The sequence below is a fragment of the Tumebacillus amylolyticus genome, assembly GCF_016722965.1.
Classification (GTDB): Bacteria; Bacillota; Bacilli; order Tumebacillales; family Tumebacillaceae; genus Tumebacillus; species Tumebacillus amylolyticus.
The window spans coordinates 1-57,256 of sequence record NZ_JAEQNB010000009.1 but is presented as its reverse complement, the minus strand read 5'-3'; the positions used below and the strand labels follow the sequence as shown (position 1 = coordinate 57,256).

The window sequence follows — 57,256 nt, the reverse complement described above, 5'->3', positions numbered from 1 at the left end:
TCTCGCGATCATCTTCGCCCCGGCGATTGGGCCGACGCTGACCGGGTACATTCTCGAACACTACAAATGGGAAGCGATCTTCTACGGAATGGTCCCGTTTGCCATTCTGGTCATCATCTTGGGCTTCATTTACTTGAAGAATGTGTCTGAGCGGGTCAAGACCAAGCTCGATGTCCTGAGCGTCACGCTCTCCACCATCGGGTTCGGCGCGTTGCTCTACGGCTTCTCCCGCGCGGGGAACTTGGGCTGGTCGAGTACGGAAGTCATCACCACGAGTACGGCGGGTGTTGTCGCGCTTGCCCTGTTTACGTGGCGGATGCTGGTTTCGAAAACTCCGCTGCTTGATCTGCGCGCTTTCAAGTTCAACATGTTCACACTGACCACCCTGATCAACATCATGATCACCATGGTGATGTACGCCGACATGATGCTGCTTCCGATCTACCTCCAGAACATTCGCGGGTACACCGCGCTGGAGTCCGGTCTGCTCCTGCTCCCGGGTGCGCTCGTCATGGGCTTCCTGATGCCGGTGACCGGCAAGCTGTTCGACCGCTTCGGCGCGAAGTGGTTGGCCATCATCGGGATGGTCATTGTCATCGGCACCACGATCGGCTTTATCGACTTGACCGACTCGACGAGCTTCACCTATCTGGTGCTGATGTCCACGGGTCGCCGTATCGGGATGGCGTTGCTGATGATGCCGATTCAGACCGCCGGCCTGAACCAACTGCCGCAATCGTTGAACGCACACGGAACGGCCATCTCCAACACGATCCGTCAAGTGGCGGGCGCCGTCGGCACGTCGTTGCTCGTCACCGTCATGTCGGACCGCACCAAAACCCATCTGCAAGACTTGATCGCCTCCGGTGCCGCGCAAAGCACGCCGCAACCGCAACTGATCAAGGAAGCCGCCATCTCCGGCATCAACGACGCGTATGTGGTCATCGTCGGGATCGGCGTCGTCGGATTGCTGCTCTCCTTCTTGATCAAGAAAACGAAACAAGCCTCCGTAGAAAAAGTCGCAGTTCAAAAAGCATAAAAAAAAACCCTCCGCGATGGAGGGTTTTTTTTCGTAACAGAACGGCTTACATCATGCCGCCCATGCCACCCATTCCGCCCATGCCCATGTCCGGCATGCCAGCGCCCTTCTTCTCCGGCTTGTCAGCGATGACAGCTTCGGTGGTGAGGAAGAGTGCTGCAACGGATGCAGCGTTTTGCAACGCGGTGCGGGTTACTTTCGCCGGGTCTACGATGCCGGTTTCGTGCATGTTCACCCATTGGCCGTTGGCAGCGTTGAAGCCGATGCCGATCTCCTCTTTTTTGAGGCGTTCGACGATGACTGCGCCTTCGAGACCTGCGTTGGTCGCGATTTGACGGATCGGAGCTTCCAGAGCTGCACGGACGATGGAGAGACCGGTTGCTTCGTCGCCTTCGAGCTCGACTTTGTCGAGAGCGCGGATGACGTTGACGAGTGCGGTACCGCCGCCGGAGACGATGCCTTCTTCAACCGCAGCGCGGGTTGCGTTCAGGGCGTCTTCGATGCGCAGTTTCTTTTCTTTCAGTTCGGTTTCGGTTGCAGCACCGACTTTGATGACGGCTACGCCGCCGGACAGTTTCGCGAGACGCTCTTGGAGCTTCTCTTTGTCGAACTCGGAAGTGGTTTCTTCGAGTTGGGTTTTGATTTGGTTGACGCGTGCGGTGATGTCGTTTTTGTCACCGGAGCCATCGACGATGATGGTGTTTTCCTTGGTGACGCGAACTTGGCGCGCACGGCCGAGTTGCTCGACGGTGGTGGACTTGAGGTCCAGGCCGAGTTCTTCGGTGATCACTTGACCGCCGGTCAGAGCTGCGATGTCTTGGAGCATCGCTTTGCGGCGATCGCCAAAGCCCGGAGCTTTGACTGCGACGCAGGTGAAGGTGCCGCGCAGTTTGTTGACGACGAGGGTTGCTTGCGCTTCGCCTTCGACGTCTTCTGCGATGATCAGGAGCGGACGGCCGGATTGAACCACGCGCTCGAGAACCGGCAGGATCTCTTGGATGTTGCCGATTTTCTTGTCGGTGACGAGGATGTACGGCTCGTCGAGAACCGCTTCCATTTTGTCAGCGTCGGTGACCATGTACGGGGAGATGTAACCACGGTCGAATTGCATCCCTTCGACAACTTCCACTTCGGTCAGGAAGCCGCGGGATTCTTCAACGGTGATGACGCCGTCTTGGCCGACTTTCTCCATCGCTTCGGCGATTTGTTGGCCGATTTCATCGTCGCCTGCGGAGATCGCTGCAACGTTTGCGATGGATTCTTTGCCGGTGATCGGGGTGGAGATCGCTTTGATCTCTTCGACAGCCGCACGGACTGCTTTCTCGATCCCGCGACGCAGGCCGATCGGGTTTGCACCCGCCGTTACGTTCTTGAGGCCTTCACGGATCAGCGCTTGCGCCAGAACGGTTGCGGTGGTGGTGCCGTCACCCGCTACATCGTTGGTTTTGGTGGCAACTTCCTTAACGAGTTGTGCCCCCATGTTCTCGAAAGCGTCTTCGAGTTCGATTTCCTTCGCGATGGTAACACCGTCGTTGGTGATGAGCGGGGAACCGAATTTCTTCTCCAGTACCACGTTGCGGCCGCGCGGGCCGAGGGTTACTTTTACTGCGTCTGCCAGAACGTCCACACCGCGCAGCATCGCACGGCGAGCTTCTTCGTTGAACTTGATTTCTTTGGCCATGTTCGAAAACCTCCTACCTGTTGTCGGTTTACGTATTGGAACTGCTCAGGTGTTCTATGTCGGTGGTGCGAAAAATTTAGCGTTCTACAACTGCGAGGATATCGGCTTCACGCAAGATGAGGTATTCGACGCCATCGTACTTCAGCTCGGTACCTGCATACTTGGAGTAGATGACGCGGTCGCCAACGTTGAGTTCCAACGGGAGAACGGCGTTGCCTACAACCTTACCGGTGCCAACTGCGATGATTTCGCCTTCTTGCGGCTTTTCCTTCGCGGTGTCCGGCAGGAACAGCCCGGATGCGGTTTTCTCCTCACGTTCTACAACTTTGATGACAACACGGTCACCGATCGGCTTAATCATGAAAAAAACCTCCTTGAGAACGTTTTGTTAGCACTCGTCAGACGAGAGTGCTAATTCCATTTCCTATGATAGTCAAACATGAATTTCTTTGCAAGAGCCTCAGGCAAAAAAATTTGTAAACTTTTTTTGTCACACAGCTATACAGCGTCTCCCCGGACACTGCTCATTATACGGGTTGTCCCCTCTCTTATCTATGAGAGACTTTCGCGAATGAGAACGAATTTTCCACAAATCCTCTGACAAAAAAGGACAAGGCCCGCTCGCGGACCTTGCCCTTTTTTCTGAAACCTATGCTAGTCGCGGTACGTAACGATCACATGATAGCCGAATTGGTCGTACAGTTTCTGCAGCGCTTGGGTGGCGTTGTCTTCGGCGGTCTTGATCAGACCGGCGTCCTTGGCTTGCTGGTTGAGGCGTTCCTTGACGGATGCCTGGGCGATCAAGTCCACGCCCTCCTTGGCGGTGTAGCCCGCTCGCAGGAGGCCCTCCTCGGTGTAGACTTTGACGTCGTTCATCTGGATGGCGTCGTCGAGAATCTGCGCATGCGGCAGGGTGATCTCGACAGTTTTCGCGCCGTCGTCGAGTTGGATGTCGGAGTCGCTTACGGCTTTGAGGTCCACGCCGGACGTGATCTTCGCCGGAACGATGATCATGTAATGGCGCTTGGTGCCGGGGATGTCGGCCGAGATGTCCATGCCGAACAGTTTGTTGTCTTGGCCCTCGATCGTCGTCATCACATACGCTTCTGCCGTGGCGAGCTGCGCCATGCCTTGCACGCCGGTGACGAAGGATGAGATCGTCGGTTTGTTCTCCTTGGCGAAGTACGCATACACCCCGCCCCCGATGAGGCCGAGCGCCAACAACGTCAACACACTGCGAAACACAAAACGCTTGACGCGCTTGCGAAGCCCCAGTTTCGGCTTCTTGAAGTTCGGAATGGAGAGGCCTTGCAGAAGGTCGGCGGCGATGGCGGCAGATGCTTCCGTCTGGCCTTCGCGGAGTTGGTGCAGAACGGTCTCCAGTTCGCGAATCAGTTGGTCGTTCGATTTGTCGCTCAACGTGCTCCCTCCTTCTCCCTCAAACGTATGTTGCTCTTCACAAAAACAGCCTTTTCTCCCTGCGGAAAAAAGGCTGTTCACTCTCGCTGTTACTCCTGTTACTCAAACTGCGCGGCTTGCTCGGCCAGCATGGCCTGACGCTTGCGCCACGACCATTTGGAAATCACAATCGAAATTTCATACAGCAAGATCATCGGCGTGGCCACCGCCAAGTGCGACGTCAGCTCCGGCGGGGAGATCATCGAGGCGATGATGACCATGACGAAGTAGGCGTACTTGCGCACTTTGACGAGCGTTTGCGGGGCGAGAATCCCGATGCGGCTCAAGAACATCACCGCAACCGGCATCTCGAAAATCAACCCGAACGGCACGACCATCATGTTCAAGAACGAGAAGTAGTTGCTCGCCGTATAACTGATCGTGAACCGCGAAGAACCAAGCTCATACAAGAACTTGTACAGAAGCGGGAACACGAGGAAATACCCGAAGCTAATCCCGGCCAGAAACATGCCCAACACCAGCGGAATGTAGCGGAACGCAACTTTCGCTTCCCGCTCCTCCAGCGCCGGCGAGATGAACTTCCAAACATGATACAGCAAAAACGGAAGCGTCAGCCCGATGGCCGCCATGCCGGCGACGGTGAAGTAGACTTTGAGAATCTCGCCGGGGCCGAGAACGGTCAACTTGATCGGTCCCATCTCCGGGAAGAGACGGTTGGCGTCGTTGACCAAGAAGTTATAGATCGGGTCGACAAAAACGAACGTGATGATCAAGTTGATCAAGAAAATGACCAACACCCAGATGATTCGTTTGCGCAACTCCGACAGGTGGCTGACTAACGGTTGTTCCTCTTGACTCAACGGGTCATTCACTCCTTAACCCAGAAAGGGGAGCGATTCGGATGTTACTTGGATTCCGCTTTCGGTGCCGCGTCGGACGGGACGTGTTGCGGAGCTTGGACTTGTTCGGTTTTGGTGAGTTCGATTTGCTTCGGGGCTTTGACGTCGTCGTCATCGTCCTCGGTCAGACCTTTGGTCGCGGACTTGAATTCCTTGAGCGTTTTGCCGAACGCTTTGCCGATTTCCGGCAGCTTGTTCGGGCCAAAGATGATCAGGGCGAGGACGAGGATCAGGATCAGGCCCGGAAAACCAATGTTGGAAAACATGCGATAGTGTCCCTCCAGGGTGCGTAATTAGTTGGACGGCGGTCGGTTTCGCAGAACCTGCGCCAGGATCATATGGATCAGACCTTCAACATCCTCTCTATCATACACCCCTGTCTCTCCCTCCGCAATCGGGAGCCGACCGGATTCGACAGCATAGGCCAGAACGTTCGACAAGTGTTCAAGATTCTCCGGTCCAAGCAGGACGATTTTGGGCAAGTCGGAGTGTTTCCAACCCTCCACGACGATGACATCGAGATGCAACGCCGGGTCGGAGAGTTGCAGAAGCCACTCCTCAAGCGTCGGCTCGACTTCATAAGACCTTTGCAAAAACGCCTGCTCCCGCCCGGCGACCAACACAACCTCGGCCCCCGCTTGGCGGTGTTTCGCAGAGTCGGTGCCCTCCGCATCGAGTCGCAAGTCGTGGGAGCCGTCGTGCTTGCAAGTTCCCACTCGGTAGCCGAGTTGAGTCAGACGAGCGACGAGACGCGAAACCAACGTGGTTTTGCCTGTGTTTTTGTAGCCGACCACCGCAAATGCAGGAACTCTCATCGAACTAGAGCAGTCCGCCGTGGCCGAGTTCGGCGATTTCGGCGCGAGTGACGATTTCGCCTGCGAGGACGCGGGGGAGCAGCATGTCAAACGAAGTGAAGTCGTCAAAAATCACACAGCCCGGCAGTCCGAAGATCGGCATCCCTTCGCGGTACGCCAACATCATCATCGAACCCGGCAAAACCGGCATCCCGTACGAAACGACTTGCGTTGCCGCCGCTTTGATCGCGCCGGGAGTTCGGTCGTCAGGGTCCACCGACATCCCGCCGGTGCAGATTACCATGTCCGCGCCGTTCGCATGAAACTCTTCAATCGCCGTTCGAATGTCCTCGACGGCGTCGCCGACGATTTTTTGCTCGATCACGGACGAGCCGAACTTCTCCAACTTGGCACGCACGACGGGGCCGAACTTATCTTGAATCCGGCCTTTCAACACTTCAGACCCTGTCGTCACGACGCCGACTTTCAGAGACTTGAACTCTTTGACGGTCAACACATTCATTTCCCGCGCAATTTTTTCGACAGCCTCTACTTTTTCAGAAGCGACCGTCAACGGAATGGCACGCAATCCGCAAATCTTGTCGCCCGGTTCGAGGACCGTATTGTTTTTTCGAGAGACTACGGCGATTTCGTCGATCAAATTGATTTGCATGAGACGCTTCACGTCGACTTTCAGCAAGCCTTGGATCGCGGATTTCAGCACGACTTTGCCTTCATGCGGGTCTTCATACGTCATGTTCTCCCCGCCCAAAACGGCCGCCATGCGCAGCGCGGCGTCGTCTTCATGCAGTTCGCCGTCGGAGAGTTCCAATACGTAGATGTGTTCTTTGCCGATTTTGAGCAGTTCGGGAATGTCCTCTTCGCGGATGATGTGGCCCTTGGTGAAGGCACGTCCTTTGAAGACTCCCGGTACGATGCGGGTGAGATCGTGCGCAAGTCGCATCCCGATCGCGTCTTCGACGCGGACTTCCTTTTTCACAGAGAACGCCCCCTCTTATTGAAGCACCGGAAGCTCTTCCGGCCCTTGGTACGGGAATTCGATCATCATTTCGGAACGATCTTCGGTGACGTAGAAGCGGCATCCGACTTGCTCTTGCATCCACATCAGAGCAGCTCTCGGCACATCGAAGCCGTCGCAATAGATTTGGTGCTCCGGCAGTTCCGCTTCGGGATCGTCCGCTTTCAAATAGAGTTTGAAGCGGTTGCTCGGGTTCTGTGCATCTTCGAGGATGTAGAACACGAACAGGTCGCGGTGCTCCTTGAGCGCTGCTTTGCCGAATTCAGCGAAGGCGCGCACGAACGGCGCTTTCGGGTCTTCGGCGACGATGGCGTACTCCTGACCGTTTTCCGTTCCTGCGATAAATTCGCGCAGAAACGCATCGCGAGAGGCGTTGTCGCTTTTTTTCTCCTCCCCGATCTTGCAGCGGAAGTTCCATTCAAACCAAGCCGCCGCTTCCCGGTCGCCGCCGTATCCCAAAGCCAACAAGTATTCACTCATGATCTCCAAATCCTTCTCTCTTCCATAAGATACACGCCTCTTCATAGTCCTCAGGCGTGTTCATGTTAAAAAACGGATGAGGTGAGCACGCCGCCCACCGCTCCGTCGGTATGTACAACACACGGATTTCTGCCAAAAAGCGGCGCATCGCATTCTCGCCCCGCCGTAAATGTTCTTCTGCAACCTGCCGCACACGAGCTCGGTACACGGCACAAACCGGGTACAGATGTCCGTCTCCCCCTTCACAGGGTACCACGGCATCCAGTTCCGGGTCTCTCTCCAATTCGTGAATCAGGTCTTGAAGAACCTGCCTGCGCAAAAAAGGAAGATCACACCCCAGCAAGACCGCCGTTTGGTGCTCCTCCAGACCTTGCAATCCGGCGTGCAAACCGGCCAACGGACCTTGATCGGGAAAAAAGTCCCGCACCGCCCTGAGTCCCAAGTCCTGCACGCGCTGTTGGTCTTGCACGTCGTTCGTCACGGCGACGACTTCTTGGCATACCGTCCTCAGTCTATCATAAGAATGCAACAACAAGGGACGGTTCGCAAAAGGAAGCCACTGCTTGGAGACCCCCATGCGCTTTGATCGACCGCCCAATAAAAAGACACCTCTTGTGATTGAGGGTTCATTTAACTTGTTCATGTCAGGTACATATTTGTAAATTTCCTCTCTGGGACTACTGTCATATATTTGAAGCCTATGCTACACTACTACTATCTGTAAAGCCAGTCGGCATGCCTTTTGACGCATTTTGGAAAGGGGTCGTCCTCACCGTGTTGCCTATCCTTCGATTCCTGACCAATTATGAAGCATTTTTGGTCACGTCACGGTCCTTTTTCGCGCTGCTGCTGTTGCTGTATGTCCGCAATCCCATGATGTTGGGTGGGTTTCTCTATTATATCGTAACGTCGCTGGTGATGGCGTTTGGGTACAATCGTTGGGAGAAGCGATGGCCGTTTTGGTATTCGACCGTCGTGGTTGATCTGCTGATGGTCTCTGCGATGGTGTATGCCAACGGAGGCTTGGACAGCGATCTGTACTACTATTATTTTCTGACGATGGCGATGGCGGCCTTCGCGCATCGGTGGTCGAAAGTGGTCAATGTGTCGTTTACGACCGCTGTGAACGGGTTGTATTTGTTGACGCTCTTGCTTGCGCCGGGGACGATTTCGTGGCGGGATCTGGTGTTTCGGGCCGTGATGTTTTTTGCGGTGTCCACGGTGTTTCCGATGTTGTCGTTCATCGAGTTTCAGCGTCAGTTGACGGCGGAACGGGAACGGCTCGCCTCGGAGGAGAAAGACCGTCTGCAACGCGAGATGGAGTCGATGAACCGCGAAGTGGCGGAGTATGCGTTCGACTTGCATCAGATGGCGGTCTTGGATCAATTGACAAAGTTGCACAACCACAACTACTTCCATACGCGAATCGTCGTGGAGACGGAGAAAGCCAAGCAACACGGCAAGCCGGTTGCGTTGGTGCTGTTCGATATCGACAATTTCAAGCTCGTCAATGATACGTACGGGCATCTCGTCGGCGACGACGTGTTGCGCAAGATCGCGGCGCAGATGTTGCTCGTGAGCAAAGGGACGTATTGGGTCCCCTGCCGAGTCGGCGGTGAGGAATTGGCGGTGCTGCTGCCGGAGTCGGACTTGCAAGCCGGGTTTGAAGCGGCAGAGACGTTTCGACTGGAGATTGAGAAACTTCGCGTGCCGATTCCGACAGGCGAGTTGTTGAACGTCTCCGTCAGCGTCGGGGTGTCGTCGTTCCCCGAGTCTTGCAACAACCACCAGCAACTCATCGACCGCGCCGACCAAGCCATGTACGCCGCCAAACGCTCCGGGAAAAACCGGACGGTGGTGTATGCGGAAGGGATGGAGCGGTGCGAGGTGCATTCCTGAGAGAGCGCGAGGGCCACGAGAGTGGGCTCGCGCTTTTTTTATGTAGTGGCTTCTTAGGATCTAGGCTTCCCAAATTCCTGCTTCTGTGACGAGGACGTCGAGTTTCGTGTCATGGGGTTCGAGCGGGACTTCGGGCAGGACTTGGAGTTCGTAGGCGACGGCGATCTTCGGGACTTGATGTTTCAACCTCGGCAGGAAGCGGTCGTAATACCCGCCGCCGTATCCCAAGCGGCCGCCACTGCGGTCGAAACCGACGCCGGGGAGCACGACGAGGTCGATGGTTTCGAGATCGACGACGTCCGCTTGATTCGCCGGTTCTCGGATGTCGTAAGCTCCGAGGATCACATCCTCCGCAGAACGCAGACGCACGGGAATCAGGCGTCGTTCTGCGACAACCGTGACCGGGGCGCAGACGGTCTTGCCTTGGGCGACGGCCCATTCGATGAGGCCGTGTGAACTCACTTCGGATCGGAAGTCGAGGTAGAGCAGGATCGTTTGGGCTCCTTGGACTTGGGGAAGCGTGATGAGGTGCGCGAGAATTTGGTTGTCGTAGTTCGCACGGACTTCCGCGGATAAGGCGAGGCGCGCGTCGAGCAGTTGGCGACGAAGCGCTTTTTTCTCAAGGGGGTTCATGGGCTTCCTCCTCTCGTTTTGTCTCTCATGATAGCATGGAACGATTTACCCCGCTTGAATCCCTCTCTCCAATCTCACACTACGAAATGGAGGTGGGAAGACATGCGCAGGATGACATCGCTTCTATGCGTACTTTGTTTGCTCGTCATGATCGCGTTGCCGGCGAAACGAACGACGGCGGCGGATGTGCCTTTTTCCTTCAAAGCCATGTCGATGGATTATAGCAACTATCCGAACAAATGGGCATCGAGCGGAGACATCGTCAAGCGCGGGTTCAGTCGGTTGAACCTCTATTTCAGCTACACGACGTCGAAAGGCTCGGAAGCCAAAAAGTTCGTGAAGATCACCGACAGCAAAGGCAACGCCGCTCCGCTGGTGTACGATGAGTATCAGACGACGCCGTATACAGTCCTGCCTTTCGTCGTCACCGGACCCCTCTCGAAAAACGAAACGTACACCGTCACGATCACAGGCGGTCCAACCGGCTTGCACGATGCCTTCGGAAAAACCTTGGCTAGTGACGTGACGCTGACATTCACGACCGACAGCAGTCCTTTTACGAGCACCTACAGTACGCCGACCCAACCGGCACACGGCAACTCGCCGGAGATTCGCACGTATCGGATCTACGCCGGTGCAGGGTCTTTGCAGTTGACTGTCGATCAGTTGCGCAACTACACGTATGTCACGTCTCGCGTCTACGATCTCGATCAGAACAAAGTGATCGACGAACCGGAATTCTCCGTGCCGGATGACACGCAGAACGTCATGACCTCCAAGTCCGTTACACTGCCCCATGCGGGGTGGTATACCGTATCGTTCAATGCCAAATCTCATGAAGAAGCCCAGAACACGGGACTTCTGAAGTTCACTTTTTCCGGGCCGGAGTTGGTCGTGCCGGACGTTTCTTATGTCCAGCCTGTGAGCTTGGAGCAGACGCCCTATACGTTTTATGACACGCCGTTCACCACGAAGGCTGTGAACCTCGACCTGACGAACAAGCCGAAAGCAGCCCGACTGTTCCTCGACGGCGAGCCGTACAAAGACCTCGCCGTCAACAGCGACAATTCGTTTGGGCAGGCGTCTGTCGATGTCACCGCGCTTTCGGACGGGTTGCACTCGCTGTTTCTGTCGGCAGAGGGGCCTTATTATTCCGAGAACGAAGGGTCTGATGAAGTTCCCTTTCTCGTGGACCGTGTGGACAATTTCAGCGACGTGCCGAAAGGCTCGTGGATGCGCAAATCGGTTGAATTCATGAGCGACGAAGGAATTCTGCAAGGCGTCGGCAACAAGCGGTTTGAGCCGGACCGTGCCGTCACGCGGGAAGAGTTCTCGAAAATGCTCGCGACAACGCTTGGCATGCAAGCTTCCACGACGTATGCGAACCCATTTGCAGACGTCGCGGCGGGAACATGGTCGTACGGCTCAATCAACGCGCTTGCGGAACAGGGCCTCATCTCCGGTGAAACTCGCAACGGCAAGCGCTACTTCCGTCCCGGCGATTCGATTACGCGCGCCGAAGCGACGGTGATTATCGGGCGGCAGTTGGGCATTACAGCTGAAACGGCAGGAGATTACGAGCCTCCTTTCCGCGATTTTGCGAGCGTGCCGGATTGGGCGAAACCGCAGGTGGCGGTGATGCAGTATTACGGCTGGGTGAACGGGAGCAACGGGACGTTCCTTCCCAACTCCACCCTCACCCGCGCCGAAGCCGCGCAGATTCTGTCCAAGTACTTGGGAATTTGATATCATGGAGAAACAGCCGATGAGGTGGATCGGCTGTTTCTTTTTTTCCAAAACGACTGGAGGTGTCCGTGCCGATGCAAGTGAGTCGGTTGTTTGAGTTTCACAAAGCGTTGGCCGATCTGACGCGGATTCGCATCCTCGCGCTGCTCGCCGGCGGCCCCTTGCACGGACAAGCGCTGGCCGGCAAACTCGGCGTCACCCCGCCGACGATCACGCACCACATGGCGAAGCTCCGCGAGATCGGGCTGATCTCCGAGCACCGGGACAAAAACACGATCTACTTCTCGCTCAAAAAAGACGTGCTCGCAGAGCACGCCCTCGCGATTGTGGACTTGGTGAACAAACCGGAAGCTCTGGCGGAGGAGGAAGAGGAGAAGCAACGGCTGGGCGTTTTGAAAAACTTCTTCGACACAGACGGTCGTCTGAAGTCCATCCCCGCCCAACGAAAAAAACGTCTCCTCGTCTTCGAGCACCTGTTGCGCGGGTTGAAGACCGGGCGGACGTACACCGAAATCGAGATCAACGACTACATAAAAAAGTACCACGAAGACTACGCGACGATTCGACGCGAGTTTATCGCGAATCATTATATGTACCGCGAGAATGGGATTTACGAGCTGAACCCGCCGGAGATGTGGGCGAAGAGCGAGTGAGTTTCGCAGGAAGTCAGGAGGGGACATCATGAAATTGCGCAGAGATGGAGAAAGCGTGTATGTGCGTCCGATGAAGTTGGACGATGCAGAGGCGTTGTACGAGATGCGGACGAGGAATCAGGACTTTTTCCAAACATATGAACCGATTCGCCAGAAGTTAGTGATGACGCTGGAGGATTACCGAGATCGGATTTCCGACGACATTCAGCATTGGCGAGACCAGACCGGATTCACGTTCGGGGTGTTTTTGCAGGAGACGAACGAGTTTGTCGGGCGGGTGTCTCTGAGCAACATCGTGTACGGGGCGTGGAAGAACTGCACGATCGGGTATTTCATGGATCAAGCGCACAACGGCAAGGGGTATACCACAGAGGCAGTCTCTCTCGCCGTGGACTTCGCCCTCACCGACGGCCAACTCCACCGCGTCCAAGCGGCCGTCATGCCGTGGAACCAAGCTTCCGTGCGCGTCGTGGAAAAAGTCGGCTTCCGCTTCGAGGGGCTGTCGAAATGGTACTTGCAAATCAACGGGAACTGGGAAGACCACAACATCTACGCGATTACGCAAGAGGACTGGAACAAATAAAAAACGCATGGGCACCCTCGTGTCCCATGCGTTTTTTTCGATTGTATCGGCGGGGCGTGGCTTACTTCCCAAACCCGTGCATGAGCAATTCCACCATGCGTTCTGCGCTGCCGTCGTCGATTTCTTCGATTTCGTTGATCATCGCCCAGTGGACGCTGCCTTGCATGGCGCCCCAGCAGAGCAGGGCGGCGTCGATCGGGTCGACGGTGCGGAATTCGCCTTGGTCGATGCCGAGTTGGATGATGCCCGCGATCTTGCGCAAGTTGTTGTTCTGCTCCTCGCGCATGCGCTCACGGGAGGATTCGTCCTTGTGCAATTGCGAAAGTTGTTCCATGTTGAGCTTGTGAATCTTGATCATATTCGGAAACTGCGCGAGATGGAACTTGGCGTAGGCGACCAACTTGGCCCGGGCGCTTTCGTGTTTCTCTGTCTCGGCGTAGAGATCCTCAACGTATTTTTGACGGTAATAGTGGAGCACTTCGTAGAGCAATGTCTGTTTGTCCTTGAAGTAGAGATAGACGGTTCCCTTCGCCACGCCCGCTTCGGCGGCGATTTTTTCCACTTTGGAGTCGTGAAACCCCTTCGTGCCAAACGCGCGAGCTGCAGCTTGCAGGATCAGTTCGCGCTTCTCCATGCCTTCCAAGTGCCTCCCCCTCCCCTTGTCTCTCCTTAGATAAGGATCAACCTAGCGAAGAAATCCTCGCTAGGCTGAGTCAAGTATTATTCTTGTGCGGCCGTTTTTGCTTGGCCCTTGGCAGTCGGTGCTGCGTTGCGTCCGCTGATCTTAACTTTACCAACGAACAGCGAGACAATCAAACCGAGCAGGGCAAACCAGATGCACACGGAGTAGATCGAGTGGAGAGAATCAAGCAGAGACGTCTTGAGAACCGGCGTTACTTGGTTCGTGAACAAGTCTGCGATTTGTTGCGGCAGAGCTTTCAGGAAGTCGACGTTCAACAGCGACGAGTACAGACCTTGCGGGTTGTTGTGCGCCATGTCGAGCAACTTCTCCGAGTTCGGACCCATTTTGCTCAATACCGGGTCGAGTTGGTTCCCGATGTCCGAGACGGAACGGGAGTTGAAGATGGCACCGAGCAACGAGATCCCGACGGTACCGCCGATTTGACGGAAGAACGTGTTGGACGAAGTAACCGTCCCGCGCATTTCCATCGGGAATGCTTCTTGCAACGCGATCCCGAGCGACGGCATGATCAAGCCCATGCCAAGGCCGAGCAGAACCATTTCAATAGAAGCTTTCAACTGCGTGGTTTCCAGACCCAGTTGGCCGAACAGGTAGAAGCTGAGCATCATAACGGCCATCCCGGCGATCAGCATCGGACGAAGTCCGACTTTGATCAGCAGACGGGAACCGAGAATCGACGTTACGATCATCCCGAACATCATCGGGGTCATAACGGACGCCGCTTTGGTTGCCGACATCCCGACAACGCCTTGCATCAACAGCGGGGTGAACGTCATCGCCCCGAACATGCCGAGCGCCATGAGAAAACCGATCAAGTTGACGATGGTGAAGATGCGGTTGCGGAACAGATTCAGCGGCATGATCGGGTCTTTCGCTTTGGTTTCCGCCACCAAGAACAGAATCAAGAAGACCGCGAAACCGGCGAACAGCGAAACGATCTGCCAAGAGCCCCAGCCGTAATCTTTGCCGCCAAGCGAGAGCGCGAGCAGCAGCGAAACGATGGAGACGACCATCGTGACAATCCCGAACCAGTCGATGGAAACTTGCTTTTTCACAAACGAGCCTTCAAGGCCGAGCCAGATGAAGATCGTTGCGACGATCCCGAACGGCAGGTTGATGTAGAAAATCCAATGCCAGTTCCAGTTGTCAACGATCCAACCGCCAAGTTGCGGGCCGAGAACCGAAGAGAGACCGAACACGGCCATGAACATCCCTTGGAATTTCGCACGAGACGCGCCGGTTGTGATGTCCCCGATGATGGTCATCGCCAGCGGCATCAGCATCCCGCCGCCGATCCCTTGGATGGCACGGTAGATCGTCAATTGCATCATCGAATCGGCCATGCCGCAAAGTGCGGAACCGATGATGAAGACAACCATCCCGATCAAATACAGCGAGCGGCGGCCGAAGATGTCCGCCAGCTTCCCCGCGATCGGCACGACCGAAGTCGAAGTCAGCAGGTAGGCCGTGGTAATCCAGGTCAGCAATTCGATGTGACCCAGTTGGCCGATGATCGTCGGCATTGCGGTACCGACAACCGTTTGGTCAAGCGATGAGAAAAAGAGTCCGAGCAACAGACCGATGATGACGAGCGTGCGCTTCTTGCTCGGCGCCGCCATGTCCATCGGCTGTGCTTGTGTTGCTTGTTCTGTCATGATCTATCACCCCTACGTTTGGAATCGAGTTTGGATGACTGACGGGTCAGTCACAGGAGTCATTATAGAATGACCCACGGGTCAGTGTCAACGGGGAATTCGTTTTTTCATAAAAAATAGGCACGGAACCGAAAATAAGGTATTCTTGTCCGTGATGGAGGAGAACTATGGAAACTCTTACAACCTTACTGCATGATGTCGTGAACCAACAGACCCTCACACAAGCCACTCTGAACAACGTCCGCAAGAAAGACCCGGCCGGTTTTTCCAAAGTGGATGTGAAGCCGGTGCGATTGAAGGACGAGTTGTACTACCAGTTCAGCTACTACTACAGCCAGAAAGTCCAGCATGAGAACCTACTGCCGGAGGAAGCTCTTGCGCAGATGGTGAAGCTGTTTGAGGAAGTCTTCAAGCAAGGGCTTCTGCATACACAAGAAGCCGACTACCAAGTGCTGATCTCGAAAAAATTCAAAGTCACGATCTTGAAAAAAGCCCCCACCCGCACCAAGGTGGAACTCACGCACAACCGGAAAAAACAGTACCTCTTAGAAGAAGGCACCCCGATCCCGTTCTTGGTGGAGCTCGGCGTCATGACCTCTGAAGGCAAGATCGTGGCGAAGCGGTACGATAAGTTCCGGCAGATCAACCGGTTCTTGGAGATGATCGAGGACATCGTTCCGCATCTGAGTCAGGAGCGGACGCTTAACATCGTGGACTTCGGTTGCGGGAAATCGTATCTGACGTTCGCCCTGTATCATTATCTGAAAGAGATTCGCGGGTTGAATCTCAATGTGATCGGATTGGATTTGAAAGAGGACGTCATCGCCCACTGCAACGCGATGTGCGCGCGGTTTGGGTATGGCGAGAATTTGAAGTTCCTCGTCGGCGATATTGCGGACTATGACGAGTTGGATCGGGTGGACATGGTCGTGACCCTGCACGCCTGCGATACGGCAACCGATGCGGCGTTGGAAAAAGCGGTGCGTTGGGGCGCAGATGTGATCTTGTCGGTGCCTTGCTGCCAGCATGAGCTGTTTAAGCAAGTGGAGAATGAAACCCTCGCTCCGATGCTCAACCACGGGATTATCAAAGAGCGTTTCGCTGCCTTGGCGACCGATTCGGTGCGGGCGCATCTCTTGGAGATCGTGGGGTACAAGACTCAGCTCCTCGAATTCATCGACATGGAGCACACCCCGAAAAACCTCCTCATCCGCGCGGTCAAAGGCAAAGTCACCGCCGCCGAGCGGGAGAAATTGGTGCACAGCTACTTGGAGTTCAAACAATTCCTGCACATCGACCCCTATCTCGAAAAGGCCCTCGCCGACCGACTTGAGATTGCACAAGTGCGTATGTTAAAATAAAGAAAGACCTCAGGTGCGGGAAACACCTAAGGTCGATCGCACAACTGAATGACCCTCGTTCAGAGGGTGATAGGCTCTCTATTTGTGGAAAATAGACCGCACATTGTCCGGGCAGACGCAGGCGGTCTATTTTTGTTTCTGTTTAAACGACAGGATTGCTACGATCAGAAGTCCGAAGGTAAGCATGAGGTAAAGTGCCTCAAAGACTGTCATTCTGCTCACCTCCTCTGTATGGGGAGATGAGCCGACCACCCTTGCTACGAGCCGTTATTCAATTGTGCTAGACCGAATTACACCACAGAGTAACTATAGTTTGGAATGCTTAAAAAAGCAGCATCCACCCACTGGATGCTGCTTTCTTCATTAAATGCGCGGCTTGCCCGGGTACCACTTCAACTTCACGAACAGAGCCGGGATCAGCATCGTCGCCGTAAACCCGACAAAGGCGTAACGCAGGAGGTCCATGACGCCGTTCTCCGGGAGTGCGGCTTTCAGCACCCAGCGCACGGCGAATACCAGCACCAATCCAACCACCGTCGGCACCACTCGCTTGGCCCACGACTTCGGCAGTTCCATCCCCACTTGCTTGCTCTCCATCACATACCCAATCCAGCCCCCGAGCAGGAACCCGACCAGTTTCATCCCGTCCGTCTGGTGATAGAACGCCAGCAACACGAGCGGCAAGAGCATGCCCAGAATCAACTTCACGCTATGCCCGAGCTTGCTGACAAACCGCCCGTCCGCCCAGACCATGCCGCTGACAAACAACCCCCCAAACACCAGCCCGCCCACGACATCGATCGGCCAATGCACGCCGAGATACAACCGCGAAAACATAATGCTCAGAATCAAAAGCCCCGCCAGTACCACAAACCATCCTTTTTTCACAACGCAAGCCAAATACCCCCAATACGTCGCCGACCCTTGCGAGTGACCGCTCGGAAAAGACATCCCCGTCGCCGACGACGTATACAGGCTGCGAATTCCCTCGACCCCAATCGGCCGCGGCGTGGCAAAGAAAAACTTCAACCACGCATTCACAAACATCGAACACGCCAGCACAATCGCCAGCCGAATCCCGACCCGCTTGCTCACGGCATAATAAATCATCGGCACCGTCGCGATATAAAACTCCTCGTCCCCGATAAACGAGAGCAGAATCATCAACTTATCCAACCACGGCGTCGCCAACGTCTGAATGAGCTGCAACATCTCCACCTGTGTCACGTCCAAAACGGCCCCCTTGCCTGTCTTCTCTTCCCCTCATACATATGAGGACGGGCACTCGGCTAGGCTACTTTTTTTGGACAAAAAAAGCCCACTGCTTACCGAACTAAGCAGTGGGCTTCTTGGCAATTTTGGAGCGGGTGATGGGAATCGAACCCACGCGACCAGCTTGGAAGGCTGGAGTTCTACCATTGAACTACACCCGCAGATGAGAATGACTTCTTGTTCCTTATCATACGCAAACCTCCCGCAAAATGCAACCGCAACTAAATTCCAATCGAAGCGTCAATCGATATGACATTCGCCAAAATATCCAGCAGTTATCTGAAAGTATTGATTGAGTTCGATGTAACCTAATTTTATCCTGTTTCGTCTTACATAATAGAACTCGGAAAAAGAGGAGGCCAGACTCTTGAATGTTCAGCTACAACGGGCTCTACTTGAAGAAGAGGCCATGGATCAACTTCTAAATGAACTGGAGCCGTTCGTCTATCGAGTAGCCTTTCATCTAACTCGTCATCAACAGGATGCCGAAGATCTCACCCAAGAAGTTTTATATAGAATTTGTAAACGCTTGTCTACGTATCGAAGCGATTGCACCTTTCAGTCTTGGGTTTATACGATGACACTAAATCTTCATCGAGATTTTCTTCGTAAGAAAAAATCCAGACCAACAGAAGAACTTCCTGATCGATTTTCCTCCGTGTCGTTTGAAGGGGAAGTGGATACACGGATACTGATTCATAGAATGCTGGAACAATTACCGCAAATCGATCAGCATATCGTGCTGTTGCGATTTCAAAATGATCTCACCGTTCGCGAAGTAGCGCAGATCATGGATATCTCTGAATCGAATGTAAAGACTCGTATCTTTCGTTTGCGAAACCGATTGAAGAGTTATTTCGACAAAGGTGGTGAGCCTCTTTGAAATGTGAAGACTTCCAAGATCAACTTTGGTACGGTGAGCGTGATCCTGATTTTGAATCCCATTATAAAACTTGCCGAACTTGTCAATCTGAAATGATCCGCTTTCAAGACCTACTAAACGATATGCGAATCAAGGATATTCCCTTACCTACGAGGAACTTGAAGCCGAATCGTGCGGTGATTCGAAAGTCCGTTCGTATGAATCGATTAACTCCTTGGAGCAAAAAGGTGGGACTATTCGCCGCCTCGCTTGTCATTCTCGTGAGCGCCGGCCTTGTCGTTCAAGGAATAGATCGAAGCCAAACAAATGAGAAGAAAGCAACTCTTACAGAGCTTACTGAGCACCAGACTTCTACGAACCAGAACAAACCGAGTCCTTTTCAAAGCCAAAAGATTACCCTTCCAGATGGGCAGGTCTTGACAGGGTTGTCAAACCCGATTACGTATCAAGGCGTGGAACTGATGTTTCAAGAGGGGTACGACAATCATGCTCTTGTTCAAATCGAGGAGACGGTTCAGACCCAGATTGGACCCGTAAAATTGGCACATGTCGAGAAAAGCAACCCGGCAGCTGATGATGGTAAGAAATCGGACACCTACTACTGGCTCATTTACCAACGAGACGATATGCCCAATCCTTTTATTTTGAGTGCAAAATACACGGAGGATCGCGACAAAGCCAAACAAGCGATCTTACAAGCTGCAAAAACATGGGAGATTCCAAGTCTTACACAATAAGCTAGACAACAAAAAGGTCCATGACCATCATTCAGATGATCACGGACTTTTTTTCAATAGGTGAACATGGTCATGTTTTGATTGTTCAAGCCTTGCGGTGAATTGTAATTTGATTGGTCGTAGTAGTAGTGAAGAATGCCAGTCCAACTCTTCCCTTGATTCGTCGCCAGATAATTACTTCCATTCTGGCTCACCCAGCCTTGTGCCGCCCCAGTTGAATTATATGAACCTGCCAAATAAAAGGCGACGAACAAAGTACCATCTGCTCGTTGCATACCTTGTCCACCAACTGCATTGATTGCCCCGGTGGATACATCAAGTTCTGTACCAGCGACAAATACTTGGTCGTTGGTTGTGTCATCCACATCGTACCCAGATTCCGGATGTTTTGGGTTGTAGACATAATACCAACCGTACATTTTTGCACACTCTGCTCCGGTTTTCCAGCCTTCTGTGGTGCTGTCTTTGGGCCACTCGTTCGGCAATACATTTTTCAGATAATAGTAGAACGACACATCATGCTCCCCACCTGTACCGTAATACCAAATGTTTTGGCCGTTGTACGTCCAGACTCGGATGTAACTGGGAACCGTGTGACTATTGTTTATTGCTGTAGCACCAACATTTGATTGCAACTCTTGTGTAGTTGATTCATTTGCTCCAACATTCCGTTCAACGACTTTCCCACTGCGGTTGAGAAACAGTCCTTTATGCCGATTGGAAACCATTTGGGACATCTGGTTCTCATCAGTAGTCCCAAACCCCTGTTTTCTGGAGGTAATGGTATCGACTGGCGCCGACGAGAATTCAGCTACTTTCCACGTACCGTTTTCCGGAACTGTAATGGCCAAGAAGTAGTTGATCCCGTTCAGAAAATATTTGCTTTCCTTGTCTACTTTGTAATCGACGGCTACGTAATACACTTTTGCCTGTCCGTATTTTTCAATGTACTTCGACAGAGCTGCATAGTTACTTGATTCATCGAGAGAGAGCTCTTTGACCCCAACAACTTTTGCATTTTGAATTGCAAACACACCATCTTTGTTTTTACGGGAAATGTCGGATTGCAAAAATTGGTTCAAGATTGGCTTGTCTGCGTCGACCGAAGTGTCTAAGAAGGCACCCCAGTTTTTGTCGTTCACGAACTTAATTCTGTTCTTCAAAACATCTTCGGGGTTTTGAGCAGCAAGGGTCGCAGGAGCAACATGAGATGTAGTATCAGATGCGTGTGCGAGTTCGGTAGTAGTGCTTGATATGGAGAGAATCGTGCCTAGTAATGCAATGGTGACAACCTTTTTCATAGTAACAACTCCAATCTTTTCCTATTTGAAACCAAATATAATAAATTATACAATTTCTGTCAATAAATAACTTTTTCATTTCAATCAAAAACTTGAAGGAGATGTGTAAAATGAATAGATAGGGGCGCATTTTAGGGATTGGGACTTATTTCGCCCCGATAAATGGGAAGGGCAATTCCTTTGGCAAGGGGTATTGTAGGTGCAATTTCACCCCTCTTGCGTTACACTAAAAAGAACCAGTTTTGAAAGAGAAAAAGGTGATCCCAGACATGATTCTCGTGCAAGCGAATGACATACGCAAATCCTACGGCACAGACGTAATTCTCGAAAATGCCTCCCTCGTCGTCCAAGACCGCGAACGCGTCGGTCTCATCGGCGTCAACGGCGCCGGCAAGTCCACATTGCTCAAAATTATCGCAGGCGAGATGACCCACGACTCCGGCCAGATTCACATCGGCAAGGAAACGACCGTCGGCTACCTCGCGCAGCACTCCCAAATCGACTCCAACGCGACGATCTGGGACGAGATGGTCTCCGTCTACGCAGACCTCAAACACCTCGAAAGCAAGATCCGCGATCTGGAGAAAAAAATGGCCGAGCCGTCCGTCTACGAAAACGAAACGCTCTTCCAACAATATTCCGACCAATACGCCCGCCTCTCCCAAGACTTCACCGACCAAAACGGCTACGCAGTCGATGCCAAAGTCCGCTCCATCCTCCACGGCCTCGACTTCCCGGAACCGATGCACGGGCGTCTCGTCAACTCGCTCTCCGGCGGGCAAAAAACCCGTCTCCTGCTCGGCAAGCACCTGTTGACCCAGCCAAACTTGCTGATCCTCGACGAGCCGACCAACTACCTCGACATCCGCACGTTGACATGGCTCGAAGATTATTTGAAAAACTACCCCGGCGCTCTGCTGATGGTTTCCCATGACCGCTACTTCCTCGACTCGCTGATCACCGTGATCTACGAGATGGAACGCGGCAAGACGCGCCGTTGGAAAGGCAACTACTCGGCCTTCCTCGAGCAAAAAGCGGCCGACATGGCCCAGCACCAAAAGCGTTTCGACCAACAACAAGCCGAAATCGCCAAGCTCGAAGACTTCATCCAACGCAACATCGCCCGCGCCACGACCACCAAGCGCGCCCAATCTCGCCGCAAGATGTTGGACAAGATCGAGCGCATCGACCGCCCGATGCTGTCCACGGAACAAGCGCACTTCTCGTTCAACATCGACAAGCAATCGGGCAACGAAGTCTTGAAAGTCCAAGACGTCGCCCTCGGCTACGGGGAAAAAGTGCTGTCCCGCGACATCACCTTCGAAGTTCTGCGCGGTGAACGCATCGCCCTGATCGGACCGAACGGGATCGGCAAGACCACCCTGCTCAAAGCGATCAACGGCAAACTCGACCCGCTCGACGGCCGTCTCAAACTCGGCGCGAACGTCTCCGTCGGCTACTTCACGCAGCAACAGGAAGACCTCACCCCGACCAAGACGGTGCTCAACGAAGTCTGGGACGCCTACCCGCACCTCGACTTGACCCGCGTGCGGACGGTGCTTGGCAACTTCCTGTTCTCCGGCGATGATGTGCAGAAACTCGTGTCCACGCTCTCCGGCGGCGAACGCAGCCGTGTGGCGCTCGCCAAGTTGATGTTGCTCAACGCCAACTTCCTCATCCTCGACGAGCCGACGAACCATCTCGACTTGCTCTCCAAGGAAGTCTTGGAGAATGCGCTGGACGACTATCCGGGCACGCTGCTGTTCATCTCCCATGACCGCTACTTCGTCAACCGACTCGCGACCCGCGTCGTCGAACTGTCGGAGAACGGCGTGACTTCGTATCTCGGCAACTATGACGACTACGTGGAGAAACTGGAACAGATCGCCGCCGAACAGCGGGAGCGTGAAGCACTTCTCGCCGCTTCGACCAAATCCAAAACCGGCAGTTCCACAGCCGATATCCCGCTCGATGACGCCCAAGCCCGCCGCCAAGCGGACAAGGAACAAAAGCGTATCGAGAAAAAGCGACTCGAACGCCTCGCCAAAGTCGAGTCCCGCATCGCCGAGGTGGAGGAAGTCATCACCACCCTTGAGGAGGAACTCTGCCTCCCCGACATCTTCTCCAACCACGAACTCGCCCTCCAGAAAAACGAAGCCCTGCAAACCGCCAAGGACGAACTCGATTCGCTCATGGAAGAGTGGGCCGAACTGGAAGCGGCGGGCGAGTAACAGAGAATCATTTTTAAGAAAAAAAGGTTCCAACCTCCGGGAGGTGGGAACCTTTTTTTGCCGAATGTAGGTACCGAGGTGATCTGGATGAAACTACAAACCGAACGGTATACTCCGCTCGTCACCTATGTCGAGCGCGTGCAACGCCAACTTGGAGCGACAGCGTCGGCACTTTATGTTTGGCGGCAAGGCGAAGTTACGGAATGGTACAACGGTGCAGGGATTGGCCCTGCTTCGCGTTTTCACGTTCACTCCGTCCGCAAGTCGTACATCGGGTTGGCACTCGCCCTCGCGCAACTCGACGGCAAGATCGGCCCTCTCGACACCCGAGTGAGCGACTACCTGAGCGATGACATCCTCGACAGCACCACCCTGCGTCATCTCGTCACGAATACGCACGGTCTCCGTACGGACAACCACGGTCAGATCCACCGCGATCATCCGCCGGGCAAGGGCTGGCTCTATGTGAACACGGGAATTGATCTCCTGCTTCAACTCGTCAAGCAACAGACGGGACAGACCGTCTCCGAGCTGATTCAAGAGCGCATCTTGAAGCCGCACGGTTTTTGCGAGACGGGTTGGGAGACGGAAGCCTCTCCCGATTTGGTGCCGGACGTTACGAATGAAGGGACGTCTCGTTTGCAACTCACACCGGATCGCAACCTGTACGTCAGCGCCCGTGAGCTTGCGAAATGGGGATTGCTTCACAAATCCCAAGAGGGCGTCTTCAGCGTCACAACGACCGTGCAGACACCGCCTCTGCTCGACGAGGACTTCCCGCGCCACGGCTACTGCTGGTACGTGCAGGACGATCCCTGCGCACGCTCGGAAATCGGCGAGTTCGTCCCGCGCGGCTCGTTTCAAATCCTCGGACTCAACGGCGCGGTCGTGCTCGTCATCCCCGAACTCGACGTCGTCGCCGTCCGCATGTACAACAAAATCGGCAACCCGCCGGGCTATCACTACTTGCGCGACATCCGCGACTTTGGGAATCTCATCGTCAATCTGTCGCGCTAAGCCGAAAAAAAACCTCTGCACCCGGACGTGGGGCAGAGGTTTTTTCGTCGTAAAAACTTATTTTTTCTTCGGCGGCATCCCGGTCGGTTGCACGCGTTTGATGAAGAACGCGAGCACCAGGGCGATGACGGCGAAGATCGTGGCGTAGAGGAACGCATCGTTGATGCCGTTGATGGTGGACTCTTTCATCGCCAGCCCGTAGATCATCTGCGTCATGACGCTCTGACCCGCTTGGGTCGGGAGCCCGGCGGAAGCGGCAAAGCCTTGGCCGAGCATCGTCATTTTTTGCGAGAGGATCGGGTTGGCGTTGGTGACTTCGTTGGCGTAGTTCGCCATGTGGAACGTCGAACGGTTGGTCATGATCGTGACCAACAGCGCCGTGCCAAGCGAACCTGCCACTTGGCGGGCGGTGTTCCCCACCGCCGTACCGTGCGCGTGCAGGGTGCGCGGCAACTGGTTCATGCCGGCCGTCTGAATCGGCATCATCATAAACGACATGCCGAACATCCGGAAGCAGTACAGCGCCAAGATGTGACCGTACGTGGTGTCGGAGGTCAGTTTGGTGAATTCATACGTCGTGACGACGGTGATGACCAAACCGATGATCGCCAGTGCGCGGGCTCCGAATTTGTCGAAGATCGCGCCGGAGACCGGCATCATGATCCCCATGAGGATCGCGCCGGGGAGCATGAGCAGACCGGCTTGAAGCGGGGTGAACCCGCGGATGTTTTGCAGGTAGATCGGCAGCAAAATCATCGCGGCGAACATCGCCATGTTGATCAGCGACGAAATGATCGTCGTGAGCGTGAACACGTCAAATTTGAAGACGCGCAAGTTGAGCATCGGTTGCTCGGCTGTGAGTTCGCGCCAGACGAACAGGATCAGCGAGATGATGCCGATGACCATCGTGGACAGGACGATTCCGGATGTCCAGCCCTTGGAACCCGCTTCCGAGAACGCGTACAGCACGCCGCCAAATCCGAGTGTGGAGAAGACGAAACCTGCGGTATCGAATTTCGGGCGCGAGGTTTTGGTGATGTTTTTCATCCACGCGGCTGCCAAGACGAGGTCGAGGATGCCGATCGGGATGACGAGGTAGAACAGGATGCGCCAGGTGTAGTTCTGAACGATCCAGCCGGAAAGGGTCGGGCCGATGGCCGGGGCGAAGATCATGGCGATCCCCATGAGGCCCATCGCTTTGCCGCGTTTTTCCGGAGGGAAGACGGTGAGGAAGACGGTCATCATCAACGGCATGATGATCCCTGCGCCGGAAGCTTGCACCAAACGTCCGATCAGCATAATCGAGAAGTTCGGCGAAATCGCACAGATGACGGCGCCGAGAGTGAACAGCATCATCGCGGCGAGGAACAGTTTTCGTGCTCCGTAGCGCTCGATGAGATAGGCGGTGATCGGGATCAGCACGCCGTTGACCAGCATGTAGCCGGTGACGAGCCATTGAATGACGTTGGCCGAGACGTTGAGGTCGTTCATCATGTGAGGCAGCGCGACGTTGATCAGCGTCTGGTTGAGGATCGCGACGAACGCGCCCAGCAACAAAACGGTAAGCAAGCGGCCCACATGAATGTCCGACCCGCCGCCGCTGGCCGCAGCAGCGGCCGGTTTCTCTGCCGGAGCCGCAGTTTCAGCAGGAGCCGTCGGGGTCGGAGTTGCCTCGGCCACGACGTTTGCAGGAGCTGTGGGTTGAGTGGTTGCTTCGCCAACCACATTTGCAGGAGCCGTAGGTTGGGTTGTTGCTTCGCCCACCACATTTGCAGGAGCCGTAGGTTGGGCGGTTGCTTCGCCTACGACGTTTGCAGGAGCAACGGGTTCGACCGGGACGGTCGGGGCCGTTTTTTCCTGGAGGTCTAGCGTTTGGAGCGGGGGTTCATCTGTTTTGTGACGTTCGGAGCGCGGCGGGAGTGTGCCTTGTTCGAGATGGTCGTGCTGGTGGTCGTACTCTTCGAAGGCCTCCATGAACTCCTCGGTCAACTCGGGAATCGGTTCGTAGCTGTCATCCAACTCCGGTTTCGGGTCTGTCTGCGCCTGTTGGACGACAGGCTCAGGATCAGGTACCCGCATCGGTTGAATTTCGGGTGTTTTTTTCTTGGAGCGCATCATCGCATTCGCCACGCCGAAAATCACGAGGCACAGGACGATGTACCCAATGAGGTATCCGGTGTTCATCGAATCACCGCCTCTACTTGTGGATGCGGACTGTCACGTTCATGCCCGGTGCGAGATCAAGACCTTTGTACCCGTCCAAGGAAACCGTGACCGGCAAAACTTGGGTCACTTTGGTGTAGTTGCCGGTGGTATTCGAGCTCGGCAGAAGCGAGAAGGTGTTCGCGGTTGCGAGACCGATTTTTTCAACTTTCCCTTTGAGCGTGGTGCCCGGGTACGCGTCGACGTCGATGTCGACTTCTTGGCCCGTTTTGACATCGTTGATGTCGGTTTCCTTGATGTTCGCGGTCACCCAAAGGTGGTCCATGTCGAACGAATACGCCAGCGGCAGACCTGCGCCGACGAAGGAGTTTTTCACAGCGGTTTGCTGGACGATCGTGACGTTTTGCGGTGCGACGACATCAACATCCATCGGCTTGCCGGTGGCAGCGTTCATCGTTTCGACGACGCCCACGCGGTCGCCGGCTGCATAGCTTTTGCCGACCTCCCCGTTCCAATCGACGAGCTTGCCCGCCGTCGGCGGTGCGATCGAGACGGATTGACCGTCAATTTTTGCATTGTCGGTGCTCAAGTAGGTCACGGACTGGTTGTAGAAGTAATACCCGGCAAAACCGCCGCCGATGAGAACTACCAACAACAAAACATTCACGATGACCAAACGACGCATAGAGTTCATTTCTGTGGTTCCCCTTCCTCCGTAGTGAGTATGGTGATAAGTTCGTGGTGCAGTCGGAGCAGTTCTCTGATCTCTTCCTCCGACAGACGATGTCTTCCCGCCGCCAACCGCCGTTGAAACGTCGATTGCGGCCCGAAAGCAACGCTTAGTTTCTCTCTCCCCGCATCGGTCACATGCAAGACCAGCGCCCGCCGATCCTGTTCCGAACGTTCCCGTTCGACCAACCCGGCCTTGACCAAGCGTTCGACAACCCCACTCATCGTGGAAGCTGTCAATTGCGTTTTCTCCGCCAACTCGTTGAGAGTGATGTCCTGGTGCTGCGCGAGATTGCGGATCACCATCAACTGGACCGGCGTTATGCCAACCGCCTCGGCATCTTGGTGAACGAGGCGGAAGAACACGCGTTTCAGTTCGCGAAAAGAGGCTATGATCTCCGTCATATCATCCATAGAGCCGCCCCCTTCCTTCCGGTAAAGAAACTTTCGCTTCGACAATCTTTGCATACCCAAATAATTCGCATACGAAAGATTCGATACAGAAAATTATAGGCTCCTTTTTCGATCTGTCAACCCTGAAAAGACACTTTCGCCTATTTTACCTTCCCCTTTAGGAAACAGTGCCATTCGTGTAAAAAAAGACCCGCACCTCGCGGGCGAGTCTTCCTATTTAATGAAAAGGGTTTCATCCTTCGCTCTTGGTCGTGTTGGGGAACGTGATGTCTGAGGTGTTCACTTCCACAAGAGAAGGGCCGGGGAGAGACAGGGCTTGGGAGAGCACGCCCTCCAATTCGTGACTGTCGGTGACGCGGAATCCGGCGAGTCCGCATGCCTCGGCCACTTTTACAAAATCGGGGTTGGTCAGGTCGGACCCGTACTCGCTGTGATTGCCCACGCGCTGGCGGTCTGTTTCCATCTGCAAGTTGCCGTTGGAGACGACGACGATGGTGAGCGCGAGGTTGTAGCGGGCGGCGGTGGAGAGGTCAGCGAGGTTCATGCCGAGGCAACCGTCCCCGACGAGCGCCACCACTTGTCTGTCGGGTTGCGTCAATTGCGCCGCCATCGCGGCCGGGAGACCGAAGCCCATGCTTCGCCATGTGCCGGAGAACAGCACGTCTTGCTTGGAACCCCGACCTCGGAAGATGCGGTTGAACCAAACCGTGTGGTCGCCTGTGTCTACGCAGAGAACGGCATCTTGGCGAACCGTGTTCTCAAGTGCGCGAATCAGGCGGGCCGGATGCACGGGAGTGCCTTCGGTGGAGGCTTCCTGTTCGGTTTCGGTGAACCATTGCTGACGGGCTTGTTGAACTTGGGAGAGCCAGCTTTGGTTTTTTGGGTGGCCTTGGAGGAGTTCGGCGAGGGCGGGGAGGATGACGTTCGTGTCCCCGACGAGACCGAGTTCAACGTCGAATTTGGTTCCGATGGAACCGGCTGCAACGTCCACTTGGACGATGCGGACGTTTTTCGGAACGTACTCTTGCGGCCACCACGTATCTCCTGCGAGGAGGACGACGTCTGCGCGTTTTAGGATTTCGGCGGCGTAGGGGCTGCCTGCTTTTCCGATGCCGCCGAGCAGGTGCGGGTCGTTTTCGTCGATCATGCCCTTCGCTCCGAGCGAGAGAATCAGGCCGGCTCCCCATGCTTCACAGATTTGCAAAACATCTCGCGCCGCCTCTCGTGCCCCCAGACCTGCGACGACGATCGGTTGTTTGGCAGATTTCAAAATCTGCGCTGCCTGCGACACATCTGACGGGTTGAATTGCACGGCGCCGCGAACGAGTTGAGGCTGTCGGCGGATCGGAGTGGTTTGCGTTTTGGCAAAAAGGTCCTTCGGCACGGAGACGTGCGTGACGGCCCTCATTTCAAGTGCGGTGTGGATGGCTTTGGCGAAGACTTCGACCGTTGCTTCAGGCGAAGCGAGCAGTGCGGAGTACGTGGCGAGCGGTTCGATGAAAACTTGTTGGTCGAGGTATTGCTTGGCGTCGGTGCCGATGGACTTCGTCGGCACTTGGCCGGTGATGGCGAGCACGGGAACTTTGTCTTGGAACGCGTCGCCGAGGCCGTTCATCAAATTCGCCATCCCCGGACCGGAGGTCGCGAGGCAGACGCCGAGCTTGCCGGTGAGTTTGGCTTCTGCAGAGGCCATGAAGGCGGCGGTGGATTCGTGTTTGACGGCGACGAATTGGATCGGGGAGCCGTCGAGAGCGTCGAGGAAATCGAGGAAAGTATCGCCTGCGACTCCGTAGATGCGTTCCACGCCCCAGGCATGGAGTTGTTGAACGATGGTATGTGCGACCGTGAGGGTGGAAGTTGGAGTTGTGGTTTGGTTTTGGGTGGTCGTCATATGTAGTGAAATCCTCTCCTTCTCGGTAAAAAGTCATGGTTAGGATGACCTTGAGATAGGTCTTACATACTATGCTGAAAACTACTATTTCTGGTACAATAATGTCACTCTATAAGTGTTAGTTTTATCATTAATTGATTAACGAAAGAGGCGAGACGGATGGCGACCCTTCGCGATATTATCGACAAAGTGGAGGCAAAGATCCTGCCCATTAACCAAATTGACCATCGGTTCCGGTTGGAGCAGGTTTCCTTCGATCTCGATGGCATCTCGGTTCACGGCCGATTGTTAACCAGCAACGATTTGGACTATAGCATCCTTTGTCATTATTCTCCCCTCTCAAAGTCCATCACCGATTGGATGATGCTCGACAGCAACGGCTCGGAATACAAAGTAGTAGGCATCGTCTCGAAGACCCTCTATTTCTTCGCGCATAAGGCATGCAAGCAAGTTTTGGAAACGCTCGGGTATGAGGTGGAGTGAAGGGAATAAAAAAGACAGGCTCGCGAGTGAGTGCGAGGCCTGTCTTTTTTTCAATCTATCTCGGAATAATCGGCAACACAATCGCCGAGGGGTACTGCTCATCATGGTACACCGTCTGCTTCGCGACGACCATCTCGGTGGTTTGGCCCAGCGGGGCGCCGGTGTTGAGATTGCGGTCGTACTTCGGGAAGGCACTCGACGCGACTTCGATCCGAATTCGATGGCCTGCTTGGAAGACGTGGGACATGTGCCAGCAGTCGATCTCGTAGCCATACACCTTGCCCGGCTCAATCAATTCCTCACGCTCCATCCCGTTGCGAAAACGTGCCCGCACCATACCGTCCGTCAGCCTCTGCACAAATCCATTTGGATGCACGTCCAGCAATTTCACCATGAAGTCCGTGTCCACCGCACTCGACGCCGCAAACAACTCCATGCGAATCGGCCCTGTGACTTCCGTGTCCGTCTCCAACACATCCGTGCTGTACACCAACACATCCGCCCGCTGTTCCAGCGCCGCATAGTCATCCGGCCCGCCGATCTGCGAAGACGTCCCGTCTGTCAAAAACGGGAACGGTCGGCTCGGGTCGTACTCATACGTGTCGGTCGCAGCCACTCCCGCCGCCGTCCCCGGCACTTCCTCTGCACGCAACACCCCGTCGCCGAACCTCGAATTCGCACTCCCGCCGCTGTGCAGATAAAAACGCGTAAACTCCGTCCGTGCCAACGGGTACTCGCTCTCTTCCCGCCAAGCGTTTTCCCCCATGACAAACAAACTCACATTGGGCTCTGCATCCAACCCGTTCTCCTCGCCCTTCAACCAGCGGTCGAAAAAGCGGACCTGCCTCGCCCGCAAATCAATCACCGCATCCGGGCCGAACTCCACACTGCCAAGTTTCGAAGAACGATTGATTCCGTGATCCCACGGCCCCATGATCATCTTCTGATTCGCACGGGCCGTTTCGCCCTTCGCCCGACTCGTCATCCCGATGTAGTTCAACGGTGTGCCCACTTGCTCGTCGTCGTACCAGCCGGAGATGTGCAAGACCGGCAGATCGAGCTGTTCAAACTTGTCTTGGTACGCGATCTGCTTCCACCACGCATCCAAGCCCACATGCTCAAACTCTTCCCGCCAGTACGGCATCTCGCGCCCCGTCAGTTCGTCCATCGTCACGAGCGGCAGATGATCGTAAATCGAATGCCAATCAAGCGCATGCATGTTCTGCATCGAACGATCCGCCGTCAAAAACAACCAGCACAGATGGTGCGGTGTCGGAACCCCCGTCGGCCACTCGACAAACGGGTCGGACGGGCAGACGGCGGAGATCATCGCTTTCAAATGCGGCGGTTGCTGCAGCGCCGCCAACCACTGGATTCGTCCGAGATACGAACCGCCCATCGTGCCGACATTGCCATCGCTCCAAGCCTGCGCCGCCGCCCACTCGATCGTATCGTACCCGTCGAGACCCTCGTTGCGGTACGGGATGAACTTGCCTTCCGAATCCCCGCGTCCGCGAACATCGACGACCAACACAGAATACCCGTGGGACGCGTAGAACTTGGAATTCGCGATGGTGACATCGGAATTTTTTCCATACGGGGTGCGGGAGATGATCGTCGGGTACGAGCCCTCCGCTTCCGGCAGATAGAGATCGGCGGACAGCTCAACGCCGTCGCGCATCGGGATGCGAATGCCCCATTGTGTGCGGGTTTTCATAGATGACTCAGCCCCCTTGGATGTCGTCCTTGGTTTCATCGTGCAGAATCAGAGAGTCGTCAATCGCGTTCATGAAGTCCGGGTCGAACACCACTAGAATCCAGAAGCCCACGCCGCGCAAGTTGTAGCGCTTGGCGAGGCCGATTTTCTCCTTCACCGTCTGCGGGGTTTCGCTGTAGGCGTTGATGCCGAGCATCAATTTGTCGGACGGCACCACTTCTTGCGCCATCTGGATCGCTTCTTGGACTTTGTCGTTCGGTTGCGGGAGCTTGTCGTTCACATACGAGTACGCCATGATAAAAAGCTGATCGGCGCTTTGCGCGACCGCCTGATAATCGTAGCCTTTGTACCAGCCGTTGAGCGGGGCCATGACGACGCTTAGTTTTTTGTTTTGTTTGTGGAGGACGTCGGCGACGATTTTGACGAGGCTTGCGTAGTGGGCGCGCACGGTCGCGACGTCGTCCTTCACCGGGTCGCCGAGCGTTTCAAAGTCGAGCATCGCGCCGTCGAGACCTTGTTCGGTGAGTTTGTTCGCGAGGTCGGTCGCGAATTTTTGTTGCAAGTCGGGGTTGCCCATCAGTTTGGTGATCTCGCCGCTTTTGTTCTCGGAGAAGACCATGAGGGTGGTGCCGACTTTTTCGGACTTTACTTCCTTGAGGAAATCGTCTGCGCCCTCGGTGGGCCAGTGGTATTCGGACTGGTTGACGTTGAAGGAGCCGTTTGCGTCGAGGATGCTCCACGTGAGCGCCGTGTCTTTGAACTTCGGCAAGTAGTTGCGCTTGTCATACGAGCCGAGCCCGTAGAACACCATCGTATCCATCTGACGCGGCTGCGACGTAATCAGGACGGTGTTCGTCGCTTCGTCCCAACCGACTTTCGCGCCAAACTGCTCGCTGAGGAAGCGAACGGGGATCAGCACGCGGTCTTGAACGAGAATCGGTTCGGCGTCGAGCGCGACCGATTTTTTTTCGACGGTGGCGGTTTTGTTGCCGACTTGCAAGCGGACTTCCTTGCCCGGGCCCGTTGCGATGACCGTCTGCGTGGCTTCATCCCACTCAATACTTAGCCCCAGCGCCGCGCCAATCGTGCGAAACGGCACCATCGTGCGCGCGTTGTACTGAATCGGATCAACGGGAGCCGGCAGCATCACGCCGTCCAATTGGATCATGATCCGAGGTTCTGCCATCGCCGCCATCGGGGTGGCGTGGGCAGCGGGTGTGATTGCGAGACTTGCAAACAACATCAAACCTGCTAGAAGTGCCTGAAATCCTTTCCCATGTCTCATCTATTTCTCTCCTACGTCATTAGATAGGTTGCTAGTTTCTTACATCTTATCACAGAAAAGTATGACAGGAATGGGACTGGCAGACTACGTAACAGAGTTGTCATATAATAAAAAAACTCCCTACGAAAGTTCGTAGAGAGTTACGGGATGGGTTATTTTCATGACTCTTGGACGTAGGCAAGCACTTTGTCTAAGTAGCTGTCTAGAGGACGTGACGAATCCACGAGTAGAGGTTGCGTGTGGGTAGGTTTCTGAGAGGTTCCAAACGCCGCTAGAAAAGTTTCCTTAGACGTGACCTGCCGATTTTGGCTTGTTAGGGCGGGGCGGGTTTGGAGGCGGGTGTCGATCTCGTGGATGTCTTCGAGGATGCATTCGACGTATTTGTAGGTGGCTTGGTGTTTGTAAGCCAAGGCTGTTCCTTTTTCGACCATCACCGTGTACAGGCAGGGACTGTCCAAGATCACGCTGAGACCTTGGGCGAGGAAGGACTCGACCAACGCCCACTCGATGTCATAGGACATTTTACCTGCGACCCTGGTATCGAACTCGGCACCGTCCGATTCAAGAAGTGCGGATTTGACAACATCGTGGTCGAGCACCACAGCCCCCGTTTTTTTCGCGAGGGCCCTCGCAAGGGTCGATTTCCCCGAACCCGGAACCCCGGACATTTGCAGAAAGAACATGGGCAGTTCTCCTTTTTCGTGAATAAAAACGCCCAGCCATTGCTGAGCGTTTTTTTGCGGTCTATTTTTGAGTCTCGTCGTGGTTTTTCAGGTACTCTTCTAAGAACTTTCGGTTCGCTTTACTCTTAGGCAAAATACCTAGATTTTTATACTGCCATACGTATTGGCGTTGCGAACTATTTAGCTCGGAGATCAACGGATTGTCGTAGTCGTACTCAATCTTGAACTTACCCGTACTTTCGAGAACGAGGGTCAGGCCGTACCAGACATCATTGTTATGTTGTTGGAACTCCCTTTGCAACTCCTCAAACAACTTATGCATCTCGATCAATAAATCTTTGTAGATCCTATTACTAACTCCATAGATCTGCGGTATGTAATGAGAATATACAAACTCAGGATTTTGCGGCGTGTCAAAATAAAAATAAACCTCTGAGGAATCATTCGGTATGATCTCAGCACACAAAACGATCTTGCACCACTCACCGGGGACGATCTCGTTTAGCTTTTCTGCAATTGTTTGATAAAGGTCGCCCATGCGTTTCGTTTCCATGCTAAAAATTCAGCTCCCTTTCATTCCCCTCATAACCGGCCAACAACGCACCTTCCACCCACTCAATCATCAATTAACCCTCCTCAATCAACTATCTAAGAATTCAATGTGAATTCGATCGACTAGGATCTGAACGGTCTTACCGTCGAACCACGCAAGATCATCGATTACTTCTTCATCGAGCTCAAATTCAACGCCAATGTCAATTGTTTTTTTAGAATAGTCGAACATGCCTACTACGTGATAGGCGAAACTATTCTCAATCCGATGGAATCCAATGTTTGTCCCCTGTGCTTCTTGCATATCGAGATCATCGAGAACGATGAAACGTATGGAGACAGGGTACAATTTATCCTCTACTGGTTCAAAGGAAATTCCGTACGGCATATAGGAGGTTACCTCAACGCCAGAAATAGACACCGTCACTTCCTCCTCCACTTGTGGATTAAAACTTTTGACCGTCACGCTATGTATCATAAGAACTTCTCCTCTCACTTTACGGAATCGGATTTATCACATTCTCGTTTTTTCCATTTAACAGTTTCCAGAAATCCTTACCACTCTCGACATGATAAGTAGTAATCTCTCCCTGGTTATTTGTACCAACGAACTCAAATTTAGCGATTCCTTTTCTCGAAGTACTCATAAACTTCACGTAACCTGTTCGTGTTTCAAGGGTCCCATCTTTCAATTTATACTGGTATTGTACTTTAATACCGTTTTTGATAACCTCCCTTGCCCCTAGCAAATACTCTTCGGCGTTCTTGTAGGTCTTAACCTTCTGGCCTGTACGATCGGTCTTATCGAATTCACGGCCATGCTTTTCATAATGGTCTATTTGTTTCGTAGAAGTAGCAAAACTTGACGGGACCTGCGCTGTTCCACCTGTCGTTCCTTCAAAACTACTCCCATGAAAAGTCGCCCCGGTATCCGCGCTGTACTTCGGCCCCATCGCTTTCATAATCCCTACGGCAAATGCCGTGCCGGCCATGTAGACGGAGCCGGGGGATTCGTTTTGGGCGAGTTGTTTTTTGATGTAGTTTTGGTAGCCTTCGTCGTCGTCCAGTTGTTTGTCGGCGTCGAAGTCGGGGTCTTGGATCAGACTTTGGTAGTACGCCGCTTCTTCGTCCTCACCCAAGAGGTCTTGCAGACGGTCGTAGAGTTGCTCGTTGCTCAGGTCGTACAGGTACTTGAGATACTGCTCCGCCGCCTCTGCTCGAACTTCATCAGGCAAATAGTCCGGTTGTTTGGACGTGTAATACTGCCGGAATGCAGCCAACAGTTGATTGCGGTCTTGCCCGTACTCGTCATCCTCCGCTTGCTCCACCAACTCCGGATGCCGCTTGTAGTACGACCACACTGCATCCGGCAACACAACCACATCGGGAACTCCGCTCATAATCTCGTGAAATCTCCCCGCCGCCAGCGAATCGGCTTCGCTTGCTTCCATGTCCGCCTGCTGTCTCAACCGAGCGGCTTGATGCGCGAGGTTTTGTTTATGGTGAATGCTGTCCGGCGTGTCATCGTTGTACTCCCAACTCACCATCTGAATCTGCTCCGCTTGACGTCGAAGTTCCTGCACGCGCTCGATCTTCCCCGCCAAATCTGTGAGCACGCTCGCCGCCCGTTCCAGCACGTCCGCTTGTTGGCGCAAATACCCGACATGCTGCTCATTTTTCCCGGCAAAAGAAACCGCCGCCGTCCCGCTCCACTCGTACCCGACCAATTGCGTTTGATGCCCGACCAACCGCGAAGCCTGCCTCCGCAATTCCCCCGCTCCCGCCCCAAACCGCGAAGCTGTATACCGCAAGGCATACGGGTCTCCTTGCAACATCGAATTCCTCACCCCACACTCCAAATTCTTCACGCAAAAAACGCCCAGCCACCACCCCGCTGAGCGTCTCTCCCTATCCTATTTAAAAAAACTGTCCTTGCCCTTGCGCGTCCCGCTTCGTCCGAACAGCACCCAGACGCCTGCGAGGACCAGCAAGATCCCGAGAACTCCGCCGAACATGCCGTTCATGGCGTTGAGTCCGAGGAAGATCACCGCGATTACGGTCAAGATCGAAACCGGCACCAACAGCCCGGCATTGCGACCTCCGAACATGTATTGTTCGAACAACCCCACCGCCGGTGCCAGCATGAAGACCGGCCACAATCCGTGGAGCGACCCCCAGCCGAAGATGTTGCAGAACAGGAACAGACAGCCGAGTACCGTCAACACCCCGCCCGGTACGAGAATGCCCGCATTGTGCTCCTGCGGAGACATGAAGAAGCGGACGTGGAACAAGATGCCCGGCACGAGCAGAAACAGCGGCCAGAGGAAGTACATCGAGATCGTAATAAACCCCAACGTCCCCAACGCAAGCAAGGCCCCGACAACCAACAACAAGACACCAGCAAATCGACGCTCCATTTTTTTCACCCTCACCTAGTCACAATCTAAATTTCTCTTATCTATATTGTACGTCCCGCCGGTGTGTTTTTCCTTCCGTCCCGAGACGGAGTCTGCACGTCCTAGAGGCTGATTCCCCACTTGCGCTCATGATGTTTGCGAATCCCGTCCGCCAGCAAATTGAACGACAAGATCGCAAACGACAACGCAAACACCGGCCAGAGCACCACCATCGGGTACGAGCGGAACGCGTTAATCGAATACCCGATCGACCCCGCCCATTCCTCCGGATAGCGCATCGCAACCGGCGAACCCTGCTCAAGCATCGAGCCGCCGAGGAACACCGACAACACGCCGAGTTGCCCCGCCAACCAGAGCGTCTGCGCAATTTCGCTGACCAGCAGCACCATGAGGAACGTGGACAAGTGCGGCAAGAGATGTTTGCGCAACACGCGCCAACGCCCCGTGCCGATCGCTTTCTGCCCTTCCATAAACGGGCTCTTCATCAGCGCTTCCATCTTGCCCTGAATCACATACGCCGTCGGGAACAGTCCGACCAGCGCAATCAGCACGCTCATCAGGAACAGAATCTGAATCGGCTTGATCGCGTCCGTGAAAATGAACACGATGACAACCAAGAATACGATCAACACCGAAGGCACCGTCGTAAACGCCATACTCAGCTTCTCATTCAACCACCCGACCGTCCGCGGGAACGACGCCCCCAAGTACGCCAAGGGCAGACCGATCAACGTCCGAACCAAGGCCACGCCCACGGCGAACGTGATCGTAACCCGCGCCCCGCGCAGCAGTTTCGAGAGGATGTCCCGCCCGTTTTGGTCGGTGCCGAGTTTGTTGAGAGTGTCGGCCGCTTGCGGGGCGGCTTCTATCTTAATCGAACCGTCCGCTTGCGGGATTTTTTTGAAAGGATGAACTTCATCCATCGTGAACGGCGCGACCGTGGGCCCGAACACGATGGTGAGCAAGAGCAATATGGAACCCATCAGCCCGAACCACAACGATTTGTTCATGGCTTGCACCCCCTATTTGCGCAGCGCCGGGTTGACCCACAGGCGCAGAAGCGACGAGATCAGGTTGACGATCAACACGAACGCGGCGAGACACATCAAGATCGTCGCCAGCAATTTCGTCAGCGCCGGAATGTCGGCCCGCGCTTGGAACCACCACGTCACCCCTTTGATGTTCAACAAGCGTTCCACGATGACGAGGCCCGACGCCGCAAACGCCACGACTTTGGGCAACACTGCGAGAATCGAATCGAGCGCCGGACGCATGACATATTTGATGAAGACCCGGTATTCCGGCAGCCCTTTTGCTCTCGCCGTGCGCACGCATTCTTGGGACAGCGCTTCTCGACAGGCATTGACCATGTAGCGGTAGACCATCGCCGAGACCGGCACCAGCAAGGAAAGCATCGGCAGGGCGAAGATTTTGTTCGCTCCAAAGTCGGCAACCCCGATGATGTACGAGCCCCAGAGGATGTTGAGTTTCAAAACCAGCAGTTGCAAGAGCAAGATCAACAGCAAGTCCGGCAGTGCAAATACCGCTTGGTTTACTCCGCCGATGACGTTCTTCGCCCACTTCGGCAGGAAAAACTGCACCGCCCCGAGCAAGATCCCGCTCGCCGAACCGAGCAGCACCGCCGTCATGAGAATTTTGGCAGAACGAGCCGCCATGTCGGCGACGTAGGAGAGAATCTGTGCGTTGAGCTCCGGCGTCATGTAGCCGCGAATCCACGTCATCTTGACCCGCAGTTCGCCGAAGTCCCCGTGTGCGATGTTGACGAAAAACGACCACACCGATTTGAAATACAGCGTCCAGTTCGTCGTCATGAAATCTTGCTGGATGGCGTGCGGCGTCACTTTGATGGCAAGCGGCAAAAACGTGATGAGGATGATGATCAGCGAAACCGCCACAAACCCTACCAAATTGCGCAGAACCACGCTCGAAATGCTGCGGAGGACACTCATGCCTGCACCTCCGCCTCTGCATAATGGCAGGCGACGAGATGACCGTCCGCGGCGGGTTCCAACGCGGGCGTTTTTTGCTTGCACAGCTGCGTTGCAATCGGGCAACGAGTATGGAACGCGCACCCGGACGGCGGGTTCATCGGGCTTGGCACTTCGCCTTGCAAGATCACCCGCTCCGAAGCCACCGCGACCTCCGGTTGAGGCACCGCCGAAAGCAACGCTTTCGTATACGGATGCAACGGGCTCGCAAAAAGCTCGTCGGACGTGCCCGTCTCGACGATTTTCCCAAGGTACATCACGGCGACTCGGTCTGCCACATGACGAACGACGGAGAGGTCGTGCGAGATGAACAGGTAGGACAGGCCGAATTTTTCCTTGAGGTCTTGGAAGAGGTTCAGCACTTGCGATTGGACCGAGACGTCGAGCGCCGACACCGGCTCGTCGGCGACGATCACTTTCGGATGCAGAGACAGGGCGCGGGCGATCCCGATGCGCTGACGTTGCCCGCCGGAGAGTTCATGCGGGTAACGACCTGCGTAGGAATCGTTGAGACCGACGATTTGCAGAAGTTCGGAGAGTTTGTCGGCACGTTGCTCCTTGGTATGCAGACCGTGGACTTCCATCGCTTCGAGAATCGACTCGCCAATCGTCAGGCGCGGGTTGAGAAACGAGTACGCGTCTTGGAACACGATCTGCATCTCACGGCGCAGTTGAAACAGCCGAGAGCGGGACATGTTGCGCACTTCTTCGCCTTGGAATTGAATCGAGCCCCCCGTCGCTTCGATCAGACGGAGCACGGCGCGGCCGGTGGTTGATTTCCCACAGCCCGACTCCCCGACCAGTGCGAGCGTTTCGCCTTGGTGCAGGTCGAAGGACAATCCGTCGACGGCGCGAACGGTGCCGAGGGTGCGGAGGCCTTTTTTGACGGGGAAGTGCATGTTCAGATCCTCGACGCGTAGAATCGGTTGGTTCGGCTGGCTCATGCGCGCACCTCCTTGACCACAGACTTCTGCGGTTCGGCGTACCAGCAACGCACGAGACGTCCGCCGTCCAAGCGCGTCAAACTCGGCATCTCGCCGCATTCGGACGTCGCATGCTCACAACGCCCACGGAAACGGCAACCTGCGCCCCATTCGCTTGGAGAAGGCACCGACCCCGGGATTTGTGTAAAACGCTCCTGTTTCACCGACAGTCGCGGCGTGGCGGCAAGCAACGCTTTCGTATACGGATGTGACGGGTCGGCAAAAAGCGTCTTGGCTTGCGACTGCTCAATCACTTGCCCCGCATACATCACGACCACTTTCTGGCACATCTGGGCGATGACCCCGAGGTCGTGCGAGATCAAGATCAGCGACATGCCGTTCTCCGCTTGCAACTCCGCCAGCAGATCGAGAATCTGCGCTTGCGTCGTCACATCGAGCGCCGTCGTCGGCTCGTCTGCGATCAACAGGTCCGGCTCGCACGAAATCGCGATGGCGATCATCACGCGTTGACGCATCCCGCCCGACAACTGCGCCGGGTATTCGTGAAAGACGTTCTCAGGTCCTGGGATGCCGACTTTTTTCAATAAATCGATGGCGCGTTCCTTCGCTTGTTTCTTGGACATGCCCAGATGGTAGCGCAGGCCCTCCATCAACTGGTTGCCCACCGTATAGTACGGAGACAGCGACGTCATCGGGTCTTGAAAAATCATCCCGATGCGCACGCCGCGCACCTTGTTTCGTTCCGCGTCTTTGAGCGTCAACAGGTCGTCGCCGTCAAACAGCAACCGCCCCTCTTGCACGCGAGCCGATTCGGGCAGCAGACCCATTACCGCAAGCGACGACAACGTCTTGCCGCAGCCCGATTCTCCGACGAGACCGAGCGTTTCACCGCGACGAATCGAGATCGACACCCGATCCAGCGCCGGAACGGGCGTTCCTTTTTTGTCCTTGCTTTGGAACGCCACCGTCAAGTCGCGCACTTCCAGCAGCTCACTCACATCAAACCCCCACTTTCTCGCACTCTCTATTTTTCGGTGACTTTTTTCTGTAATGGTTCCTAATATTCTGACTTCATGCGTTAAAAAATGATCCTCCCACGGTGACATGTGCGGAGGAGAAGCACCCATTCTGGGGTTCAGGGGAAGACATACGTCTCTCATGGGGGGGTGCTTCACAGGATTAGACACCGTGCTCCTCGTTTGGTTACACACATGGTACACTGAAGTGGACTTCATTTTCAGAAAGTAGGATTCTACTCTATGAACCTCGGACCCAAAATCAAAACCTACCGCGAAGCCAAAGGCTGGAACCAAAAGGAACTCGCGGAAAAAGCCGACGTGTCCCCGTCGACGATCTCCGCTCTCGAAAACGACCGCTTCACTCCGTCTCCCGAACTCATTCAACGAATCGCCCATGCGATGGGACTGCCTCTGCAGGAGTTGTCGGAGCGTGCGACCGAACTGACGCTGGAAGCGAAGTTCAACCTCGTCCGGCTGCATCTGCACCGCCACCACGACACGCAAGCGTTGGATGAGCTGACTCGCATCCAAGAGCGGGAAGCGCTGCTTGATGAGCAACAGGACGAATGGATGCTCTTGCAAGCCACCGCGCTGCTGAGCCAACCCGACCGCTTGCCCGCCATCGAAAAGCTCTACGCGCTGGTGTACAAATTGGAACGCGCCCCGCAACTCAACCATGTCTTCGTCGCCCGCGTGCAAAGTACGCTGGGCGACGGATGGGCGCTTAACGGAGACTTCGTGACCGCCGTGCATCATTACAAGCGCGGACTTGAAGTGTTGAACCGCCTCACGACTCCGGATTCGCTGTTGCTTGCCCATTTGCACTTCCGTCTGGCGGTCTGTTCCCAAGTTCTGCGTCATGATGACGAAGCGATGGACTCCATACGGGAATCGGTGGACCTGTACAACTCGTGTGCCACGCCGGAATCGATGGCGGAAATGTTCGCACAGCTTGCCGACTCCTACCTGCAAGGAGGAGACCCCGTGCAAGCGGCGGCCGCGTATCAAAAAGCGGTGGCGTCTTACAATCTCGCCGGTCATGTGCGCGGGGCCGTGCGCGCGCAGGGGTTTGAAGCGTTTCATAAGGAAGGACGACTCCCTGAGGAAGTCCTGCCTTTTTTGCAACGAGAATTGGACGCTCTGCGTCACCCGCTGGAACAAGCGTTGCTCCATACCCGCATCGCCAAGATCCATCTCGATCTGCAAGACTTGCCGAACGCAAAACAAGCGTTGGAAAAAGCGGAGGTGTTGTCCGCCGATGCACCCGCTTCGGGAGAGCGTGCCTACACGCTTTTGATCAAAGCGATGTACTTATTGGAAGCGGGAGAGTACGAGTCCGCCTGTGACTGTGCATTCGCCGCGTCCGACATCTACGTGACCCTGCCCTACTACCACACCAACCTCAAAGAATCGCTTCGCATCGGCAAGGAAGCCGTCCTCCGCCTGCGCAAAGGGGATGGAGGCCTCTCATGACAGAGCTTGGACTCCTCATCAAACTTCACCGCGAACTGAAAGGCTGGAACCAAAAGGAGCTCGCCGAAAAAGCAGACGTGTCGCCCGCGACGATCTCCGGGACCGAAAACGGGCGGTTCGTTCCGACGCCCACCGTGTTGCATCGAGTCGCCGTCGAATTGAACGTGCCGTTCCACAAACTAGCCTCCCAAATCCCCGCCCCTAAACTGAACACGCTGTTGGAGGTTGCGGCGCTTTATTTGTACAACCGAGATACCTACCATGCGTTGGAACTCGTACACCGCATTCGCACGGAAGAGTACCCGTTGCAAGAATATCAACTCGACGAGCTCACCTGTATTGAAGCTTCCGCGTTGACCATCTGGTCTGCTTCACGTATGGAGGCGATTGAGACCCTGTATTCTCTCTCTCACAAAATGAAAGGGTCCCCTCTGCTGTCCATGCGTGTGCAGAACGCGCTCGGTGTTGCCTGGCATTGGCATTCCGATTATGTGACCGCGGTGCATCATTTTAGGAGTGCGATTGAAATCATGAACAACTTCCCGACGCCCGAAGCGCATTTCCAAGCGCCGCCCCTCATCAACATCGGGGATTGCTTGCGTTGGTTGGGTCGATACCGGGAAGCGATCCCCTATATCGAACAAGCGATTCCACTGATGATCCAAAGCCGCAACATCATGTCGATCGGCGCTTGTTACTTCAATCTGGCGCACTGTTACGTGCATCTAGGGGATATCCCAAACGCGACGATTGCCTACCTTGATGCCATTCCCTACTTTGAAGCGGCGAAGGCAAAGTGGTTCACGATGCGTTGCCGCAGCAACATCTACTTTTACAATCCCGAGCTTGTAGAGGAAGCCATCTCTGTATTAGAAGAAGAAGCTCGGGAGTTGCAGGACGAGATACCGCCCAAAGACATTGCGTTTATCACCACCCGTATCGCCAAAATCCACGTTGACCGTCAGGAATTCGCAGAGGCCGAAGCTGCATTTGAAAAAGTGGCCGCGATGTTGAACGACTCCCCTCAGACCGCAGAACAGGCGTATTTCTTGATGAACTACGCGAAGTATTTTTTTGCTAGAGAAGACTATGAGACAGCCAGCCACTATGCATTTGAAGCTGCGGATCTGTACGCGTCGTTGCGCCTCCTCCACGCCGATTTGCAAGAATCGCTTCGCATCGGTAAGGAAGCCGTCCTCCGCCTGCGCAAAGCGGATGGAGGCCTCTCATGACAGAGCTTGGACTCAAAATCAAACTCCACCGCGAACGAAAAGGCTGGAACCAAAAAGAGCTCGCCGAAAAAGCGGACGTGTCGCCCGCCACGATCTCCGGCGCCGAGAACGGGCGGTTCACGCCGACGCCCGCCGTCTTGCATCGCATCGCGCGGGAACTGGGCTTGGAGTTTTACGAACTCTCGACCTTGTATCCGGAACCGAAACTCGATACGTTGCTTGAGATCGGCTATCTCTACGTCTCCGAACGACACTTCGGTCAGGCGCTGAACCTCGCCCATCAGATTCAATGTGAGAACCCGCCGATGCAAGAGTATCAGCTTCACCAGTTGCTGTATCTGGAAGCTTTCGCGCTCACCTACTGGGAACAGACCCGGATGCAAGGCATTGAAGCGCTCTATTCGCTGTCCACCAAACTCGAAGGGGCCGCGCACACCGATCAAATCTTCGCCATGCGCGTCCAAAATGCACTGGGTGCCGCTTGGTACCGGCAGTTGGATCTCATCACCGCTCTGCATCATTACAAACGGGCCATTGAGATGCTGAACAGTTTCCCGCAGACGCAAGACCGCATCGTCGGCACCATCCACTACAACATCGGGAACTGTCTGCGTTGGCTGGGACAGGATCGGGAAGCGATCGTTTATTTAGAAAAAGCGCTCCCGCTGACCCTCGAAAGCCGCAATTATATGAGCGTGGGCGGAATCTACTTTTCGCTGGGGGCTTGTTACCAAAACCTCCACGAGATGCAAGCGGCGTCCGAAGCGTTTCGGGAGGCCGTTCCGTGGTTTGAAGCGGCGAATTCCCAAGAGTTCGCGATGCAATCCCGAAGCCTGCTCTACTTTTGCTCGCCCGAACTTCGAGCCCAGGCGCTACCGTACCTGGAGGAGGAGTTGCAGACGTTGACGGGCGTCGTGCATCCGATTGACGAGTCGGTGACGTTGACCCGTATCGCGTCTCTACACCTCGAACGAGGCGAACTCCCCCAAGCCCAAACCGCGTTGGAAAAAGCGGACGCGCTGTCAGCCAAACATCCCCGCAGCGGGCAGCGCGGCTATTTCTTGCAGACGTACGCCCTCTATCAGCTCGCCGTAGGAAACGATGACGCCGCCAGCCACTACGCGTTTGAAGCGGCCGATCTGTACGCGTCGCTGCGTTTCTTCCATACAGACCTGCAAGAATCGCTGCGCATCGGCAAGCAAGCGGTGCTTCGCCTACGAGAAGGGAGCGAACGCACTTCATGACAGCGCTTGGCAACAAGATCAAGCACCAGCGCGAAGCAAAAGGCTGGAACCAAAAGGAACTCGCTGAAAAAGCGGACGTGTCGCCCGCGACGATCTCCGGTGTGGAAAATGGGCGTTTCATCCCGACGCCTTCCGTTCTGTACAAAATCGCCGCCGAACTGGGCGTCAAGTTTTCTGAACTGGTCGAGACACTTCCCGATCCCAAACTGGATACGTGGCTTGAAATCATACCCTTTTACGTGAGAGATCATCAATATGCCGCCGCCCTCCCTCTCATCCACCGCTTGCTCACCGAATATCCTCACATGCATGACGTTCAGCGAGATCATTTGATTTGTTATGAAGCCATTATGTTAGGTGAGTGGGAGCAAACCCGGATGCAGTGCATTGAGACGCTTTATGCGCTTGCTTTTAAGTGGGAAGGGCTCGCTCACACGAACCCAGAGTTTTTCGTGTCCATACACAATCGACTCGGTGCTTTGTGGTATCAGTCTTTAGAATTCATCACAGCCTCGCACCACTACAAGCGAGCCCTCGAAGTTTTGAAAAGTTTTCCCTCAGCCCAAGACCACTACCGGGTTGCCACGATTCAGTTTAATTTAGGAGACTGCCTACGATGGCTTGGCCAAGACCAAGAAGCTATCCAATACTTAGAAAAGGCCCTCCCCTATTTCCAAGAGCAGCGAATTGCCAAGGGTGTGGGCGGCTGTTACTTTGCACTAGGCATGTGCTATAAGAATCTCGGAGAATTTTCGAAAGCGGTGCTCATGTTCCAACAGGCGGCACCCCATGTAGAAGAAGCGAACTTGAAATGGTATGCCGTGCGTTGCCGAAGCTACTCCCGCTTTTTTAGTCCGGAACTACATGAAGACGCCATTGAGGTTTTGAAAGAGGAGTTACAGGAATTACGAACTATGATGCGACCCGGAGACGTCGCGACCACGAAGTCCCGGATTGCCAAGCTTCACCTCGATCGTCACCAGTTTCCCGAAGCCAAAGCGATGTTGGATCAGGCGGAGAACCATCTGAGCGAACTCAAGCCGGATGAACACCGCGCGTACTTCCTGCTTGCGAAAGCCCTCTATCATTTCGCTTTAGGTGACTTCGACACTGCGAGTCAGTATGCGTTTGAAGCGGTCGACTTGTATGCGGTATTACGCACCTTTCATTCCGAGCTTCAAGAAGCCCTGCGCATCAGCCAAGAATCCGTCCTCAAACTCCGCGAGTCCTATGAACAAAAAAAGCGCCCGTGATGTCGGGTCACGGGCGAAAAGTGGGAGAGCGTTTTTCCAAACACTCTACGAAGTTTGTCATAGAAATAGTACCAATAGGTAGTTGCAATAACAACGGTGTAGTGACAATATTTTTAGACGTATCCCACTATTGCAGACAAAAAATGAAAGGTCACCCGCGAACGGGTGACCTTTTTTTTACGTTTAGGCGTTTGTGATTGTTTCCGTGATTTCCTGCACCGCGTGCTCCAAGATCTTCATCGCGAGGTGGATGTCTTGCGAAGAGACGTTGAGCGGCGGGAGCAGGCGGAGCGTTTTTTCCCCGGCGTTGAGGACGAGGAGGCCGAGTTCTTGGCACTTGGCGACCAGCGGGGCGACGGGTCGGTCGAGCGTGACGCCGCGCAGGAGACCGAGACCGCGCAGTTCGAGCAGGCAGTCGTATTGCTCGATCAAGCCTTGCAGGCGCAGGCCCAGTTCCACGCCCATTTCGGTGGCGTGGTCGAGCAGGTTTTCGCTCTCGATGGTATCAAGCGTAGCCAGCACGGCCGCCATCACCAGCGGAGTTCCGCCAAATGTGCTGCCGTGCGTGCCCGGTTGGAACGCCGAAGCGACGTCCGCTTTGGCAAGCGTCGCGCCGACGGGAATCCCGTTGCCAAGCGCTTTGGCAAGCGTGAGGATGTCCGGTTGGATGCCCGCTTGTTGGTAGGCAAACATCGTACCGGTGCGACCGATGCCCGTCTGCACTTCGTCCAAGATCAAGAGCAGGCCGTGTTGGTCGCAGAGAGCGCGAATGCCTTGCAAGAATTCGGGGCTCAGCGGCAAGACGCCGCCTTCGCCTTGGACCGCTTCGAGCAGGATCGCGCAAGTGTGCGCGCCAATCGACGCTTCAATCTCGGCGAGGTCTTTCGAAACATAGCGGAAGCCCGGCACCAGCGGCGCGAACCCCTCTTGGAACTTCAAGCGCGGAGTGGCCGAGACGGTAGCCAGCGTGCGTCCGTGGAACGCGTCTTCAAGCGTGAGGATCTCGTACTTGTGCTCGCCGTACTTTTCCTTGCTGTGCTTGCGAGCCAGCTTAATCGCCGCTTCGTTCGCTTCCGCTCCCGAGTTGCAGAAAAACGCTTGGTCGAGCCCCGAAAGTTTGGCGAGCTTCGCCGCGACTTCCTCTTGCTTGCGAATTTGGAACAGGTTGGACGTATGCACGAGCGTCGCCGCTTGCTCTTGGATCGCGCGCGTTACGTTCGGGTGGCAATGGCCGAGGTTGGTGACGGCGATGCCGGAGGTGAAGTCGATGTATTCGTTGCCCGCTTCGTCGTACAGCCGAGTGCCTGCACCTCGTTCGAACGCGATGGGGTACCGACCGTAGTTGCTCATCAGATGTTGGGTCATGCTGTCTGTTCTCCTCCCCGCACCAGTGTCCCGATGCCGTTCTTGGTAAAGACTTCGAGCAACAGCGCATGACGCTCGTTGCCGTTCAAGATGTGTACATGCCGAGCTCCGCAACGCAGAGCTTCGAGGCAGGCTTCCACTTTCGGGACCATCCCGCCGTGGATGACACCCTCGCCGATCAGGTTGGCAATATCGCCGGCGGAGACCTCGGAGAGGACAGAGCCGTTTTTCATGATGCCGGGCACGTCGGTCAGGAGAATCAATTTCTCAGCGGAAAGTGCGCCTGCGATGGCTCCTGCCGCCGAGTCTGCGTTGACGTTGTAGCGCGTGCCGTGTTCGTCGACGCCAATCGGGGCGATGACCGGGATGAAGCCCCCGGCGAGAATCGAATGGAGCACATCCGGTTGGACATGCGTGACTTCGCCGACCAAGCCGAGGTCGCCGCCGTCGTGTTGTTTTTTCTGAACGTGCAGCAAGTTGCCGTCCACGCCGGTCAGACCGACAGACGGACAGCCCGCCGCGCCGAATGCGGCGACGAGTTGTTTGTTGACTTGACCGCCGAGCACCATCTCGACGACTTCCATCGTCGGACCGTCGGTGACACGCAAGCCGTCCACGAATTGCGCTTGGTGTCCGAGAGCGTTCAGCAGTTTCGTGATCGCTTTGCCGCCGCCGTGGACGACGACCGGTTGGAGACCGACTTGTTTCAGCCAGATGATGTCGAGGATGACCGGGTCGATCTCTTGGCGGTCGGCGTCCGATTGGATCGTGGAACCGCCGTATTTGATGACGACGATCTTGCCGGCGAATTTTTGAATGTAGGGCAGGGCTTCGATGAGCACCTGCGCTTTTTCAGAAGGAGAAATCTCCGCGATTGTGTTCAAAGTTTCCATCTCCCTCCCCCGACTCAGGTCCGATACGAAGCGTTGATGCGCACGTAGTCGTACGTGAGGTCGCAACCGTATGCTTTGGCGGAGGCATCGCCTTGGTTGAGGTCGATCGTGAGCACGACGTTGTCGCCGAGCAGAATTTCCTTGGCCGCTTCTTCGTCGAACACGAGGCCCATGCCGCCCGCGGCGACTTGAATCGAGCCGATGAAGATGTCGAGCAGGTTCGGGTCGAACTTCGCGCCGGAGTAGCCCGCCGCGCAGAGGATGCGGCCCCAGTTGGCGTCTGCGCCGTAGACGGCCGTTTTGACAAGGGAAGAACCGATGACAGACTTCGCGATCACCGTTGCGATCTCCTGAGACGGAGCGCTGTTGACGGCGACTTCGATCAGCTTCGTGGCACCCTCGCCGTCACGAGCGATGTCCTTGGCGAGTTTTTCGGAGACGATGTGGAAGGCGTCGACGAATTCGTTCCATTGCGGGTGGTCTTCGTTGAGCATAACATTTCCCGCCATGCCGTTTGCCATCACCAGCACCATGTCGTTGGTCGAGGTGTCGCCGTCGACGGTGATGCAGTTGTAGGTTTGATCGGTGGTTTTCGAGAGCAAGCGCTTGAGCGCCGCCGGTTCAACGGCTGCGTCGGTGGTGACGAACGCGAGCATCGTCGCCATGTTCGGATGGATCATCCCCGAGCCTTTCGCCACGCCGCCGAGGGTGACGAGTTGACCGTCGAGGGTCAGTTGCACGGCCACTTCTTTTTTGCCCGTATCGGTCGTCAAAATCGCTTCGGCAAAAAAGTCTCCGCCCGCCACCGCGAGCTCCGACGCCGCTTGGTTGATTCCGTTCAAGAGCGGTTCCATCGGCATCTGCACGCCGATGACGCCCGTCGAAGCGATGGCGACCGCATCGTCCGCCAAGTGAAGCGCTTTGGCGGTTGCGGCACGCATGGTTTTGGCGTCTGCGTCGCCTTGGGCGCCGGTGCAAGCGTTGGCGTTGCCGGAGTTGACGACGATCGCTTGCAAGTACGGCGTGGTTTGCAGTTGGAGTTCATTTTGCGTGACGCAAGCAGCACGGACGAGGTTCGTGGTGAAAACGCCCGCCGCTGCGGCCGGAACTTCGGAGACGAGGAGACCGAGGTCTTTTCTTTTTTTCTTGATCCCGGCGTGAAGTCCGGTCGCTTTGAAGCCCTTCGGTGTGGTGACGCCGCCTGCGGAGAGCACGGTGCAGGTGGTTTTTTCGATGGTGGTTTTCATTCTGGCTCTCTCTCCTTTTTTATAAGTAGACGGGTGCGGTTGCAAGCCCCGTGGTTTCCGGTAGTCCGGCGAGCAGGTTGAGATTCTGAATCGCTTGGCCTGCCGCGCCTTTTACTAAATTGTCAATGCAGCCGATCACCGTCACACGCTTCGTGCGCGGATCGACTCGCAGTCCGATGTCACAATAGTTGCTCGCCGACACGTCGCGCGTCTGCGGCCAAGAACCTGCCGCATGCAGTCGCACAAACGGAGCGTCGCGGTAGAATTCGCGGTAGACCGCCAGCAGGTCTTCGGTGCTGTACGATCCGGTAAGCGACGCATAGCTCGTCGTGAGGATGCCGCGAATCATCGGCACGAGGTGGGTGGTGAACGAGATCGTCACACGCTCCCCGTTTGGATTCACGTCGGTCAGCACACGCTCGATTTCGGGGATGTGCTGGTGCTCTCCGACTTTGTATGCTTTGAAATTCTCGTTGACCTCGACGAAGTGCGTACCCGCCGAGAGTGCTTTGCCTGCACCGGAGACGCCCGATTTGGCGTCGATGATCAGGCTTTGCGGGTCGATCAGTCCGTTTTTCACCAGCGGCAACAGCGAGAGCAGTGTCGCGGTCGGGTAGCAACCGGGGTTGGCGATCAACTTCGCGTCGGCGATGCGGGACGCATAGAGCTCCGGCAGACCGTAAACCGCGCTGTCGAGAACGGCGGACGAGGGCGGCGTTTTTTTGTACCAAGTGGCATAGTCTTCACTTGGCAATCGGTGATCTCCCGCAAGGTCGATCACACGGACGCCCGCTTCCAAGAGGCCGGGCACCAAGCCCGTCGAAATTCCGGACGGCAGGGCGACCAGGGCGAAGTCTGCCACTTTGGCGATCTCCGCCGGGTCGGCCGGCTGGAGGGTGTGCGCCAGTACCCCGCGCAGATGCGGGTACACATCCGATAAGTCGGCTCCCGCTTGCGAGTCGGAGGACACGTACGTCACCTCCGCCTCCGGGTGCTTTTGCAACAAACGCACCACTTCCAATCCTGTATAGCCCGTTGCTCCCAAGATGGCGATTTGCATCTCTTCTCTCACCTCTGTCTCTGTCTTCATGCTATGAATCATTATACGAGTGTATGTATAAAGTTGCAATGATTTTGTATAAAAAAAAGACCCGTGGGTGGACGGGTCTTTTTTCCTGCGCGAATCGTTCAGCGGCACGGCAGGGTGACTTCGACGGTGGTGCCTTGGTCGACGACGCTTGCGATGTGCAAGCGGCCTTGGTGTTGTTCGATGATTCGTTTGGAAACCATCAGGCCGAGGCCGGTGCCTTTTTCCTTGGTGGTGTAGAACGGTTCGCCGAGCTTCTGCATCAGGTCGGGCGCGATGCCGACACCTTCGTCGGCGATGGTGATGCTGACTTCCTGCGCATTCAGGCGTTTCACGCCGAGAGTGACACGTCCGCCGTTTGGCATGGCGTCGATGGCGTTTTGCAGAAAGTTCAGAAATACTTGCTTGAGTTGGTTCTCGTCACAGGTCAGCATCGGGAGGTCCGGCGAATCCGGGTCGAACTTGGAAATCACTTGCACGTTGTTGAGGATCGCTTGCGTTTCGATCAGTGTGGAGATGTGCTTGAAGATGTCTCCCAGCGCGACTTGGCGGTGTCGAATCACTTGCGGTTTGGCGAGGACGAGCAGTTCGGAGACGATGTTCTCGATCCGTTGGAGTTCGGAGGACATGACGTCGAGGTACTTGTCTTCCCGGAAGCCGATTTGCATGAGTTGGACGAAGCCTTTGAGAGCCGTCAGCGGGTTGCGGATTTCATGAGCCACTCCGGCGGCGAGTTGTCCGGCGATGCCGAGTTTCTCTGATTTCAGTAAAAGTTCTTCGGTCCGTTTGCGTTCCGTGATGTCGCGTATGGTGACGGAGCTGCCGACGACGCGGCCGTCTCCGTCGCGAACCGGCGAGATGGACAGCATGACGTTCAACTTCGTCCCGTCGCGGCGCAGACGGCAGGTTTCGTGTCCAAGCACAGTTTCGCCGTTCTCGACTTGCTTTTGAAAGCGACGGTATTCTTCGCGGCAGTCATCGGGTACGACGAGGATGGTTTGGGGCGTGTGCCCGATGACGTCTTCGGCGAGGACCCCGAACATCCGTTCGTAGGCGCGGTTGATGCGCAACATTTTCCAATCGAGGTCGAGCAGGGCGATTGCGTCTGCGTTGTTCTCGATGTAGGAGTCCATCTGGTCGCGGGTGGCGCGCAAATGGTCTTCCACTTGCTTGCGGGCGGTGATGTCCCGCCCGATGCCGAGGATCATGTCGACATTGCCGTTTTTGTCACGGATCAATTTCACCGTCGTTTCAAACCAGATCCAGCGGCCATCTTTGTGCCGCACACGGCAGGTAAAGATGTCCCCGTCGTCGGTGAACGCAAACGAGGTGTTCATCAAGCGCTCCAGATCTTCCGGGTGGTACAGATCGGACGAAAGTTGGCCGATCACTTCCTCCGGCTCGTAGCCGAGCAGTCGGCGAACGGAGGGCGAGATAAATCGGACCCTGCCTTCGGGCGACGAGTACGAGATGATGTCTTGGGCGTTTTCCGAGATCAGTCGCAGCAGTTCATCCCGCTCTCGCAGCCGCCGCTCTTGCTCAATTTGGTCGGTGATGTCACGGTCGATGCCGATCATTTTCAGCGGCGATCCGTTTTCGTCAAACAGCACTTCGCCTTGGGCATGCAACGTCCTGAGTTCGCCATCGGGACGCCGAACGCGAAATTGGTTGTCGAGCAGGTGCCCTTCCAATGCGGAGCGGGAGGTGCGGTCAACGCCTTCACGGTCCTCCTCGTGGACGCAACTTCTGAATTTTTCGTACGTATCGATGGAGCCGAGTTCAACGCCCATGATGTGGTGTAGTTCCTCGGAGCAGGCCAGTTCGTCGGTTTGAATGTCCCATTCCCAAGAGCCGAAGTTCGCCACTCTCTGGGCGCGGGCGAGCCGGGCTTCGCTTTGACGAAGTTTTTCTTCGGCATGCTTGCGTTCGGTGATATCGCGGACGATGTTGAACACGCCCGGCACACAGCCGTCGACTTGCTTCATTGGCACTTTGGTGACACGGACAAAGCATTGCTTGCCGTCCCGGCGCACGATGGTGATCTCGTAGCTCTGCGGTTCGCCTCGAAGCGCTTTTTCCAAATGGGAAATCGCCTTCGTGCGGTCCGGCTCGGCGACGAGATCGCGGAAATTGACATCCTCCCGAAACTCTTGCGCCGTGTATCCGAACATCTGCTTAGCCGCTTCGTTTACCAGCGTGTAGCGACCTTCCGCTCCCCACGCCAACACGGCGTCCGGATGGTTCTCGAATAAGGATTTATAAAAGTCCAGTTCTTGGAGCAACCGCTGCGTTTCGTGTATGTCATTCATGTACAATCCCCTTTACACAAACAAGACGTTCCCGTCGCTTCTTATTCAACGGTGCGCAAAGGGATTCCTGTTTCGGGTCTTGCCCCGCTTTTATTCAACCGATTCTGCCGGCAATGCGTAGAGCACGGCGGTGACGTTGTCGCCTTGGACGGTCGTTTGCAAGCGCACCGGAGTGGGTGTGGAGTTGACGAATTTGAAGTCGAGTTCAGGGTACGACACCGTTGCGTCTTGGCCCGGTTCCACGTAGCCGACGGGCAGGGAGTGCGTGTAGCGTTCTGTAATTTTGAGTCCGCCGCGCAGGACGGCGTTGTAGAGCGTGGTGGAGACTTGGCAGATGCCTCCGCCGTAGCCTTCCTCGAATTTTTTGCCGACGATGACGGTGGCGAGCTTCCAGCCGCTCGCAGGGTCGTTGGAATCGCCCGTTGTGTTGTTGAAGGACAGTTCCTCGCCCGGCATGAGAATTTTTCCGTTGAATTTTTGGCTGGCGAGCTCGATGTTCTGCACCCGACCCGATGCGTTGTGTCCCGCCAGTGAAGTGGTGAAACTGCCGATTGGTTTGCCCGGCGCTGTGGCGAGGCTGTTCAGGTAGGCTTCGTGTCGGGCTTTGGCGGCGCGGAGTTCTGCGTTTTTTTGCGTGGTCAGCGTGTCTTCTCCCAGCCCTATCATGTAGGTGGGCAAGGTGCCCGCAGGGCCCAGCTTGCTTTTTTCCGGCGTGGCCGGTTTGGTTATAGCGGCCTCCACCGTTTGGTGTCTGTCTTGCCATTGGGTGAGTGCGACCCACACCGCGCCGGTCATCACCGCGGTGGAGAGGAGCACACTCCACCAGATTTTCTGTGTCTTTTTCATGTTGAACAACACCCTCCATCCCTCTTCCCATGTATATGAGAAAGGACGTGAGACAGTTTGTCCAAGTTACAAGAAAAAAAAGACCATGTCGTCCGTGGGGGACGCATGGTCTTTGGATGTCGAGAAGATTGGCGTTGGTGATTATTCGGTGACTTTCAGCTTGGTGACCATGGTACCGTGGCCTACACCGCACATTTGGGTGCATTTCAGGTCGAGGTCGCCCGCTTTGGTCGGGGTGAAGGTTGCGGTTTCTTCCTTGCCGGACATCGCGTGAACGTCTTTCACGTCGGTGCCGTCGATGGAGAGAGCGTGCATGCCTTCGGATGCGGTGACGATCAATTTGACCGGCTTGCCGACTTTGACTTCGGTTTTGTCGAGCGTCCAAGCGAAGTTTTTCGCCGTGACATGGATGACTTGCTCGTCACCGGTGGATTCGGTGGTGGTAGCCGGAGTCGTGGTGGTAGCGGTGGTCGAAGAGTCCTTGGTGGTGGTGCTGCTCGTGCTGGAAGACGTCGAGCCGGAAGTAGAAGCTGTGGACGAAGAATCAGAAGAGGAACCACAACCTGCGAGAATCATACCAAAAGCAACAACCGATGTCGCTGCAAGAAGAGTAAATTTTTTCATGACTGATATCAGCCTCCTTCGTTCTTACACCCCTATCATACACCCGCGACTAGCTCTTTGGGGCTATGTAGTTACATGTAAGATTGAACGATTTGTGAAAGAAGGCACAAGGTCTGGAAAGCGTGGTGGGAACGAGAAAAACGCCCTCCCGAGGGAAGGCGTTTTTTTGTAAACCGGGAGTCGTAGGCAGACTTAGCCGAGGACTTTTTTCACGTGCTCAAGGACGTTCTCGACGGTGAAGCCGTACTCTTTCATGACGAGGTCGCCCGGTGCCGAAGCGCCGAATGTGTCGATGCCGATGACGGAACCGCCGTCACCTGCGTACTTGTGCCAGCCGAAGGAGACGCCCATTTCGATGGCGACGCGCGCTTTGACGGACGGCGGGAGGACGGAGTCTTTGTACGCTTGGGATTGCTGTTCGAACAAGTTTTGTGCCGGCATGGAGACGACGCGCGCGGCGATGCCTTGCTCGTCGAGCGCTTTTTTCGCAGCCATGGCGAGGGAGACTTCTGAACCGGTTGCGATCAGGATGACTTGCGGAGTTGCGCCGTTTGCAGCGTCTGCGAGGACGTATGCGCCCTTGGCGATGCCGTCACGCGCTTTTTCTCCGGTGTCCGGGAGTTGCGGCAGTTTCTGGCGGGTGAGAACCATCGCGACCGGGGAGCTTTTTTGCGAAAGCGCCCAGCGGTAGGCTTCGTTGGTTTCGTTGCCGTCTGCCGGACGCAGGACGGTCAGGTTCGGGATGACGCGCAGGGCTGCGAGATGCTCGACCGGTTCGTGGGTCGGGCCGTCTTCGCCAACGGCGATGGAGTCGTGGGTCAGCACGTAGAGAACCGGCAGGCCCATCAGCGCCGCCAGTCGGATCGACGGGCGCAGGTAGTCGGAGAACACGAAGAACGTGCCGCCGTACGGATTGACGCCGCCGTGCAGAGCCAAACCGTTCAGGGCAGCGCCCATCGCGTGCTCACGAACGCCAAACCAGACGTTGCGGCCGGAGTAGTCCTTGACGTCGAACACCGGGAGCCCTTTGAGGGTGGTGTTGTTGGAGCCTGCGAGGTCTGCCGAGCCGCCGAAGAGAGTCGGGAGATTTTTTGCCAGACCGTTCAGGGCAGCGCCGGACGTTTCGCGGGTAGCCATTGCCGGGCCTTCCGGGGTGTAGGTCGGCAGGTCTTTGTCCCAACCGGGCGGGAGTTCGCCGTCGATTGCGAGTTTGAGCTGTTGCGCGAGTTCCGGGTGCGCTTTTTCATACGCGGAGAACTTGGCGTTCCACTCGGATTCGAGTTGCTGGCCTTTTTCCTTGATGTGGGCGAAGTGATCGCGGATCGCTTGCGGGATGTCGAACGCTTCGTGCTCCCAGTTGTAGCCTTGCTTGGTCAGCTTGGACTCTTCTGCGCCGAGCGGGGACCCGTGGACTTTGTTGGTGCCTGCGCGGTTCGGGGAGCCGTAGCCGATGACGGTGCGGATCTCGATCAGGGTCGGGTGTTGCGTGTCGCCCTGTGCTTGTTCGATCGCTGCGCCGATCGCGTTGATGTCGGTGCCGTCCTCCACGCGGAGGTACTGCCAACCGTAGGATTCGAAACGCTTCTGGACGCTCTCGGTGAACGACATGTTCAGTTGGCCGTCGAGCGAGATGTCGTTGGAATCGTAGAGCACGACCAGTTTGCCGAGGCCCATGTGGCCGGCCATCGACGCGGCTTCTGCTGCAACGCCTTCCATGAGGTCGCCGTCGCCGCAGAGAGCGTAGGTGTAGTGCGAGATAACTTCATGTCCCTCGCGGTTGTATGTAGCGGCCAGGTGTGCTTCTGCCATCGCCATGCCGACAGCCATCCCGATGCCTTGACCCAGCGGGCCGGTTGTTGCTTCGACGCCAGGGGTGTGGCCGTATTCAGGGTGACCCGGGGTCTTGGAGCCCCATTGGCGGAACTGCTTGAGTTCGTTCAGCGGGAGATCGTAGCCTGTCAGGTGCAAGAGCGAGTATAGAAGTGCGGAGCCGTGGCCTGCGGAGAGGACGAAGCGGTCGCGGTCGAACCATTTCGGGTTGGACGGGTTGTGCTTCATTTGGTGAGCCCACAGCTCATACGCCATCGGTGCGGCACCCATCGGGAGGCCGGGGTGGCCGGAGTTTGCTTTGTCGATCATGTCGATCGAGAGCGTGCGGATTGCCGTGATGGCGAGTTGGTCAAAATTTGCGGACATGTCAGGAACTCCTTTCGTCATGGGCTGTCTGGTCTTGAGCGTAGGTGAAACCTTCGCCGAGGACTTCCTGTACATCGGAGACGATCACGAACGCACGGGGGTCGATCTGGCGGACCAGTTCTTTCAACCGCGAGACTTCGGAGCGGGAGACGACGGTCATGAGCATCGGCCGTTGTTCGCCGGTGAAGCCGCCGGTGGACGGCAGCTTTGTGCATCCGCGGACGAGGTTGAAGAGAATCGCTTGGCGCACCGCTTCTTCGTGATCGGTGATGATGTAGGAAACCTTGCCGACAGCAACGCCTTGTTGCACGAGGTCAATCGTCTTGCTCGTGATAAACAGGGAAATCAGCGCATACAACACGCGCTCTATGCCAAAAATCACGCCGGCTGCGGTGACGATGCTGCCGTCGATGACAAGCAGGAGAGTTCCGGCTGTGATGCCGGTGTATTTCTGCACCAATCGTGCGGCGAGGTCTGTACCGCCCGTGGTGGCTCGCCCGCGAAACACGATGCCAAGACCGGCTCCGAGCAAGAGACCTCCGTAGATCGAGGCGAGCAACGTGTCGGTGGTCAGCGGATGGTCCTTGAGCGGTTCGAGCACTTGCAGCCAGATCGTAAGCGCCAAGATGCCGTACAGAGTCTTGAGTGCAAACTCACGGCCGCCGAGAAAGCGGTACCCCGCCCAGAACAGCGGGATGTTGATCAAAAGCGAAGTGACGGATACCTTCCACCCGAACATGTAATACAGGAGGATCGAGATACCTGTGACTCCACCCGTCACCGTCTTGTTCGGAACAAACACCCACGTTACGGCGAGCGCGATGAGAAGCGAACCCACCGTAATGTAGAGAAAGTCCAGAAACAGAAGGGTGCGGGGTTTGTAGCTGCGACGTTGTCTCTTCATGTCTCCACCTTTGTTCTTCCACAAGTAGTCCTTAGTATGCGAGTAACGAAACGAGTATATCACTCCCTCTGTTACAAAAAAAGACCCGCGCCGGAATCGGCTCAGGTCTTTCACTCGTTGCGTTGACTCGCCTCGCGACGTCCTACTCTCCCGGGACCCTGCGGTCCAAGTACCATCGGCGCTGGAAAGCTTAACTTCTGTGTTCGGGATGGGAACAGGTGTGACCTTTCCGCCATCATCACGAGACATGAA

Annotated in this window: 54 protein-coding genes, 1 tRNA gene and 1 rRNA gene (1 of these 56 cut by a window edge); 15 read left to right on the top strand and 41 right to left on the bottom strand. The window is 55.5% G+C overall.

Annotated features, from left to right (window positions below; genetic code table 11):
- Positions 1-1,039: the 3' portion of a DHA2 family efflux MFS transporter permease subunit gene (locus JJB07_RS21725; RefSeq protein ID WP_201638259.1), read on the top strand. The gene continues 377 nt to the left of window position 1, outside the view; only the last 1,039 of its 1,416 coding nucleotides appear in the window; its start codon lies beyond the left edge, outside the window; its stop codon occupies positions 1,037-1,039.
- A gap of 46 nt (positions 1,040-1,085) precedes the next feature.
- On the opposite strand, the gene groL is transcribed toward JJB07_RS21725, so the two are convergent.
- From groL to mobA, 9 genes are all read right to left on the bottom strand, one after another.
- Positions 1,086-2,720, bottom strand: coding sequence for a chaperonin GroEL (gene groL, locus JJB07_RS21720; protein ID WP_201638214.1), 1,635 nt, complete (start codon positions 2,718-2,720; stop codon positions 1,086-1,088).
- A 76-nt stretch (positions 2,721-2,796) separates the two neighbouring features.
- Complete coding sequence (gene groES / locus JJB07_RS21715) at positions 2,797-3,081, bottom strand: co-chaperone GroES (protein WP_201638213.1); 285 nt, start codon at positions 3,079-3,081, stop codon at positions 2,797-2,799.
- 293 nt (positions 3,082-3,374) lie between these two features.
- Entirely contained in the window at positions 3,375-4,139 is a 765-nt protein-coding gene (locus JJB07_RS21710; RefSeq protein WP_201638212.1) for a DUF4230 domain-containing protein, read from the bottom strand.
- Positions 4,140-4,237: 98 nt separating this feature from the next.
- Positions 4,238-4,999: a twin-arginine translocase subunit TatC gene (gene tatC / locus JJB07_RS21705; RefSeq protein ID WP_201638211.1), complete on the bottom strand. Its 762-nt coding sequence runs from the start codon at positions 4,997-4,999 to the stop codon at positions 4,238-4,240.
- 44 nt (positions 5,000-5,043) lie between these two features.
- Positions 5,044-5,304, bottom strand: a complete 261-nt coding sequence (locus JJB07_RS21700) for a twin-arginine translocase TatA/TatE family subunit (protein WP_201638210.1) — start codon at positions 5,302-5,304, stop codon at positions 5,044-5,046.
- Positions 5,305-5,331: 27 nt separating this feature from the next.
- Complete coding sequence (mobB, locus tag JJB07_RS21695) at positions 5,332-5,853, bottom strand: molybdopterin-guanine dinucleotide biosynthesis protein B (protein WP_201638209.1); 522 nt, start codon at positions 5,851-5,853, stop codon at positions 5,332-5,334.
- 4 nt (positions 5,854-5,857) lie between these two features.
- A complete protein-coding gene (locus tag JJB07_RS21690; RefSeq protein WP_488266383.1) occupies positions 5,858-6,832 on the bottom strand; it encodes a molybdopterin-binding protein in 975 nt (324 codons plus the stop codon).
- Positions 6,833-6,847: 15 nt separating this feature from the next.
- Positions 6,848-7,351, bottom strand: a complete 504-nt coding sequence (locus JJB07_RS21685; protein WP_201638208.1) for a hypothetical protein — start codon at positions 7,349-7,351, stop codon at positions 6,848-6,850.
- On the bottom strand, positions 7,344-7,949 hold the full coding sequence (gene mobA / locus JJB07_RS21680) for a molybdenum cofactor guanylyltransferase (RefSeq protein WP_201638207.1): 606 nt from the start codon (positions 7,947-7,949) through the stop codon (positions 7,344-7,346). The genes JJB07_RS21685 and mobA overlap by 8 nt, the downstream gene beginning before the upstream one ends.
- Before the next feature lie 176 nt (positions 7,950-8,125).
- Between mobA and JJB07_RS21675 the strand changes: the two genes are divergently transcribed.
- Positions 8,126-9,250, top strand: a complete 1,125-nt coding sequence (locus JJB07_RS21675; RefSeq protein WP_201638206.1) for a diguanylate cyclase — start codon at positions 8,126-8,128, stop codon at positions 9,248-9,250.
- 60 nt (positions 9,251-9,310) lie between these two features.
- On the opposite strand, the gene JJB07_RS21670 is transcribed toward JJB07_RS21675, so the two are convergent.
- Entirely contained in the window at positions 9,311-9,883 is a 573-nt protein-coding gene (locus JJB07_RS21670) for a 5-formyltetrahydrofolate cyclo-ligase (RefSeq protein ID WP_201638205.1), read from the bottom strand.
- Positions 9,884-9,985: 102 nt separating this feature from the next.
- On the opposite strand from JJB07_RS21670, the gene JJB07_RS21665 reads away from it, so the two are divergent.
- The 3 genes from JJB07_RS21665 (at position 9,986) to JJB07_RS21655 (ending at position 12,865) form a co-directional block, all read left to right on the top strand.
- Positions 9,986-11,629: an S-layer homology domain-containing protein gene (locus JJB07_RS21665; protein ID WP_201638204.1), complete on the top strand. Its 1,644-nt coding sequence runs from the start codon at positions 9,986-9,988 to the stop codon at positions 11,627-11,629.
- A gap of 74 nt (positions 11,630-11,703) precedes the next feature.
- Positions 11,704-12,282: a DUF2087 domain-containing protein gene (locus JJB07_RS21660; protein WP_201638203.1), complete on the top strand. Its 579-nt coding sequence runs from the start codon at positions 11,704-11,706 to the stop codon at positions 12,280-12,282.
- Positions 12,283-12,310: 28 nt separating this feature from the next.
- Positions 12,311-12,865, top strand: coding sequence for a GNAT family N-acetyltransferase (locus JJB07_RS21655; RefSeq protein WP_201638202.1), 555 nt, complete (start codon positions 12,311-12,313; stop codon positions 12,863-12,865).
- Positions 12,866-12,926: 61 nt separating this feature from the next.
- On the opposite strand, the gene JJB07_RS21650 is transcribed toward JJB07_RS21655, so the two are convergent.
- Together JJB07_RS21650 and JJB07_RS21645 are read right to left on the bottom strand one after the other, a co-directional pair.
- Positions 12,927-13,499, bottom strand: a complete 573-nt coding sequence (locus JJB07_RS21650) for a TetR/AcrR family transcriptional regulator (protein ID WP_236588306.1) — start codon at positions 13,497-13,499, stop codon at positions 12,927-12,929.
- Between the two features lie 86 nt (positions 13,500-13,585).
- Entirely contained in the window at positions 13,586-15,193 is a 1,608-nt protein-coding gene (locus JJB07_RS21645; protein WP_201638257.1) for an MDR family MFS transporter, read from the bottom strand.
- A 197-nt stretch (positions 15,194-15,390) separates the two neighbouring features.
- Between JJB07_RS21645 and JJB07_RS21640 the strand changes: the two genes are divergently transcribed.
- Complete coding sequence (locus tag JJB07_RS21640) at positions 15,391-16,584, top strand: class I SAM-dependent methyltransferase (RefSeq protein ID WP_201638200.1); 1,194 nt, start codon at positions 15,391-15,393, stop codon at positions 16,582-16,584.
- A 126-nt stretch (positions 16,585-16,710) separates the two neighbouring features.
- On the opposite strand, the gene JJB07_RS24550 is transcribed toward JJB07_RS21640, so the two are convergent.
- From JJB07_RS24550 to JJB07_RS21630, 3 genes are all read right to left on the bottom strand, one after another.
- A complete protein-coding gene (locus tag JJB07_RS24550) occupies positions 16,711-16,797 on the bottom strand; it encodes a putative holin-like toxin (RefSeq protein WP_430727243.1) in 87 nt (28 codons plus the stop codon).
- Between the two features lie 150 nt (positions 16,798-16,947).
- On the bottom strand, positions 16,948-17,811 hold the full coding sequence (locus tag JJB07_RS21635) for a phosphatase PAP2 family protein (protein WP_201638199.1): 864 nt from the start codon (positions 17,809-17,811) through the stop codon (positions 16,948-16,950).
- Between the two features lie 132 nt (positions 17,812-17,943).
- A tRNA-Gly gene (locus tag JJB07_RS21630) sits at positions 17,944-18,017 on the bottom strand.
- Positions 18,018-18,223: 206 nt separating this feature from the next.
- On the opposite strand from JJB07_RS21630, the gene JJB07_RS21625 reads away from it, so the two are divergent.
- Both JJB07_RS21625 and JJB07_RS21620 read left to right on the top strand, forming a co-directional pair.
- Positions 18,224-18,739 carry an RNA polymerase sigma factor gene (locus tag JJB07_RS21625; RefSeq protein ID WP_201638198.1) on the top strand — a complete coding sequence of 172 codons (516 nt, stop codon included), beginning with the start codon at positions 18,224-18,226 and terminating at the stop codon, positions 18,737-18,739.
- A complete protein-coding gene (locus tag JJB07_RS21620) occupies positions 18,736-19,476 on the top strand; it encodes an anti-sigma factor (protein WP_201638197.1) in 741 nt (246 codons plus the stop codon). The genes JJB07_RS21625 and JJB07_RS21620 overlap by 4 nt, the downstream gene beginning before the upstream one ends.
- 53 nt (positions 19,477-19,529) lie before the next feature.
- Here the strand turns inward: JJB07_RS21620 and JJB07_RS21615 are convergent, their stop codons facing one another.
- On the bottom strand, positions 19,530-20,777 hold the full coding sequence (locus JJB07_RS21615) for a SpoIID/LytB domain-containing protein (protein WP_201638196.1): 1,248 nt from the start codon (positions 20,775-20,777) through the stop codon (positions 19,530-19,532).
- 269 nt (positions 20,778-21,046) lie between these two features.
- On the opposite strand from JJB07_RS21615, the gene abc-f reads away from it, so the two are divergent.
- Positions 21,047-23,008, top strand: coding sequence for a ribosomal protection-like ABC-F family protein (gene abc-f / locus JJB07_RS21610; RefSeq protein ID WP_201638195.1), 1,962 nt, complete (start codon positions 21,047-21,049; stop codon positions 23,006-23,008).
- 87 nt (positions 23,009-23,095) lie between these two features.
- On the top strand, positions 23,096-24,025 hold the full coding sequence (locus JJB07_RS21605) for a serine hydrolase domain-containing protein (RefSeq protein WP_201638194.1): 930 nt from the start codon (positions 23,096-23,098) through the stop codon (positions 24,023-24,025).
- Positions 24,026-24,082: 57 nt separating this feature from the next.
- Here the strand turns inward: JJB07_RS21605 and JJB07_RS21600 are convergent, their stop codons facing one another.
- From JJB07_RS21600 to JJB07_RS21585, 4 genes are all read right to left on the bottom strand, one after another.
- Positions 24,083-25,609, bottom strand: coding sequence for a DHA2 family efflux MFS transporter permease subunit (locus JJB07_RS21600; RefSeq protein ID WP_347338387.1), 1,527 nt, complete (start codon positions 25,607-25,609; stop codon positions 24,083-24,085).
- A gap of 613 nt (positions 25,610-26,222) precedes the next feature.
- On the bottom strand, positions 26,223-26,882 hold the full coding sequence (locus tag JJB07_RS21595; protein WP_201638193.1) for a beta-barrel domain-containing protein: 660 nt from the start codon (positions 26,880-26,882) through the stop codon (positions 26,223-26,225).
- On the bottom strand, positions 26,879-27,331 hold the full coding sequence (locus JJB07_RS21590) for a MarR family winged helix-turn-helix transcriptional regulator (protein ID WP_201638192.1): 453 nt from the start codon (positions 27,329-27,331) through the stop codon (positions 26,879-26,881). Before JJB07_RS21590 ends, JJB07_RS21595 begins: the two co-directional genes overlap by 4 nt.
- Before the next feature lie 232 nt (positions 27,332-27,563).
- Complete coding sequence (locus JJB07_RS21585; RefSeq protein ID WP_201638191.1) at positions 27,564-29,222, bottom strand: thiamine pyrophosphate-binding protein; 1,659 nt, start codon at positions 29,220-29,222, stop codon at positions 27,564-27,566.
- 159 nt (positions 29,223-29,381) lie between these two features.
- On the opposite strand from JJB07_RS21585, the gene JJB07_RS21580 reads away from it, so the two are divergent.
- The gene (locus JJB07_RS21580) at positions 29,382-29,705 is read left to right on the top strand and encodes a hypothetical protein (protein WP_201638190.1); all 324 of its coding nucleotides are present in this window, start codon (positions 29,382-29,384) and stop codon (positions 29,703-29,705) included.
- 55 nt (positions 29,706-29,760) lie between these two features.
- Here the strand turns inward: JJB07_RS21580 and JJB07_RS21575 are convergent, their stop codons facing one another.
- From JJB07_RS21575 to JJB07_RS21525, 11 genes are all read right to left on the bottom strand, one after another.
- Positions 29,761-31,422 carry a CocE/NonD family hydrolase gene (locus tag JJB07_RS21575; RefSeq protein ID WP_201638189.1) on the bottom strand — a complete coding sequence of 554 codons (1,662 nt, stop codon included), beginning with the start codon at positions 31,420-31,422 and terminating at the stop codon, positions 29,761-29,763.
- 7 nt (positions 31,423-31,429) lie between these two features.
- Positions 31,430-32,707, bottom strand: a complete 1,278-nt coding sequence (locus JJB07_RS21570; RefSeq protein ID WP_201638188.1) for a stalk domain-containing protein — start codon at positions 32,705-32,707, stop codon at positions 31,430-31,432.
- Between the two features lie 158 nt (positions 32,708-32,865).
- On the bottom strand, positions 32,866-33,390 hold the full coding sequence (locus JJB07_RS21565; protein WP_201638187.1) for a P-loop nucleotide/nucleoside kinase family protein: 525 nt from the start codon (positions 33,388-33,390) through the stop codon (positions 32,866-32,868).
- A 61-nt stretch (positions 33,391-33,451) separates the two neighbouring features.
- Positions 33,452-33,943, bottom strand: a complete 492-nt coding sequence (locus JJB07_RS21560; protein WP_201638186.1) for an antitoxin YezG family protein — start codon at positions 33,941-33,943, stop codon at positions 33,452-33,454.
- A gap of 87 nt (positions 33,944-34,030) precedes the next feature.
- The gene (locus JJB07_RS21555) at positions 34,031-34,420 is read right to left on the bottom strand and encodes a hypothetical protein (RefSeq protein WP_201638185.1); all 390 of its coding nucleotides are present in this window, start codon (positions 34,418-34,420) and stop codon (positions 34,031-34,033) included.
- Between the two features lie 19 nt (positions 34,421-34,439).
- The gene (locus JJB07_RS21550; RefSeq protein WP_201638184.1) at positions 34,440-35,777 is read right to left on the bottom strand and encodes a WXG100 family type VII secretion target; all 1,338 of its coding nucleotides are present in this window, start codon (positions 35,775-35,777) and stop codon (positions 34,440-34,442) included.
- A 78-nt stretch (positions 35,778-35,855) separates the two neighbouring features.
- Positions 35,856-36,359, bottom strand: coding sequence for a LiaI-LiaF-like domain-containing protein (locus tag JJB07_RS21545; RefSeq protein ID WP_201638183.1), 504 nt, complete (start codon positions 36,357-36,359; stop codon positions 35,856-35,858).
- A 101-nt stretch (positions 36,360-36,460) separates the two neighbouring features.
- Positions 36,461-37,369, bottom strand: coding sequence for an ABC transporter permease (locus JJB07_RS21540; protein ID WP_201638182.1), 909 nt, complete (start codon positions 37,367-37,369; stop codon positions 36,461-36,463).
- Between the two features lie 12 nt (positions 37,370-37,381).
- The gene (locus tag JJB07_RS21535) at positions 37,382-38,329 is read right to left on the bottom strand and encodes an ABC transporter permease subunit (RefSeq protein WP_201638181.1); all 948 of its coding nucleotides are present in this window, start codon (positions 38,327-38,329) and stop codon (positions 37,382-37,384) included.
- Positions 38,326-39,312: an ABC transporter ATP-binding protein gene (locus tag JJB07_RS21530; protein ID WP_201638180.1), complete on the bottom strand. Its 987-nt coding sequence runs from the start codon at positions 39,310-39,312 to the stop codon at positions 38,326-38,328. Before JJB07_RS21530 ends, JJB07_RS21535 begins: the two co-directional genes overlap by 4 nt.
- Positions 39,309-40,310 carry an oligopeptide/dipeptide ABC transporter ATP-binding protein gene (locus tag JJB07_RS21525; protein WP_201638179.1) on the bottom strand — a complete coding sequence of 334 codons (1,002 nt, stop codon included), beginning with the start codon at positions 40,308-40,310 and terminating at the stop codon, positions 39,309-39,311. The genes JJB07_RS21530 and JJB07_RS21525 overlap by 4 nt, the downstream gene beginning before the upstream one ends.
- A 261-nt stretch (positions 40,311-40,571) precedes the next feature.
- Here JJB07_RS21525 and JJB07_RS21520 point away from each other — a divergent pair, with 261 nt between their 5' ends.
- Genes JJB07_RS21520 through JJB07_RS21505 form a run of 4 tightly spaced genes read left to right on the top strand, consistent with a single transcriptional unit; the run spans position 40,572 to position 45,533 of the window.
- A complete protein-coding gene (locus JJB07_RS21520; RefSeq protein WP_201638178.1) occupies positions 40,572-41,804 on the top strand; it encodes a helix-turn-helix domain-containing protein in 1,233 nt (410 codons plus the stop codon).
- Positions 41,801-43,036 (top strand): helix-turn-helix domain-containing protein, encoded by a 1,236-nt coding sequence (locus JJB07_RS21515; RefSeq protein WP_201638177.1) that lies wholly within the window; start codon positions 41,801-41,803, stop codon positions 43,034-43,036. Before JJB07_RS21520 ends, JJB07_RS21515 begins: the two co-directional genes overlap by 4 nt.
- Positions 43,033-44,280, top strand: a complete 1,248-nt coding sequence (locus tag JJB07_RS21510; RefSeq protein ID WP_201638176.1) for a helix-turn-helix domain-containing protein — start codon at positions 43,033-43,035, stop codon at positions 44,278-44,280. Before JJB07_RS21515 ends, JJB07_RS21510 begins: the two co-directional genes overlap by 4 nt.
- The gene (locus JJB07_RS21505; protein WP_201638175.1) at positions 44,277-45,533 is read left to right on the top strand and encodes a tetratricopeptide repeat protein; all 1,257 of its coding nucleotides are present in this window, start codon (positions 44,277-44,279) and stop codon (positions 45,531-45,533) included. The genes JJB07_RS21510 and JJB07_RS21505 overlap by 4 nt, the downstream gene beginning before the upstream one ends.
- Before the next feature lie 183 nt (positions 45,534-45,716).
- On the opposite strand, the gene JJB07_RS21500 is transcribed toward JJB07_RS21505, so the two are convergent.
- From JJB07_RS21500 to rrf, 10 genes are all read right to left on the bottom strand, one after another.
- Positions 45,717-46,898 (bottom strand): aspartate aminotransferase family protein, encoded by a 1,182-nt coding sequence (locus tag JJB07_RS21500; protein WP_201638174.1) that lies wholly within the window; start codon positions 46,896-46,898, stop codon positions 45,717-45,719.
- Positions 46,895-47,791: an acetylglutamate kinase gene (gene argB / locus JJB07_RS21495; RefSeq protein ID WP_201638173.1), complete on the bottom strand. Its 897-nt coding sequence runs from the start codon at positions 47,789-47,791 to the stop codon at positions 46,895-46,897. The genes JJB07_RS21500 and argB overlap by 4 nt, the downstream gene beginning before the upstream one ends.
- 14 nt (positions 47,792-47,805) lie before the next feature.
- Positions 47,806-49,038, bottom strand: a complete 1,233-nt coding sequence (gene argJ, locus JJB07_RS21490) for a bifunctional ornithine acetyltransferase/N-acetylglutamate synthase (RefSeq protein ID WP_201638172.1) — start codon at positions 49,036-49,038, stop codon at positions 47,806-47,808.
- 19 nt (positions 49,039-49,057) lie between these two features.
- A complete protein-coding gene (gene argC / locus JJB07_RS21485; RefSeq protein WP_201638171.1) occupies positions 49,058-50,098 on the bottom strand; it encodes an N-acetyl-gamma-glutamyl-phosphate reductase in 1,041 nt (346 codons plus the stop codon).
- 128 nt (positions 50,099-50,226) lie between these two features.
- On the bottom strand, positions 50,227-52,434 hold the full coding sequence (locus JJB07_RS21480; protein ID WP_201638170.1) for a PAS domain S-box protein: 2,208 nt from the start codon (positions 52,432-52,434) through the stop codon (positions 50,227-50,229).
- A 90-nt stretch (positions 52,435-52,524) separates the two neighbouring features.
- Complete coding sequence (locus JJB07_RS21475) at positions 52,525-53,280, bottom strand: VanW family protein (RefSeq protein ID WP_201638169.1); 756 nt, start codon at positions 53,278-53,280, stop codon at positions 52,525-52,527.
- Positions 53,281-53,421: 141 nt separating this feature from the next.
- Positions 53,422-53,904: a cupredoxin domain-containing protein gene (locus tag JJB07_RS21470; RefSeq protein WP_201638168.1), complete on the bottom strand. Its 483-nt coding sequence runs from the start codon at positions 53,902-53,904 to the stop codon at positions 53,422-53,424.
- A 192-nt stretch (positions 53,905-54,096) separates the two neighbouring features.
- Complete coding sequence (gene tkt / locus JJB07_RS21465; RefSeq protein WP_201638167.1) at positions 54,097-56,100, bottom strand: transketolase; 2,004 nt, start codon at positions 56,098-56,100, stop codon at positions 54,097-54,099.
- 1 nt (position 56,101) lies between these two features.
- Positions 56,102-57,004 (bottom strand): YitT family protein, encoded by a 903-nt coding sequence (locus JJB07_RS21460; RefSeq protein WP_201638166.1) that lies wholly within the window; start codon positions 57,002-57,004, stop codon positions 56,102-56,104.
- Positions 57,005-57,133: 129 nt separating this feature from the next.
- Positions 57,134-57,250 (bottom strand): 5S ribosomal RNA (gene rrf, locus JJB07_RS21455).
- Positions 57,251-57,256: the final 6 nt, after the last annotated feature.

Bases quoted from the DNA above. Each gene is read 5' to 3' on its own strand.
- JJB07_RS21595 (WP_201638193.1), bottom strand. From the start codon at position 26,882: ATGAACTCTATGCGTCGTTTGGTCATCGTGAATGTTTTGTTGTTGGTA.
- JJB07_RS21655 (WP_201638202.1), top strand. From the start codon at position 12,311: ATGAAATTGCGCAGAGATGGAGAAAGCGTGTATGTGCGTCCGATGAAG.
- tkt (WP_201638167.1), bottom strand. From the start codon at position 56,100: ATGTCCGCAAATTTTGACCAACTCGCCATCACGGCAATCCGCACGCTC.
- JJB07_RS21645 (WP_201638257.1), bottom strand. From the start codon at position 15,193: ATGGACATGGCGGCGCCGAGCAAGAAGCGCACGCTCGTCATCATCGGT.
- groES (WP_201638213.1), bottom strand. From the start codon at position 3,081: ATGATTAAGCCGATCGGTGACCGTGTTGTCATCAAAGTTGTAGAACGT.
- JJB07_RS21515 (WP_201638177.1), top strand. From the start codon at position 41,801: ATGACAGAGCTTGGACTCCTCATCAAACTTCACCGCGAACTGAAAGGC.
- JJB07_RS21585 (WP_201638191.1), bottom strand. From the start codon at position 29,222: ATGACGACCACCCAAAACCAAACCACAACTCCAACTTCCACCCTCACG.
- JJB07_RS21460 (WP_201638166.1), bottom strand. From the start codon at position 57,004: ATGAAGAGACAACGTCGCAGCTACAAACCCCGCACCCTTCTGTTTCTG.
- argJ (WP_201638172.1), bottom strand. From the start codon at position 49,038: ATGAAAACCACCATCGAAAAAACCACCTGCACCGTGCTCTCCGCAGGC.
- JJB07_RS21640 (WP_201638200.1), top strand. From the start codon at position 15,391: ATGGAAACTCTTACAACCTTACTGCATGATGTCGTGAACCAACAGACC.
- JJB07_RS21510 (WP_201638176.1), top strand. From the start codon at position 43,033: ATGACAGAGCTTGGACTCAAAATCAAACTCCACCGCGAACGAAAAGGC.
- JJB07_RS21665 (WP_201638204.1), top strand. From the start codon at position 9,986: ATGCGCAGGATGACATCGCTTCTATGCGTACTTTGTTTGCTCGTCATG.
- JJB07_RS21530 (WP_201638180.1), bottom strand. From the start codon at position 39,312: ATGAGCCAGCCGAACCAACCGATTCTACGCGTCGAGGATCTGAACATG.
- JJB07_RS21550 (WP_201638184.1), bottom strand. From the start codon at position 35,777: ATGTTGCAAGGAGACCCGTATGCCTTGCGGTATACAGCTTCGCGGTTT.
- abc-f (WP_201638195.1), top strand. From the start codon at position 21,047: ATGATTCTCGTGCAAGCGAATGACATACGCAAATCCTACGGCACAGAC.
- argC (WP_201638171.1), bottom strand. From the start codon at position 50,098: ATGCAAATCGCCATCTTGGGAGCAACGGGCTATACAGGATTGGAAGTG.
- JJB07_RS21605 (WP_201638194.1), top strand. From the start codon at position 23,096: ATGAAACTACAAACCGAACGGTATACTCCGCTCGTCACCTATGTCGAG.
- groL (WP_201638214.1), bottom strand. From the start codon at position 2,720: ATGGCCAAAGAAATCAAGTTCAACGAAGAAGCTCGCCGTGCGATGCTG.
- JJB07_RS21535 (WP_201638181.1), bottom strand. From the start codon at position 38,329: ATGAGTGTCCTCCGCAGCATTTCGAGCGTGGTTCTGCGCAATTTGGTA.
- JJB07_RS21580 (WP_201638190.1), top strand. From the start codon at position 29,382: ATGGCGACCCTTCGCGATATTATCGACAAAGTGGAGGCAAAGATCCTG.
- JJB07_RS21540 (WP_201638182.1), bottom strand. From the start codon at position 37,369: ATGAACAAATCGTTGTGGTTCGGGCTGATGGGTTCCATATTGCTCTTG.
- JJB07_RS21565 (WP_201638187.1), bottom strand. From the start codon at position 33,390: ATGTTCTTTCTGCAAATGTCCGGGGTTCCGGGTTCGGGGAAATCGACC.
- JJB07_RS21700 (WP_201638210.1), bottom strand. From the start codon at position 5,304: ATGTTTTCCAACATTGGTTTTCCGGGCCTGATCCTGATCCTCGTCCTC.
- mobB (WP_201638209.1), bottom strand. From the start codon at position 5,853: ATGAGAGTTCCTGCATTTGCGGTGGTCGGCTACAAAAACACAGGCAAA.
- JJB07_RS21660 (WP_201638203.1), top strand. From the start codon at position 11,704: ATGCAAGTGAGTCGGTTGTTTGAGTTTCACAAAGCGTTGGCCGATCTG.
- JJB07_RS21615 (WP_201638196.1), bottom strand. From the start codon at position 20,777: ATGAAAAAGGTTGTCACCATTGCATTACTAGGCACGATTCTCTCCATA.
- JJB07_RS21500 (WP_201638174.1), bottom strand. From the start codon at position 46,898: ATGACCCAACATCTGATGAGCAACTACGGTCGGTACCCCATCGCGTTC.
- JJB07_RS21560 (WP_201638186.1), bottom strand. From the start codon at position 33,943: ATGGAAACGAAACGCATGGGCGACCTTTATCAAACAATTGCAGAAAAG.
- JJB07_RS21545 (WP_201638183.1), bottom strand. From the start codon at position 36,359: ATGGAGCGTCGATTTGCTGGTGTCTTGTTGTTGGTTGTCGGGGCCTTG.
- JJB07_RS21590 (WP_201638192.1), bottom strand. From the start codon at position 27,331: ATGGATGATATGACGGAGATCATAGCCTCTTTTCGCGAACTGAAACGC.
- JJB07_RS24550 (WP_430727243.1), bottom strand. From the start codon at position 16,797: ATGACAGTCTTTGAGGCACTTTACCTCATGCTTACCTTCGGACTTCTG.
- JJB07_RS21650 (WP_236588306.1), bottom strand. From the start codon at position 13,499: ATGGAGAAGCGCGAACTGATCCTGCAAGCTGCAGCTCGCGCGTTTGGC.
- JJB07_RS21475 (WP_201638169.1), bottom strand. From the start codon at position 53,280: ATGAAAAAGACACAGAAAATCTGGTGGAGTGTGCTCCTCTCCACCGCG.
- JJB07_RS21570 (WP_201638188.1), bottom strand. From the start codon at position 32,707: ATGAGACATGGGAAAGGATTTCAGGCACTTCTAGCAGGTTTGATGTTG.
- JJB07_RS21685 (WP_201638208.1), bottom strand. From the start codon at position 7,351: ATGAGTGAATACTTGTTGGCTTTGGGATACGGCGGCGACCGGGAAGCG.
- JJB07_RS21575 (WP_201638189.1), bottom strand. From the start codon at position 31,422: ATGAAAACCCGCACACAATGGGGCATTCGCATCCCGATGCGCGACGGC.
- JJB07_RS21505 (WP_201638175.1), top strand. From the start codon at position 44,277: ATGACAGCGCTTGGCAACAAGATCAAGCACCAGCGCGAAGCAAAAGGC.
- JJB07_RS21480 (WP_201638170.1), bottom strand. From the start codon at position 52,434: ATGAATGACATACACGAAACGCAGCGGTTGCTCCAAGAACTGGACTTT.
- JJB07_RS21470 (WP_201638168.1), bottom strand. From the start codon at position 53,904: ATGAAAAAATTTACTCTTCTTGCAGCGACATCGGTTGTTGCTTTTGGT.
- JJB07_RS21670 (WP_201638205.1), bottom strand. From the start codon at position 9,883: ATGAACCCCCTTGAGAAAAAAGCGCTTCGTCGCCAACTGCTCGACGCG.
- JJB07_RS21520 (WP_201638178.1), top strand. From the start codon at position 40,572: ATGAACCTCGGACCCAAAATCAAAACCTACCGCGAAGCCAAAGGCTGG.
- argB (WP_201638173.1), bottom strand. From the start codon at position 47,791: ATGGAAACTTTGAACACAATCGCGGAGATTTCTCCTTCTGAAAAAGCG.
- JJB07_RS21555 (WP_201638185.1), bottom strand. From the start codon at position 34,420: ATGATACATAGCGTGACGGTCAAAAGTTTTAATCCACAAGTGGAGGAG.